Annotated in this window: 55 protein-coding genes, 3 tRNA genes and 1 CRISPR repeat array (2 of these 59 running past the window's edge); of the genes, 28 read left to right on the top strand and 30 right to left on the bottom strand. The window is 56.8% G+C overall.

Going from position 1 to position 56,380, the window contains the following annotated elements; translation table 11 throughout:
* The 3 genes in view from cas9 to cas2 are tightly spaced (at most 58 nt apart) and all read left to right on the top strand, a layout consistent with a single transcriptional unit that may run on beyond the window.
* Window positions 1-1,103, top strand: the end of a protein-coding gene (gene cas9, locus SHM7688_RS15630; protein WP_058240850.1) for a type II CRISPR RNA-guided endonuclease Cas9. It extends 2,116 nt beyond the left edge of the window; 1,103 of the gene's 3,219 nt are visible here — the last part of the coding sequence; the start codon falls outside the window, past its left edge; the stop codon is at window positions 1,101-1,103.
* Window positions 1,104-1,161: 58 nt separating this feature from the next.
* Window positions 1,162-2,073, top strand: coding sequence for a type II CRISPR-associated endonuclease Cas1 (cas1, locus tag SHM7688_RS15625; RefSeq protein ID WP_058240849.1), 912 nt, complete (start codon window positions 1,162-1,164; stop codon window positions 2,071-2,073).
* On the top strand, window positions 2,070-2,414 hold the full coding sequence (gene cas2, locus SHM7688_RS15620; protein WP_058240848.1) for a CRISPR-associated endonuclease Cas2: 345 nt from the start codon (window positions 2,070-2,072) through the stop codon (window positions 2,412-2,414). The genes cas1 and cas2 overlap by 4 nt, the downstream gene beginning before the upstream one ends.
* Window positions 2,415-2,487: 73 nt before the next feature.
* A CRISPR array of direct repeats spans window positions 2,488-3,048; the repeat unit is 36 nt; unit sequence AGATTAGCAGTTCAGAATTCGAGGTCCAGCCGCAAC.
* Between the two features lie 46 nt (window positions 3,049-3,094).
* Here cas2 and SHM7688_RS15615 read toward each other — a convergent pair.
* From SHM7688_RS15615 to SHM7688_RS15590, 6 genes are all read right to left on the bottom strand, one after another.
* Window positions 3,095-4,099, bottom strand: coding sequence for a GlxA family transcriptional regulator (locus tag SHM7688_RS15615; RefSeq protein ID WP_058240847.1), 1,005 nt, complete (start codon window positions 4,097-4,099; stop codon window positions 3,095-3,097).
* 33 nt (window positions 4,100-4,132) lie between these two features.
* Window positions 4,133-4,945: a crotonase/enoyl-CoA hydratase family protein gene (locus SHM7688_RS15610; protein WP_058240846.1), complete on the bottom strand. Its 813-nt coding sequence runs from the start codon at window positions 4,943-4,945 to the stop codon at window positions 4,133-4,135.
* 71 nt (window positions 4,946-5,016) lie between these two features.
* The gene (locus SHM7688_RS15605; protein WP_058240845.1) at window positions 5,017-6,660 is read right to left on the bottom strand and encodes a BCCT family transporter; all 1,644 of its coding nucleotides are present in this window, start codon (window positions 6,658-6,660) and stop codon (window positions 5,017-5,019) included.
* Between the two features lie 57 nt (window positions 6,661-6,717).
* Window positions 6,718-7,824, bottom strand: coding sequence for a dimethylsulfoniopropionate demethylase (locus tag SHM7688_RS15600; RefSeq protein ID WP_058240844.1), 1,107 nt, complete (start codon window positions 7,822-7,824; stop codon window positions 6,718-6,720).
* The gene (locus SHM7688_RS15595; RefSeq protein WP_058240843.1) at window positions 7,825-9,450 is read right to left on the bottom strand and encodes an AMP-binding protein; all 1,626 of its coding nucleotides are present in this window, start codon (window positions 9,448-9,450) and stop codon (window positions 7,825-7,827) included.
* Between the two features lie 63 nt (window positions 9,451-9,513).
* Window positions 9,514-10,689, bottom strand: a complete 1,176-nt coding sequence (locus SHM7688_RS15590; protein ID WP_058240842.1) for an acyl-CoA dehydrogenase family protein — start codon at window positions 10,687-10,689, stop codon at window positions 9,514-9,516.
* A gap of 101 nt (window positions 10,690-10,790) precedes the next feature.
* Between SHM7688_RS15590 and SHM7688_RS15585 the strand changes: the two genes are divergently transcribed.
* The gene (locus SHM7688_RS15585; RefSeq protein WP_058240841.1) at window positions 10,791-11,675 is read left to right on the top strand and encodes a LysR family transcriptional regulator; all 885 of its coding nucleotides are present in this window, start codon (window positions 10,791-10,793) and stop codon (window positions 11,673-11,675) included.
* A gap of 574 nt (window positions 11,676-12,249) precedes the next feature.
* A complete protein-coding gene (locus SHM7688_RS15580) occupies window positions 12,250-15,762 on the top strand; it encodes a calcium-binding protein (protein WP_058240840.1) in 3,513 nt (1,170 codons plus the stop codon).
* A 1-nt stretch (window position 15,763) separates the two neighbouring features.
* Here the strand turns inward: SHM7688_RS15580 and SHM7688_RS15575 are convergent, their stop codons facing one another.
* From SHM7688_RS15575 to SHM7688_RS15545, 7 genes are all read right to left on the bottom strand, one after another.
* Window positions 15,764-16,393 carry a nucleotidyltransferase family protein gene (locus tag SHM7688_RS15575; protein WP_058240839.1) on the bottom strand — a complete coding sequence of 210 codons (630 nt, stop codon included), beginning with the start codon at window positions 16,391-16,393 and terminating at the stop codon, window positions 15,764-15,766.
* On the bottom strand, window positions 16,371-16,781 hold the full coding sequence (locus tag SHM7688_RS15570) for a Fur family transcriptional regulator (protein WP_058240838.1): 411 nt from the start codon (window positions 16,779-16,781) through the stop codon (window positions 16,371-16,373). The genes SHM7688_RS15575 and SHM7688_RS15570 overlap by 23 nt, the downstream gene beginning before the upstream one ends.
* A 99-nt stretch (window positions 16,782-16,880) precedes the next feature.
* Entirely contained in the window at window positions 16,881-17,741 is an 861-nt protein-coding gene (locus SHM7688_RS15565; RefSeq protein ID WP_058240837.1) for a PhzF family phenazine biosynthesis protein, read from the bottom strand.
* Entirely contained in the window at window positions 17,741-18,478 is a 738-nt protein-coding gene (locus SHM7688_RS15560) for an endonuclease/exonuclease/phosphatase family protein (RefSeq protein ID WP_223229181.1), read from the bottom strand. Before SHM7688_RS15560 ends, SHM7688_RS15565 begins: the two co-directional genes overlap by 1 nt.
* Window positions 18,479-18,537: 59 nt before the next feature.
* A complete protein-coding gene (locus SHM7688_RS15555) occupies window positions 18,538-19,950 on the bottom strand; it encodes a protein adenylyltransferase SelO (RefSeq protein WP_058240836.1) in 1,413 nt (470 codons plus the stop codon).
* Between the two features lie 48 nt (window positions 19,951-19,998).
* Window positions 19,999-20,448: a GNAT family N-acetyltransferase gene (locus SHM7688_RS15550; protein ID WP_058240835.1), complete on the bottom strand. Its 450-nt coding sequence runs from the start codon at window positions 20,446-20,448 to the stop codon at window positions 19,999-20,001.
* Window positions 20,445-21,386 carry a nucleoside hydrolase gene (locus SHM7688_RS15545; protein WP_058240834.1) on the bottom strand — a complete coding sequence of 314 codons (942 nt, stop codon included), beginning with the start codon at window positions 21,384-21,386 and terminating at the stop codon, window positions 20,445-20,447. Before SHM7688_RS15545 ends, SHM7688_RS15550 begins: the two co-directional genes overlap by 4 nt.
* A gap of 243 nt (window positions 21,387-21,629) precedes the next feature.
* On the opposite strand from SHM7688_RS15545, the gene selD reads away from it, so the two are divergent.
* A complete protein-coding gene (selD, locus tag SHM7688_RS15540; protein WP_306341270.1) occupies window positions 21,630-23,822 on the top strand; it encodes a selenide, water dikinase SelD in 2,193 nt (730 codons plus the stop codon).
* A 13-nt stretch (window positions 23,823-23,835) separates the two neighbouring features.
* Here selD and mnmH read toward each other — a convergent pair whose 3' ends face one another.
* On the bottom strand, window positions 23,836-24,888 hold the full coding sequence (gene mnmH / locus SHM7688_RS15535; protein WP_058240833.1) for a tRNA 2-selenouridine(34) synthase MnmH: 1,053 nt from the start codon (window positions 24,886-24,888) through the stop codon (window positions 23,836-23,838).
* Between the two features lie 478 nt (window positions 24,889-25,366).
* Between mnmH and SHM7688_RS15530 the strand changes: the two genes are divergently transcribed.
* Window positions 25,367-25,804 (top strand): hypothetical protein, encoded by a 438-nt coding sequence (locus SHM7688_RS15530; RefSeq protein ID WP_058240832.1) that lies wholly within the window; start codon window positions 25,367-25,369, stop codon window positions 25,802-25,804.
* Between the two features lie 357 nt (window positions 25,805-26,161).
* On the opposite strand, the gene SHM7688_RS20080 is transcribed toward SHM7688_RS15530, so the two are convergent.
* Window positions 26,162-26,443 carry a hypothetical protein gene (locus tag SHM7688_RS20080; protein WP_158500706.1) on the bottom strand — a complete coding sequence of 94 codons (282 nt, stop codon included), beginning with the start codon at window positions 26,441-26,443 and terminating at the stop codon, window positions 26,162-26,164.
* Window positions 26,444-27,063: 620 nt separating this feature from the next.
* On the opposite strand from SHM7688_RS20080, the gene SHM7688_RS15525 reads away from it, so the two are divergent.
* Together SHM7688_RS15525 and SHM7688_RS15520 are read left to right on the top strand one after the other, a co-directional pair.
* Entirely contained in the window at window positions 27,064-27,882 is an 819-nt protein-coding gene (locus SHM7688_RS15525; RefSeq protein WP_058240831.1) for a YihY/virulence factor BrkB family protein, read from the top strand.
* An 81-nt stretch (window positions 27,883-27,963) separates the two neighbouring features.
* Complete coding sequence (locus SHM7688_RS15520; protein WP_058240830.1) at window positions 27,964-29,565, top strand: AMP-binding protein; 1,602 nt, start codon at window positions 27,964-27,966, stop codon at window positions 29,563-29,565.
* Between the two features lie 3 nt (window positions 29,566-29,568).
* Here the strand turns inward: SHM7688_RS15520 and SHM7688_RS15515 are convergent, their stop codons facing one another.
* The 4 genes from SHM7688_RS15515 to SHM7688_RS15500 form a co-directional block, all read right to left on the bottom strand.
* A complete protein-coding gene (locus tag SHM7688_RS15515; RefSeq protein ID WP_058240829.1) occupies window positions 29,569-29,802 on the bottom strand; it encodes a hypothetical protein in 234 nt (77 codons plus the stop codon).
* A 124-nt stretch (window positions 29,803-29,926) separates the two neighbouring features.
* Window positions 29,927-30,994 (bottom strand): dihydropteroate synthase, encoded by a 1,068-nt coding sequence (locus tag SHM7688_RS15510; protein WP_058240828.1) that lies wholly within the window; start codon window positions 30,992-30,994, stop codon window positions 29,927-29,929.
* A gap of 2 nt (window positions 30,995-30,996) precedes the next feature.
* Window positions 30,997-31,929 carry a methylenetetrahydrofolate reductase gene (locus SHM7688_RS15505; RefSeq protein ID WP_058240966.1) on the bottom strand — a complete coding sequence of 311 codons (933 nt, stop codon included), beginning with the start codon at window positions 31,927-31,929 and terminating at the stop codon, window positions 30,997-30,999.
* Between the two features lie 26 nt (window positions 31,930-31,955).
* Entirely contained in the window at window positions 31,956-32,252 is a 297-nt protein-coding gene (locus tag SHM7688_RS15500) for a virulence factor (protein WP_058240827.1), read from the bottom strand.
* A 297-nt stretch (window positions 32,253-32,549) separates the two neighbouring features.
* Here SHM7688_RS15500 and SHM7688_RS15495 point away from each other — a divergent pair, with 297 nt between their 5' ends.
* A complete protein-coding gene (locus SHM7688_RS15495; RefSeq protein ID WP_058240965.1) occupies window positions 32,550-33,662 on the top strand; it encodes a Ppx/GppA phosphatase family protein in 1,113 nt (370 codons plus the stop codon).
* A gap of 80 nt (window positions 33,663-33,742) precedes the next feature.
* Window positions 33,743-34,459, top strand: a complete 717-nt coding sequence (locus tag SHM7688_RS15490) for an RlmE family RNA methyltransferase (RefSeq protein WP_058240826.1) — start codon at window positions 33,743-33,745, stop codon at window positions 34,457-34,459.
* Window positions 34,460-34,478: 19 nt separating this feature from the next.
* Here the strand turns inward: SHM7688_RS15490 and SHM7688_RS15485 are convergent, their stop codons facing one another.
* Entirely contained in the window at window positions 34,479-34,673 is a 195-nt protein-coding gene (locus tag SHM7688_RS15485) for a hypothetical protein (RefSeq protein WP_058240825.1), read from the bottom strand.
* A gap of 121 nt (window positions 34,674-34,794) precedes the next feature.
* Window positions 34,795-35,703 carry a lysophospholipid acyltransferase family protein gene (locus SHM7688_RS15480; protein WP_058240824.1) on the bottom strand — a complete coding sequence of 303 codons (909 nt, stop codon included), beginning with the start codon at window positions 35,701-35,703 and terminating at the stop codon, window positions 34,795-34,797.
* A gap of 189 nt (window positions 35,704-35,892) precedes the next feature.
* On the opposite strand from SHM7688_RS15480, the gene SHM7688_RS15475 reads away from it, so the two are divergent.
* From SHM7688_RS15475 to SHM7688_RS15465, 3 genes are read left to right on the top strand one after another with little or no spacing between them, the layout of a single operon-like run.
* A complete protein-coding gene (locus SHM7688_RS15475) occupies window positions 35,893-36,597 on the top strand; it encodes an acylneuraminate cytidylyltransferase family protein (protein ID WP_058240823.1) in 705 nt (234 codons plus the stop codon).
* A 15-nt stretch (window positions 36,598-36,612) separates the two neighbouring features.
* Window positions 36,613-37,404: an SDR family NAD(P)-dependent oxidoreductase gene (locus tag SHM7688_RS15470; RefSeq protein WP_058240822.1), complete on the top strand. Its 792-nt coding sequence runs from the start codon at window positions 36,613-36,615 to the stop codon at window positions 37,402-37,404.
* Window positions 37,398-38,333, top strand: coding sequence for a Gfo/Idh/MocA family protein (locus SHM7688_RS15465; protein ID WP_058240821.1), 936 nt, complete (start codon window positions 37,398-37,400; stop codon window positions 38,331-38,333). Before SHM7688_RS15470 ends, SHM7688_RS15465 begins: the two co-directional genes overlap by 7 nt.
* A 13-nt stretch (window positions 38,334-38,346) precedes the next feature.
* On the opposite strand, the gene neuC is transcribed toward SHM7688_RS15465, so the two are convergent.
* From neuC to SHM7688_RS15435, 6 genes are all read right to left on the bottom strand, one after another.
* Entirely contained in the window at window positions 38,347-39,468 is a 1,122-nt protein-coding gene (neuC, locus tag SHM7688_RS15460) for a UDP-N-acetylglucosamine 2-epimerase (RefSeq protein WP_058240820.1), read from the bottom strand.
* Window positions 39,465-40,226, bottom strand: coding sequence for a glycosyltransferase family protein (locus SHM7688_RS15455; RefSeq protein WP_058240819.1), 762 nt, complete (start codon window positions 40,224-40,226; stop codon window positions 39,465-39,467). Before SHM7688_RS15455 ends, neuC begins: the two co-directional genes overlap by 4 nt.
* A 3-nt stretch (window positions 40,227-40,229) precedes the next feature.
* A complete protein-coding gene (locus SHM7688_RS15450) occupies window positions 40,230-41,165 on the bottom strand; it encodes a glycosyltransferase family 92 protein (protein ID WP_058240818.1) in 936 nt (311 codons plus the stop codon).
* Window positions 41,162-42,280: a capsular polysaccharide export protein, LipB/KpsS family gene (locus SHM7688_RS15445; protein WP_058240817.1), complete on the bottom strand. Its 1,119-nt coding sequence runs from the start codon at window positions 42,278-42,280 to the stop codon at window positions 41,162-41,164. Before SHM7688_RS15445 ends, SHM7688_RS15450 begins: the two co-directional genes overlap by 4 nt.
* 6 nt (window positions 42,281-42,286) lie before the next feature.
* The gene (locus tag SHM7688_RS15440; RefSeq protein WP_058240816.1) at window positions 42,287-43,318 is read right to left on the bottom strand and encodes an N-acetylneuraminate synthase family protein; all 1,032 of its coding nucleotides are present in this window, start codon (window positions 43,316-43,318) and stop codon (window positions 42,287-42,289) included.
* Window positions 43,319-43,426: 108 nt separating this feature from the next.
* On the bottom strand, window positions 43,427-44,731 hold the full coding sequence (locus tag SHM7688_RS15435) for an ATP-binding protein (protein ID WP_058240815.1): 1,305 nt from the start codon (window positions 44,729-44,731) through the stop codon (window positions 43,427-43,429).
* Between the two features lie 38 nt (window positions 44,732-44,769).
* Here SHM7688_RS15435 and SHM7688_RS15430 point away from each other — a divergent pair, with 38 nt between their 5' ends.
* The 3 genes from SHM7688_RS15430 to SHM7688_RS15420 all read left to right on the top strand — a co-directional run bounded on the left by SHM7688_RS15430 (window position 44,770) and on the right by SHM7688_RS15420 (window position 46,103).
* Complete coding sequence (locus SHM7688_RS15430) at window positions 44,770-45,684, top strand: MBL fold metallo-hydrolase (protein WP_058240814.1); 915 nt, start codon at window positions 44,770-44,772, stop codon at window positions 45,682-45,684.
* 105 nt (window positions 45,685-45,789) lie between these two features.
* Window positions 45,790-45,864: transfer RNA gene (locus SHM7688_RS15425), tRNA-Asn, on the top strand.
* A gap of 164 nt (window positions 45,865-46,028) precedes the next feature.
* Window positions 46,029-46,103, top strand: a tRNA-Asn gene (locus tag SHM7688_RS15420).
* Between the two features lie 372 nt (window positions 46,104-46,475).
* On the opposite strand, the gene SHM7688_RS15415 is transcribed toward SHM7688_RS15420, so the two are convergent.
* A tRNA-Ser gene (locus SHM7688_RS15415) sits at window positions 46,476-46,565 on the bottom strand.
* Between the two features lie 106 nt (window positions 46,566-46,671).
* Between SHM7688_RS15415 and SHM7688_RS15410 the strand changes: the two genes are divergently transcribed.
* From SHM7688_RS15410 to SHM7688_RS15375, 8 genes are all read left to right on the top strand, one after another.
* Entirely contained in the window at window positions 46,672-47,544 is an 873-nt protein-coding gene (locus SHM7688_RS15410; RefSeq protein WP_083499072.1) for a DUF2059 domain-containing protein, read from the top strand.
* A 228-nt stretch (window positions 47,545-47,772) separates the two neighbouring features.
* Complete coding sequence (locus SHM7688_RS15405; protein WP_058240813.1) at window positions 47,773-48,372, top strand: 50S ribosomal protein L21; 600 nt, start codon at window positions 47,773-47,775, stop codon at window positions 48,370-48,372.
* 23 nt (window positions 48,373-48,395) lie between these two features.
* Window positions 48,396-48,665 (top strand): 50S ribosomal protein L27, encoded by a 270-nt coding sequence (gene rpmA, locus SHM7688_RS15400; protein ID WP_058240812.1) that lies wholly within the window; start codon window positions 48,396-48,398, stop codon window positions 48,663-48,665.
* 82 nt (window positions 48,666-48,747) lie between these two features.
* Entirely contained in the window at window positions 48,748-49,341 is a 594-nt protein-coding gene (locus SHM7688_RS15395; protein ID WP_058240811.1) for a LysE family translocator, read from the top strand.
* Window positions 49,342-49,355: 14 nt separating this feature from the next.
* Entirely contained in the window at window positions 49,356-49,895 is a 540-nt protein-coding gene (locus SHM7688_RS15390; RefSeq protein ID WP_058240810.1) for a GNAT family N-acetyltransferase, read from the top strand.
* 55 nt (window positions 49,896-49,950) lie between these two features.
* On the top strand, window positions 49,951-50,997 hold the full coding sequence (obgE, locus tag SHM7688_RS15385; protein WP_058240809.1) for a GTPase ObgE: 1,047 nt from the start codon (window positions 49,951-49,953) through the stop codon (window positions 50,995-50,997).
* The gene (gene proB, locus SHM7688_RS15380; protein WP_058240808.1) at window positions 50,985-52,094 is read left to right on the top strand and encodes a glutamate 5-kinase; all 1,110 of its coding nucleotides are present in this window, start codon (window positions 50,985-50,987) and stop codon (window positions 52,092-52,094) included. Before obgE ends, proB begins: the two co-directional genes overlap by 13 nt.
* A gap of 43 nt (window positions 52,095-52,137) precedes the next feature.
* Window positions 52,138-53,436: a glutamate-5-semialdehyde dehydrogenase gene (locus SHM7688_RS15375; protein ID WP_223229199.1), complete on the top strand. Its 1,299-nt coding sequence runs from the start codon at window positions 52,138-52,140 to the stop codon at window positions 53,434-53,436.
* Between the two features lie 68 nt (window positions 53,437-53,504).
* Here the strand turns inward: SHM7688_RS15375 and SHM7688_RS15370 are convergent, their stop codons facing one another.
* Window positions 53,505-54,101, bottom strand: a complete 597-nt coding sequence (locus SHM7688_RS15370) for a histidine phosphotransferase family protein (protein WP_058240806.1) — start codon at window positions 54,099-54,101, stop codon at window positions 53,505-53,507.
* Window positions 54,102-54,129: 28 nt separating this feature from the next.
* Between SHM7688_RS15370 and SHM7688_RS15365 the strand changes: the two genes are divergently transcribed.
* From SHM7688_RS15365 to olsA, 3 genes are all read left to right on the top strand, one after another.
* A complete protein-coding gene (locus SHM7688_RS15365) occupies window positions 54,130-54,312 on the top strand; it encodes a DUF3553 domain-containing protein (protein WP_058240805.1) in 183 nt (60 codons plus the stop codon).
* A gap of 122 nt (window positions 54,313-54,434) precedes the next feature.
* A complete protein-coding gene (gene olsB, locus SHM7688_RS15360; RefSeq protein WP_058240804.1) occupies window positions 54,435-55,214 on the top strand; it encodes an L-ornithine N(alpha)-acyltransferase in 780 nt (259 codons plus the stop codon).
* Window positions 55,211-56,035 carry a lyso-ornithine lipid O-acyltransferase gene (olsA, locus tag SHM7688_RS15355; protein WP_058240803.1) on the top strand — a complete coding sequence of 275 codons (825 nt, stop codon included), beginning with the start codon at window positions 55,211-55,213 and terminating at the stop codon, window positions 56,033-56,035. The genes olsB and olsA overlap by 4 nt, the downstream gene beginning before the upstream one ends.
* 55 nt (window positions 56,036-56,090) lie before the next feature.
* Here olsA and SHM7688_RS15350 read toward each other — a convergent pair whose 3' ends face one another.
* Window positions 56,091-56,380: the final stretch of a glutathione S-transferase family protein gene (locus SHM7688_RS15350; protein WP_058240802.1), read on the bottom strand. It continues 325 nt past the right edge of the window; 290 of the gene's 615 nt are visible here — the last part of the coding sequence; its start codon lies off the right edge, out of view — the gene reads right to left on this strand; its stop codon occupies window positions 56,091-56,093.

Here is a 56,380-nt window from a genome sequence, read left to right as displayed (position 1 = left end):
ATACGCTCTTTACCAAGGGGGGGCATGTCTGGGTTGTGCCGGGGCGTATGACGGAAATGCTGCGACGCCATTGGGGCCTGAACGCACTTCTGAATGACAAGGACAGAGGCGCCGTAAAGGCCAAAAACCGCACCGATCACCGTCATCATGCAATTGATGCGGCTGTGGTCGCAGCCACAGACTATCGGCTCATGCAAAAAATCAGCCGTGCGGCTGGTCAGGGCGAGAACGCTGGCCAATCCGCTGAGTTGATCGCGCGTGACACAGATGCTCCATGGGAGCATTTCCGCGCCGACATCGCCAGTCAGCTTGAGAAGATTATTGTCAGCCATCGGGCCGATCATGGCCGCATCGACGTCGAGGGGCGCAAAACGGGACGTGATAGCACCGCAGGCCGGCTGCACAACGACACGGCCTATGGCGTGATTGACGATCTCACCGTTGCCAGCCGGACCCCGCTTATGTCACTCAAACCCTCCGATATCGCCATCACAGAACGTGGGAAAAACATTCGCGATCCGCAACTGCAAAACGCCCTTTATGTGGCGACCAAAGGCAAAGAGGGGAAGATGTTTGAACAGGCTCTGGTGGATTTTGCCTCCAAAGAAGGTCCCTATCAGGGTATCCGTCGTGTCCGTTTGGTCGAAACGCTGCAAAAAGCAGCGCGCGTTGAGATTGGCAAAACCGAGAGCGGCCAACCCCTGAAGGCGTACAAAGGCGACAGCAACCATTGTTATGAGCTTTGGAAACTACCTGACGGAAAAATCGTGCCGCAGGTTGTGACAACCTATGAAGCCCACGCAGGCAGCGCCCCACGTCCCCATCCCGCAGCAAAGCGTATTTTGCGCGTTTTTAAGAAAGACATGGTGAAACTTACCAAGGACGGTGAAGAAATAGTAGGTTACGTACAATCCATGCACATCAAGAACGGGCTCTTTGTTGCTCAGCATCTCGAAGCAAATGCGGACGCCAGAAATCGCGACAAGACCGATCCATTTAAATTTCTTCAGATGGGTGCAGGTACACTCGTTAAAACGGGCCTTCGCCGGGTTCTAGTGGACGAAATCGGTCGCCTGCGTGACCCGGGCCCTCCCAAACTCTGAGTGCAGTCGTGCGAATCGCGAAAATAGATCATGCTTCCAACCATTTGGAGTATGATTTTTGGATCGTGTTATTGATATTGCCACGGAAGGGCGTCACCTTTCGCGTGAACGTGGGTTTTTAAAAGTCTCCGAAGCGGGCGCTGAAATCGGGCGCGTCGCGTTGGATGAAATCACCGCTGTTATCGTCCATGCCCACGGGGCCACGGTGTCAGGCCACCTTCTTGCAGAGCTTGGTGATCGTGGGGTGCCCGTTGTGTTTTGCGCGTCCAACCATACGCCCCGCTCTGTCCTCATGCCGATCGAGGGGCACCACGCACAGGGCGGGCGCTTGCGGGCTCAATGGCAAGCCAAAGCCCCAATGGTCAAACAGGCATGGAAGCAGGTGGTGATCTCAAAGATCTCAATGCAAGCCGCCGCGCTGGAGGCTATCGCTGCGCCTCATGCCCCGCTTACCATGATGGCCCGCGCGGTTACCAGCGGTGACAGTACCAATGTCGAGGCGCAGGCCGCCCGTTACTATTGGCCCCTTATGATGGGGGACAACTTTCGACGCAATCGTGACGTCCCCGATGTCAACGCCATCCTGAACTACGGATATACTGTCCTTCGCGCGGCGACAGCCCGCGCCATCGTAGCCGCAGGGCTACACCCGACCATCGGCCTGCACCATTCCAACCGCGGCAATGCTTTTGCTCTTGCGGATGACCTGATGGAGCCTTTTCGCCCTTTGGTTGATTGCGCCGCGCGCGCGCTCGCTGAGCGCAACGGACCGCAGGTTGACACCGAAGCCAAACAGACGCTTGCGCGCCTTATCGCGCTTGATCTCCCTCTGGGCGATAGTCAGTCTCCAGTCTCTGTCGCTATTATGAAACTAGCGACGTCGCTCGGGCAAAGCTTCGAGAGCGGCAAACTCTCGCTCTCTCTGCCACAACCACCCGATGCACTCACCCTCGCAGGGCTGGGCGCATGACATTTTATCCAAGCCATTTATCAGGATATAGAATCATGTGGATACTCGTGATGTTTGATCTGCCGACGGACACCAAACCGCAGCGTAAGGCCGCAACGAATTTTCGCAATTTTTTGCTTGATGAGGGGTTCGAGCGCAGCCAGTTTTCAGTCTATGCCCGTTTCGTCAATGGGAAGGAAGCATTCCAGACACGGGTGAACAGAATCGCGCGCAATTTGCCCGATAAAGGTGACATCCAAATCCTCAACTTCACCGATCGCCAATATCGTGATATTGTTCATTTTTCAGATCAGGGCCGACAGACGGCCCGAAAGAATCCGGATCAGTTGGCGCTGTTTTGATGAAAACCCCACGGAAATATACAAGTAAATCCCCCTCAAAACCTTGCGTGAACAAGGGGTTGAGGGGTGATCTAGATTAGCAGTTCAGAATTCGAGGTCCAGCCGCAACGCAAGGGAACACCGCACCATGACTACCGTTAGATTAGCAGTTCAGAATTCGAGGTCCAGCCGCAACTACGAATCGGTCAATTCCGCAACCGGCGTAGATTAGCAGTTCAGAATTCGAGGTCCAGCCGCAACCGTTGGCGATGAGACCATGCAGAAGCTCAAAGATTAGCAGTTCAGAATTCGAGGTCCAGCCGCAACAGCACATACTCAGTGGCCGTCAGAGCATCGAGATTAGCAGTTCAGAATTCGAGGTCCAGCCGCAACTCAGAATACGGGTTGTCAAAATAGCCTTTGAGATTAGCAGTTCAGAATTCGAGGTCCAGCCGCAACTATCGGCAGCGTGACATATGGTACGGACGCAGATTAGCAGTTCAGAATTCGAGGTCCAGCCGCAACTGGCCAACCTCATGGCGCTGCCTCTGGTGAGATTAGCAGTTCAGAATTCGAGGTCCAGCCGCAACCGCAGCAACCTCACCCTCTCCAAGAGACAAGATTAGCAGTTCAGAATTCGAGGTCCAGCCGCAACTGAACAAGCCGTGCTGAAACTCAGCTCCTGAACGGGCATGGCGCTGTTAAGATGCGGACGGGATACCGCGTTCGCTGCTTGGGGAGGCCCCGAAACGTTTGCGGTATTGTTTGGAAAAATGCGATGTGCTGGAGAAACCGCTGGCGATGGCAACTTCCAGTACACTCAGTTTGGTCTGCTGGATGAGGCGTCTTGCGTTTTCGAGGCGCAGTTTGTTGCTGTAGCTTTTGGGCGACATGCCGAGGTGTTTGGAAAACAGGCGCTCCAACTGCCGGCTTGAGACGCCAACCGTTTTGGCAATCACAGTGGGGGACAGAGGGTGTTCGAGGTTCTCGCGCATGATCTCGACCGCCTGGACCAGATGAACACTCTTGGCACCGATTTCACAGGCGGCGGAGAGCGTTTGTGCGTTGCTTTGATCGCGAATGCTGGAACAGGCGAGGGCGGCAGCGGTTTTCTGAGCGCAGTTTGTGCCCTGTTGCGTGCCAATCACATTGAGAAACATGTCAGCCGTGGCAAGGCCACCGGCACAGGTCAGAGATTTGCTGCTGGTGTCATAGACCTGTTGGCGCACATCCAGATCAGGAAATGTTTCCTGTATCGACGTTGAAATGGCCCAATGTGCGGCCACTTTTTTGTCTGGCAACAGACCCGCTTGCGCGAGAATGGCACAGCCGCTGCCCAATGCGCCCAAAGTGGCACCATATCGGGTGGCTTTGCGGAGCAGGTTAAGCAGCTTCTGGCTAGCCGGTGCCTCCATGCGATTGCCTCCGCAGAGGAAAATTGTTGCAGTAAGATCAATCTCTTCCACACCGCCTTCCACAGCCAGAGAAAGGCCGCTTTGCGAGCGTAGGGGCAGGCCGTCTTCGCTGAGAATTTGCCATGTATAAGGCGGGTTTGCACCGGCGGCATTGGCCTCAGACAGAGTCTCTATGGCGAGGCTCACATCCGCCGGTGAATGGGTTGGCAGCAGCAGAAAGACAAACCGATGTGCGGGACCTTGGCTCGCGTGCGGTGCTTGCAGGAACGGTCTGGTGTCATGGCAAGTCATGGCGTGCTTTCTGCTGTGACAAAGAAGGCGAGCTTAGTCGTTGGGCCGAACCCGTGCGGCGGTCTTTTTGGCAAAGGCATCAAGACGGGCGCGGGCGTCAGGCTGGGTGTTGACCACGCCAGCAATCACGGCTTCGCAATAGGCGGCATCCAGCGCAGACATGTTTTGCATATGGCTGACGGCGGAGCAGATTGCGAAGTTGGACAGTGGCAGGTTGGCGGCGGCACGGCGGGCGAGTTCCATGGCTTTGTCAAAGCTGGAGCCAGACACAAGATATTGCATCAATCCCACGTCCATGGCTTCCTGCCCCTGATAGACACGGCCGGTCAGCATCATGTCGATCATGCGGGACTTGCCCACGAGGTCCGCCACACGGATGGTGGCACCGCCACCCGTAAAGAGGCCGCGTTGGCCTTCTGGCAGCGCGAAATAGGTGCTTTCATCCGCCACGCGGACATGAGCCGAGCTGGCCAGTTCGAGGCCGCCACCGACAACTGCGCCATGCAGAGCGGCAATGACCGGCACGCCGCCGTATTCCATTTTGTTGAAGGCTTCATGCCAGCGTAGGCAGACATGCATGAAGTCGGCTGGGCTGCGGTCTTCGTCATGATGTTCGATAAGATCGAGGCCCGCGCAGAAATGATCGCCTGCCGCTGCCAGCACAATGGCCTTGGCACCCAGACGTGGCGCCTTGGAAAACAACTCGATCAGCTCTTCAATGGTCGCTGCGTCCAGCGCATTGCGTTTGGACGCGCGATTGAGGGTGGCGACCCAGATACCATCATCCTCTTGATCCTGGGTGACAGTGACATTGGTAAAAGAAAAGGCGGGATGGTGTTGCGCCATGTGATGCGGCCTCAGTTCGTTAAGTTAGAAGGGGTAGGCGGGCCCCGAAGGGCCCGACCTGAAATAAGTTTTTACTCAGTATGTACGCTTTGTACACCAAGGGCTTCGCGACGACTGTCACGCAAAATGCCCTTGATCAGCGCGATGCCCATCAAAGCCATCACAATGCTGAAGGGGAGGGCCCCGATGACCATGGCTGTCTGGATGGCACCCAGTCCGCCCATGATCAGAAGCGCGCCCACAACCAGCGCCAGCGCCACACCCCAGAAGATGATATGCGGGCGCCCTTTGGGGCCTTCGTCGCCGCCTGAGTTGATGGTGTTCACAATCAGCACGGCGCTGTCTGCGGAGGTGACCAGATAGGTCAGCAGCAAAACCACCACGATGACCGCCATGATCCATGCGAAACCACTGGAAAGGATCACATCCAGCATGGCAAAGAGCTGGGCCTGCTGGCCTGCGCCGGAAATGGCATCGCCGGCGGTTCCGTTCAAGGTCAGATCAATGGCGGTGCCGCCCACGATTGTGAACCAGAAGAAACACATCACGGATGGGATGATGATCGCGCCAAGCACATATTCGCGCACGGTGCGTCCGCGAGAAATACGCGCAAGGAACACGCCCACAAATGGGGCAAAAGCAATCCACCAGGCCCAGTAGAAGACCGACCAGCCACCTTGCCAGCCCGCCAGCGCATCGCCAACCTCGGTGCCATCCGGCCGCCACACGGTGAACAACAGGCTTGGCAGGGCCACGATGTAGTCAAACAGGCCGACAAACAGCGCTTTGAGACCAAAGAAGGCAGAGCCGAAGATCAAGAAGAAGGCCAGCAGGAAGAAGCTGAGGCCCATGTTGATGTTGGAGAGCCATTTGATGCCTTTGCCGACACCGGAAAGCGCGGACAATGTGGACGCGCCCATGATGATCAGCAGGGCAAAGATGATGGCCGATGTTGTGGCTTTACCGTCATCATTGAGCAGCCAGTCCCCAATGCCGATGCGGTGCATGCCAGCCACAAATTGTTCTACACCAAAGCCCAGGGTCTGCGCCACACCAAGCACGGTTGCCACCACGGCCACGATGTCGATGACATGTCCCAATGGGCCAGACAGGCTGGAGCCAAACAGGGGGGACAGGCCGGAACGAATTGTCAGCGGCAGGTTGCGGCGATAGGAAAAATAGCCCAGCGAGAGGCCCACGAGGGCATAGCAAGCCCAGGCTGAGAAGCCCCAATGCAGGAAGGACCATTTGTAGGCATAGCGGACATTGTCCGCCGAAGAGCCTTCAGCCAATCCCTGAATGACTTCAGGGTTGTTGGCAAAATGGTACATCGGCTCTGCGGTAGCGAAGGTCAGCATACCAATGCCAATCCCGGCGCCAAACATCATGGAGAACCAGGAAAAACTTGAAAATTCCGGTTCATCATCAGGCAGGCCCATACGCAACCGTCCGGTTGAGGGCAGGATGGCAAGAACGACGCAGACAATGATGAAAAAGGCAACAACCCAGATATACCAACTGGCGAAACTGGCCAGAAGGAAGCTGTTGAGTGTGCTGAGAACGCTTGCAGCATTGTCTGGAAATGCGATTGCCCAGATGATCAGGGCACCGATTAAGATCTTGGCCGTGATGGTCACGTCCTTGCTGAAGCCATCATAGAAGCCGCCTTCGGCTGTTTTGATGGGCAATTCCATTAGTGGTGGCTTTTGGGCCATGTGTTCCTCCCTAGGGTATTTCTTATTACGCGTTCAAGGCCACGGGTCTTGTGCGCGTTAGATCCAGAACGTCTCCTCTATGATGGCCTCCCGCGGCCCTTCAGGCGTTTCCACAATCAACACGGTGCCAGCCTCCCAGTGGCCCGCGTCAACCATTCCAATGGCGACATTGGTATCAAAGTCCGGCGACCATGTCGCGGATGTGATTTGCCCCACGCGTACGCCATCACGCGTCAGTGGCCAAATAGCGCGCGCTGGCGAGAGCGGTGCGCCAATGACCGATATTGGCCGGATCTGACGATGAGGTCCAGCATTGCGTTCCTGCGACATCGCTTCAATGCCGATATGGGCAATGTCTTCGGCGGGCGGGCAGAACTTGCCAAGACCGCATTCCAGCGGCGAGTTTTCCATGTTCATGTCATTGCCATAGCTCAGCAATCCGCCTTCGATCCGTTCAATCAGATTGGGGCAGCCCGGGCGTACATGGAGATCTTGACCTGCGCCAAAAAGGGCATTCCAAAGCGGCATGCCGTTCTCACTGCCTTCAACGTAGATCTCAAAGCCGCCCTGTTTTGAGTATCCCGAACGCGCCACGATGAAAGAGGTCTCTCCGAAGGCGAGCCGCTTGTAGCGGAAGAAACGGATGTCATAAATCTCCTCACCAAAAACGCGCGCCATCAGGGTTTCTGCCTTTGGGCCTTGTACGGCAAGTGGGGAGACATCAGGTTCAAACACCCGCACATTCAATCCGCGCCCGACTGCCAATCCTTTGATCCAGAGTATCAAGTCGCTGTCTGCGATGGAGATCCACCAACGTGTTTCGCTGTGCTTGATCGCCACAGGATCATTCAGCATTTTACCGTCTTCGTCTGTGATCGGCACATAATAACACTGATCTGACTGCATCTTGCGCAAGTTACGCGGTGTCATCAACTGCATCAGATGTGAGGCGTCCGGCCCGTTGAGTTCAATCTGACGCTCTACGGACACGTCCCAGACCTGAACATGTTCCTTGAGATGACGGTAGTCACTTTCCACGCTGTCAAAAACCGTTGGCAGAAGCATGCGGTTGTAGACGGTGTATGACGTGACGCCAGCGGCTTCGACACCGGGAGTGAAGGGCGTTGAACGCAGGCGGCGTGAATGAGAGATTGTATAGACCATTTAGAGTACCATGGTTTTGGCCGCATCACGCAGCGCAAATTTCTGAATTTTTCCGGTGGAAGTCTTGGGCAGTTCTTGAAAGACGACGGCCTTTGGCGCTTTGAAACCCGCCAGATGGGCGCGGCAGAAGCTGATAATCTCCTCTACTGTTGCCTCGGTTTCAGGGCGCAGTTCAATGAAGGCACAAGGGGTTTCCCCCCATTTCTCATGTGGCATGGCAACCACCGCCGCTGCTTGCACCGCAGGGTGGCGATAGAGCACAGCCTCAATTTCAACAGAGGAGATGTTTTCCCCTCCCGAGATGATCACATCTTTCAGCCGGTCGCGGATCTGCATGTAGCCATCGGGATGCACCACGGCGGCGTCACCAGACCAGAACCATCCTTTGTCAAAGCTTTTGGCGGTGGCCTCCGGGTCTTTGTAGTAGCCTTTCATGACCGTATTGCCGCGGATGCCGATTTCACCCTGTGTCGCCCCATCACGTTCCACGGGCTGGCCCGTGGCGGTATCAATCACCGAGACCGCTTCGACCATCGGCAGGGCGATGCCCTGCTGGGCTTGCAATTCGGCCTGTTGACCGGGGGCAAGCGCATCCCAGCCTTCTTGCCAGAGGCATTTGGAGATGTGGCCATAGGTTTCGGTCAGGCCGTAAACCTGCATCACGTCAAAGCCCATGGCGCGGGTTTTTTCCAATACGGAAGGGGGCGGTGGGGCACCTGCCGTCAACACGCGAATGGGTGGATCAAAGCGGGCACTGTCGCCTGTTTCAGCCTCAGCCAGCATCTGCAACACAATCGGCGCTGCGCCAAAATGAGTCACGCCATGGGTGCGGATGGCATTGAGGATCAGATCTGGTGCGGGTGTGCGGGTGAAGACCATGGTGCCCCCCAGCATGGCGATCACCCAAGGGTGCCCCCAGCCATTGCAGTGAAACATTGGCACGACCGAGAGATAGACCGGATAATGCGGCATTTGCCATGCGGCCACCGTGCCCAGCGCCATAAGATAGGCGCCCCGGTGATGGTAAACCACGCCTTTGGGGCGGCCAGAGGTGCCGGACGTATAGTTCAGCGCGATGGCATCCCATTCATCCTGCGGCCAGCCTGCGCCTGCGTCGGTTTCCCCATGCGCCAGCAAAGTCTCGTAGTCAGGGCCGCCCAATGTTGCCGTCTGCGCCGCAGCGGGGTCGGTGATCTCAATCACAGGGATCGTGCGACCAAGCAGCTCAAATGCTTGCGACAGAAGAGGAATAAGCTCCCGATCCACGATCACAACCTTTGTATCGGCATGATCAAGAATATAGGCGATCGTTTCTGGCTCTAACCGCGTGTTGAGCGTGTTGATCACCGCACCGGTCATTGGCAGGGCGAAATGCAGCTCAAACAACTCTGGAATATTGGGGCACAGTACGGAGACCGTGTCCCCCCGGCCAATGCCCTGTGCCCTAAGCCCCGCCGCAACGGCGCGCGTGCGGGTCGCCATCTCGGCCCAGCTGCGGTGCAGATCACCATAGATGACGGCTGTGCGCTGACCATGCAGCGCCTCTGCGCGGTTTAAAAATGACACTGGCGACAGCGGCACAAAATTGGCCGTGGCCTTGTCGAACTTGTCAAAGTTCTCTTGCATGGTCGCTCCTCCCTAAATGACCAATGCGGATTTTCTCGATGTACCGGGCTTCCCGGTTGGGGGTCAGCTTTCGCCGAACCCCTTGGGAACTGGTAGATCTGGAAGTGACTTTGCCCGTTTTTGAAGACTGCGGCCAATCACAACTCGGCTGATCTCGGTCGTGCCATCGACAATGCGCAGCATCTGACTGAGGCGCGACAGGCGATCCATGCCATAGGGTTTGAGCAGCCCCATGCCGCCAAGAACCTGTGTGCAGGTGTTGGCCGCTTTGACAGCGGCGTCTGGCACGAAGCGTTTGGCATGGGCCGCCATAACCGGGCCCTCAGGTGTGCCAAGAGCATTGGCCGCGGCCCGATAGAGCAGGCGTGAGGCTTCCAATTCGGTGGCCACATCCCCAAGCATCCATTGGATGCCGTCCAGATCAAGGTTCTTGCCGCCAAACATCTTGCGGTTCTTGGCATAGGCCAAAGCCGTGTCCAGCGCGGCTTCCATCAGGCCACAGCATCCCGAGGCAATGGAAACGCGGGCGATGTCGATGGCCATCAACGAGCCTTGCAGGCCCTGACCAACTGGCAGGATGATGTTGTCTTCCGACACCACCACGTCTTTCATGTACATCTCAGAGAGTGGCAAAAACTCATAGGATGGGGTGTCATAGCGCGGGCCAAAGCTCAGCCCCGCTGCATCAGCCGGGATTGCAATCATGGCCATGTCATGGTGACCGGGTTCATCGGTGGTTTTCACAACGGTGAAATAGATGTCCGCTTCCCCAGCCAAAGACACCCAGGCCTTCGCGCCATTGATCGTCCATGTGCCATCGTCATTGATCACCGCACGGCTGTACATATTGGTTGCGTCCGAGCCTGACTGCGGCTCAGTGAGGGCAAAGTTCGCAAGTTTGCGGCCAGATGTCAGTTCGCGGGCCCATGTTTCTTTGAACGCATCTGTGCCATAGCCGCAGCCGGCAAAGGTGCAGATGTTGTGCATGGACAGAGCGAAAGCATATGCGCCATCTCCCTTGCCAAGCTCTTCGTAAACTCGGATGCCGTCGCCCAGAGACAGCCCCTGACCGCCAAGGTCTTCTGGGGCGTAAAGGCCCGTCAAACCCAGCGCGGCCGCCTTGTCAGACGCATCGCGCGGCCAAACGGCGGCTTCGTTCCAAGCATTTACATTGGGTTTGATCACCTCATCAGCGTGCTTGCGTGCCGCTTCGAGAATGGTGTCGATTGGTGCGGGCATGGGCTCTCCTCATCTCATGTACGCGTCTTGAAGCAATTGGTTATTTCGAAAATGACGTAAGTGGTATAAGGAAAAAATTACGGAGGAGATTGAAAAAATTTATGGCAGACAGTTTACCAACCCTGAAAGGCCTGCGTGCCTTTGAAGAAGCTTTTTTACTTGGCAGCTATACCGCCGCTGCTAAGCGATTAAATGTGCAGCAGCCAGCAATAAGCTATCAAATCAAGCGTTTAGAGGATGATCTTGGTGTCACTCTCTTTGCCAAAGAGCGTGGGCGATTGATCCCGACTGCCGCGGCCCATGAGCTGTATGAGACTCTGTCGCATGCCTTTGATTCAATCCGACGTACATCAAACAGATTGCGGCAAAGCTCTGAGACATCTGTCTTCACGATTGCGACATACCCCGGAATTGGCACCCACTGGCTATCTTCGAAGCTGCCCGCGCTTTCCAAGGCGCTTGGCCTGCCGGTGAAAGTGGTCACTCTGGTCAAGGATACCGATATCCTGAATGAAGATGCAGATTGCATGATCCTTTTTGGCAAAGGGCCGTGGTCCGGTCTTGAGGGGCGCTTGCTTATGCCAGAGATTGTCTGCCCCGTGGCATCCCCAGATTTGGTACAGACCTTCCGCAACACATCGGACGACAGTGACACGGGGGGGATAACCATCATTGAGCAGGACGATCCGGAAGAACGCTGGATCGGTTGGGAGGAATGGCGCAGTCAGACAGGCAACGAACATTTGCAGTCAGCAGATAGAATGACCGTCAATGACCATGGTTTCGCGCTTCATCTGGCGTTGACTGGGGCAGGTGCCACTCTGGCCTGGATGGGGGTTGTGGAGGATCTTTTGGCAGCGGGCAGTTTGGTGCCGCTGTCTGATGCGGTGGCGACTTCTGATGCCGGATTTTGGCTTGTGAGCCGATCTGAGTTCTTCACATCCGTGACCGGTCGGGCGGTGCAGCGTACGTTGATCGCAGGGTAATCAAGGCGCGCGCCGGCGCCAACGGATGCATTCATTGTGCGTTTGGGGGGCGGGCAAAGATCAATTCGGACCTGTGTTGATAGGAAACTTCGTCGGTTGTTTGCGAATCGATACCACCTCCTCGGCGTCAAATGCGGCAGCTTTGCAGCCTTGTTTCATTGGGTTTGGCGCTCAAGTGACGAGAATGTGGCAGCTTTTGGGCACTGTGCATCTTCTTAAAATTTGGAAAATATCGGCCCGCAGCGGAGAAATTTTTGATCTGCCTTCAAAACAGTATGAATACTGGGGTTTGAGGCGAAATATTTTTTAAAAACAAATTATTATATTACTTAAGTAAAGTTGCTGATGCTTTGTTTTAGGTTCGTTAAGAGACGTAACTTACCTCTGAATGTGGGATTTGTATCGGCCCGTGGGGGGCCATATCGTGGGGACGAGGCTATGTTAGACAAACAGATTTCTCCTACTGAACGCATCAGAGCAAAAGTGCTGATGTCGCGAAGCACAGGATGCGTTTCCACGAAGCTGGACATCACCATCCGCACGCCGCGCCACTGACGACTCTGAGGACAGTTTTATGCCTATTACCATTACTGTGGATCACAGTAGTGCACCGGTAGAGGTGCGCGCGGACATGTTCGGGGCCAACCTTCTGGGGCGGACCAACGAAACAGATGGTGTTCCTAACGATCTTTACATTGATGCCGTAGATGAGGTGGGCGCGACCCGATTGCGCTATCCCGGCGGACGTGCGGCCTCTGAGAACATCATCGAGCTGGACCGCAGCGAAAGTGGCTCCGATCAGTTGCGCGAAGATCTCAGAGCGTATTTGGATTGGGCGATGGACACCGACAGTCGCACCACTCTTGTGTTGCCTGCATTGACCGACGAGCACGCCAATGTCCGTGATGTGCAGGACTGGGCCGAACTGATGCTCACCTATATGGGCGATAAGGCCGATCTGATTGTTGGTTATGAAATTGGCAATGAATTCTGGGCCGAAATTGATGAAATTGAATATGGTGAAAATGCCTATGACATTGCCAAGGCGCTTGGCACGGTCACGGTAAATGGTCATCAGCCGCAAATTTGGGTGCAGACTTCCAACGTGGTGGGGGGCGCCTCCAACTACAAAGGTGGCAGCTATGGCTCCATCAGCGACGCTGACGCGATCGCCGCTATGGAGCATTGGGATCCAGACTTCCGGCCAGATGACTGGCAGGATGGGCAGAGCGCGCAGAAATACTACGTCGGCCTAAGCAATTTCCATCAGCGTGTGATCAAGGGCAATCTTGAGTTGCTGGAGCAGCTTGATGCGGATCACGACATCACCAATGGGTTCCAGAAAGACACCACGACCAACGGCATCGATGGGATCATTGCGCATTACTATTATGACGATAATGTTGAGGGCTATGATCTGACGGATGTGGCAACACGGTCCGAGATCAAGGCGCTGGATCTGCGGTTTGCCACCTGGGAAGCCATGATGCCTCAGAATCTCGACATTCAGGTGACTGAGTGGAACGTGGAAACCAACACTTGGGCCTGGATGGGTCTTCGCGGTGCTGGCGTTGTGGTTGAGCAGTTTCAAAATATGATGGAATTGGGCGTGGATGGCGCTGATTTCTGGACACTCCGCCATAACACCACGACGGCCGTTGCCGGTGCCAGTGGGGACGCAGGGGCAATTGAATTAACCCCCTCCGGCATGGCGCTGAAGTTGATGGCGGAGAGCCTCGGCGCCTCTAGCACGCCGATGTACACTGTGGACCTTGGCGGGTTTGATCCAACTGAGCTGGAGGTGAATGGCTACACCAATGGCTATCGCAGTGTGATCTATGTGACCTCACATAGCGATAATTTTGCGGAAGAGTTCTCTCTTGATCTGTCATTATTGGCGCCACACGCGCTGAGCTGGAGCGGGCGCACCATTGGAATTGATGCCAACAGCTCCGATGGCCAAAGTGACAATGCGGCCTATGATGAGGACGGTAACCTCGTTTCAAGGTTGTCCCGCCGCAAAGTGGACGATGCTGAACGGGCGGAGCTGATTGATGTGTTGGGAGACGCTTATGATGAATCGTTTTTCAAGCTGAGCGGTAGTCAGTGGCTGACCTACCTGCCCAAACCAGAAGATATCTATCTGCGTCCCGGTGTTGGCCGTCCGAGCAGCATGGACGACTTCTACTTTGCCACGGAAACAGATGTTGCGGCCTCATTGACTGAGGTGTCCCAGCTTGAATTAGGGGATCGCGTCTCTGATTTGACGGTCACTCTGAACCCATATGAGGTTATCGAGATCACCATTGAGCATGCGCAGGTTGTCATGGGGAACAGTTCTGCGGATGTGTTCAACGGTGGCAGTGGCGATGATGTAATCTACGGCAGTGGCGGCGATGATTATATCCGCGGGTCCGGTGGGCGCGACAATCTTAATGGCGGCACTGGTGAGGACACGTTGATCGGCGGGGACATGAATGACCGCCTTGAAGGTAAAGCAGGCAACGACCGGATTTTTGGCGGCGCAGGTGACGACAAGATGGTTGGTGGCGACGGCGACGACTATCTGCGCGATGATGGCGGAAGCGACGATTTTGTGGGCGGCAATGGGCGCGACACGGCTGCTTATTGGGGGCACCAGACAGCGGTGTTCGTAGATCTTGAAACCGGGGCCAACAACAGTTCAGACACGTACAACAGCATTGAAAACATCTATGGGTCAAACCTGGCCAATGACACGATCTTTGGCGATGCGGGGGACAATCTTCTGCATGGGGCAGGTGGCGATGATCGGCTTTATGGACGCTCTGGCAATGACACGCTCAAAGGCGGAGATGGCAATGATTTCCTGCGCGATGTCAGTGGTCGGGATGTGTTCGTGGGCGGCAATGGACAGGACACCGTGTCGTACTGGGGGGATCAATCCGGGGTAAGCGCCAACCTCACCACGGGGGCCAATTCCAGTGGAGACAGTTTCAACAGCATTGAGCACCTTCAGGGCTCCAATACTGGGGGGGACTGGCTGGCGGGCAACCACCTGACAAACCACGTTGATGGAGCCGGAGGCAATGACTCGCTGTATGGCTATGATGGCGACGATATCCTTGAGGGGGGTGCCGGTGCGGATCGGCTGTTTGGCGGATTGGGAGACGACCGACTGGAAGGCGGATCTGGCAATGACTTCCTGCGTGATGATGGTGGTGTAGACGTTTTCCTCGGTGGAGACGGGCAAGATACGATTTCTTACTGGGGCAGCAGCGACGGTGTGCGGATCAATCTGGGCAATGGCAACACTCTGGATGGGGACAGCTTTGACGGTATTGAGCATGTCTTTGGGTCCAATCTGGCCTCCGATACGCTGACAGGTGATGAGGGCGCCAATAAGATTGATGGAGAAGGTGCAAGCGATCTGTTGCGCGGCAAGGGCGGCGATGACACGCTTCTGGGCGGCAGCGGCAATGACCGGCTTTATGGGGAGGACGATGATGATCGCCTCTATGGTCAAAGCGGCAATGACATCATGGATGGCGGCGCAGGTGATGACTATTTCCGCGATGAAGTGGGCCGTGACACGTTTATCGGCGGTGCTGGCGAAGACACGGTCTCTTATTGGGGGCTGCAATCAGGCATCACAGTTGATCTGAGCACGGGGCAGAACAGCGGTGAAGATAGCTTCATGGGGATTGAGCATCTGATCGGGTCAAACAGCGGCAGCGATGTTCTGACCGGTGATGATGGCGACAATTTCCTGCGCGGGGCTGGCGGCAACGATACGCTTATTGGGGGCGCAGGCAATGACACGCTGCGTGCGGATGAAGGGAATGATCGTCTGGAAGGTGGGGATGGTTCCGATGTCTTTGTCTTCCACAATGACTTTGGTCAGAACCTCATAACCGATTTTGAAGTCTCAGGTGGTTATGACGTGATGGATCTGTCTTTTGTGGCGGAAATCACGGATTACACCGATCTTATGAGCAACCATATCCGTCAGTCCGGCGAGGATGTTGTGATCTTTGTGGGCAGCGATCAAATCACATTGGAAGATGTGGCGATCAACGATCTGGACAGCGGTCATTTCCTGTTCTGACCTAAAGCCCTCTATCAAATTGAGCTGCGTACCAGGTGGCCCACTCCTCTGGTGTGTCCAGATCTGTGAGTGCGTGCTCTTCCGGCAAAGGACATAGATGAATTTGCGATTTGTTGTCCTGTAAAATACTGCGCGCGCCCAAATCGCCGGAGAGTTTTGAAAGAACGGGGAAATAAGGCTGGGGAAAGATCACCGGATGTCCCGGGCGACCATCCTCAGCGGCCCCTCTGATGATAAGGTCAGGGTGGGCCTGATGCATTTCTGAAAGCGTTGCAAAATCCGCTGACGTAAGCTCCGGCATATCTGCGGGTACAATCATGACCGCACTGGCGTCAGGTCGCACAAAGGACAAAGCCCCTTTCAGTGAATGCGCCATGCCCTCTGATGCTTCTGGCACCACGATGCTCTGTGCAGATGTCCCTTTCAAAGCGGCCGCGCGGGCGGGGCGGTCTTGGGGCAGGGCCACAAGCACCTGATCAGAGATGTCTGAGACCCGCTCTACCAGAACCCTCAGAAGAGGGATGCCATCAATGGGTTGCAGGAGCTTGTCCTGCCCACGCATGCGTGAGGAGGCGCCTGCCGCCAACAACAAGGTTGTCAGCCTGCGGCTATTGTTTGAGGGGAACGCCATAAAGCTCCAGCCGGTGGCCCTTGAGTTTATAGCCCAGCTTTTCTGCGATTTTTTCCTGTAGCGCTTCAATCTCGGGATCGACGAATTCGATCACTTCGCCAGAGTTGATGTCGATGAGGTGGTCGTGATGGGCCCGCTCCGCATCTTCATAGCGCGCACGCCCGTCGCCAAACTCCAGCTTGTCGAGAATCCTCGCTTCTTCAAAAAGCTTCACGGTACGATAGACAGTGGCCAGCGAAATGCCGGCGTCACGCGCGGAGGCGCGGGCATAGAGTTCTTCCACGTCGGGGTGATCGGTGCTGTCCTGTAGCACAGCGGCAATTATGCGTCGCTGCCCCGTCATTCGCAGGCCTTTTGCTTCGCACCGTTCAATGATTGTGTCGCCCATGACTTGTCCGTTTTGGATCCGTTTGTTTTCTGGCTTTCCTGTCTATCGAAACCACTCAGCAGTTACCACAGGTTTTGCTGGCAATGTTGCAATTCAAAATCACTGTTTCTGTCTGTGGCACAGAACCCCTTCCATGACCTTGATCGCACTCCCGGATACTGTGACATTGTCTTGCGCGGCTTGCACTGAAATTTCGCTGCGCCGGCCCATATCTTCGCCCTGAACAATAGAAAGTGTCACTGGGGCCTGTTCAATTTTGGACAGCAAGGCCCCCAATGTGGCACAGGCGCTGCCGGTGGCGGGATCTTCTGGGATATTGTCGAGCGGTGCAAACATCCGGGCATGAACCATGCCGGTATTGCTGTCGCAGGTATAGGCAAATTGAGCAAAATCGAGGCTCGATGGGAAGGTGGCATGTCCTGCACGAAAGGCCGAGACATCGGTTTCAATCGCGCCCAGGGCCTTGCGATTTTTGAGTCGGGTCAAAGTAAAGGGCAGACCTAGAGAGGCCATGGTTGGCGGATGCGTTTCGAAATCAATGTCTTGCGTGGAAATACCTAAGGCTGCCGCCACGGTTTCCGGATCTGGTTTGGCCAGTATTTCCAGTTGTGCGGATGTGGTGAACGCGGCCATACCTGCCTGTACTTTGCAGGGTAGGATCCCGATGCCCAGTTCCAGCGTCATCTCGTCTCTACCGCCCATATCGTTGAGGGCCACAGCGGTGCCAATGACCGGATGACCGGCAAAGGGGATTTCCATCGTGGGGGTGAAAATACGCACCCGCGCGGTGTTGGTGGCGTCTTCGGGAGGGAAGACAAAGGTTGTTTCGGAGAAATTGAACTCGCGGGCGATGCGCTGAAGGTCGTCTTCCTTCAGTTGTGTTGCATCAGGGATGACGGCTAATGGATTGCCACCAAAGGGCGAATTCGTAAATACATCGTAAACAAAATAGCGCGTCATTATGCGTTGGCCTTTCGCGTGGCTGTCTGACGTGATGTTTGTGATGGGGTCTCATCAGTGACATCAAAGTCCATCCAAATGGGGAGATGATCGGAGGCGGCTTGCGCTGGAATGCGTGTCAAAATGCCATGATTTTTCGCGATGACATTTTCGGTGTGGGCAAAGCCGTCCAATGCGGCAATGGGGCGTGGTGCGGGGAAGGTATGGCCGGTGGGCACAAAATCAAAACCTGGCGTCGCCGCGTCCAATGCGGTTTTTGGGCCCCATTCATTGAAGTCCCCAGCAATGATCGTGGGCAAAGGCGGCAGGCGGCGTAGCACGCGAGAGACGGCATTCAGCTGCATCAGGCGGTAGCGCCGCAAAAGGCCAAGATGCAGGCCGATCACCCGGATCGGGCCTTCCTCTGTGTCCAGATCCGCCCGAATGGCACCTCGTGGCTCCAGCCCCGGCAAATCCAACCCCTGCGCTTCAATCACCTTTATCGAAGGGCGCAACAACATCGCATTGCCATGCCAGCCAAGAGAGCCCCGAGGCTGTCCAAAATCCACGGGCATAAGCCCCTTCTTTTCGACCAGATCGCGTGGCAGGGCTGTTGGACGTGGCGGGAGCCGTTTGTCTGCCTCCTGCAACACAACGATATCTGCGCGCAGCGCCCGGATCACCACCATAGACCGCGCCGGGCGCCGTTGCATATCAATGCCAACACATTTCTGAAGATTGTAACTGGCAATACGCACGGTGAGCCTGTCTCTGATGCTGGTGTCTGATCCTGATGATACGTCTTGCTGCGGGTTTGTTAAGTGCCGCAGAAGGTTTGTGTCACTCTTTCTTCGGGTCGTGGCGGCAGGCAATAGCTTCGGTACTCCGGATCCTCCTGATAGGGATCTGCCAAGGCGCCAGCCAATTGGTGGAAGGGTTCAAAATCACCCGCCACTGCGGCGGCAATCATGGCTTCCACCTGATGATTGCGCGGGATGCGCGCCGGATTGGCCGCGGCCATATGCTGTGCCACGGCATCTTCACCCTCCGTGAGCCTTGCCTGCCATTTTGTATGCCAAGACGCAAAATCCTTGTGAGGGATCAGCATCTCCGAACTTTCAGGAGTGCGCGACAAAGATCTGAAACCATTTGTGAAATCAGCCTTTTGCTCTGAAAGGATGGTGAGAAATTCAATGATGAGAGCTTCATCCTGCTCATGTGCTTCAGAGAGCCCCAGCTTGGCGCCAAAACGGGCGCGCCAAGCGCTTCGGATCACATCTGGCATGGCGTTGACCAGATCGGTAAACTCGGCCACCGCAGCGTCGGAGTTGTCTTCGAGCGGCAGCAGCGCCGTGGCCAGCTGTGCTATGTTCCAGACGGCGATATCTGGTTGATTTCCATAGGCATAGCGCCCGTTTCGATCTATGGAAGAGAACACCTGTCCGGGATGGAATGTATCCATGAAGGCGCAGGGCCCAAAGTCGATGGTTTCGCCGGAGATTGTCGCATTGTCGGTGTTCATCACCCCGTGGATGAACCCCAATGCCATCCAATGCGCGATAAGTTTCCCCTGTGACCGGATCACGGCCTTTAAAAACTCTGCGGCGCTTGTGGCTTCGGGGTAGTGACGTGCGATGGCGAATTCCAACAGCGCGGCCAGCCCCTCTTTGTCTTGCCGTGCGGCCAAAACCTGAAAGGTGCCCACGCGCAGGTGACTGCTTGCCACCCGCGTCAGAACCGCACCGGGCAGAGGGCGTTCACGGATGACCTCTTCGCCGGTGGTGACGGCGGCTAGCGCACGCGTTGTTGGCACACCAAGCGCATGCATGGCCTCAGACATGATATATTCGCGCAGTACCGGACCCAGCCAAGCGCGCCCGTCGCCACGGCGGGAGAAAGGCGTGGGCCCAGACCCTTTAAGCTGAATGTCATATCCCTTTGTTTCACCAAGCAAAACCGCGCGACCATCCCCCAGTTGCGGGTTCCAGTTTCCAAATTGATGGCCGGCATAGAGCTGCGCCAGCGGCTCTGCGCCGTCAGGTAGTACATTGCCGGCAAAGACCTGCGCGAGCTGCGCCTCATCTTCTGTACCGGTGATGCCCAAGGTGGCGCCAAGGGGCTGATTATACGCAATCAATTGCGGCGCGCGCACGGGTGTCGGCATTTGACGGGCGTAAAGCCGATCAGGCAGGCGGACATAGCTGTTTTCAAAAGGAATATGCAGGGTCATGAGGGCAACATAAGCGCGGAGGGAAAAAATGCCACCCCGCGCCTTGTTTCAGCGCAGACGCGTCAGGCGTGTGCCGTGCTCTGCTGCGCGAAAGCCAAGCCGGGCAAACAGCTTGCTGGAGGTGGAAGGGTTTGGAGACCCTTCGACATGGAGCGCCACCACACCATTGTTTTCAAGCGTTTGGCAGAGGCCAAACAACGCATTGGAGGCCATACCGCGCCCGCGCACATTGGGGCGAATGAAAACCTCCTCAATCGTGCCGCTCAGCCCTGCAAATGCCATGGACCAGGTGAATGTCACAATCACATAGCCGACCGGCGCGCGCCTTGGGCCGATCAGATAGGCAACCCCATAGGGGGAGCCTTCCAAAAGCGGCTGAAGCGCGGTCTGCCGGTGCGTTGCATCCGATGTGATCTGATGTTCGGCGTGAAAGGCCGCCACGAGAGCTTCGAGTTTGGCAAAGTCGTCAGCGGTGGCAAGGTGCAGCGCGCCGGTCATAGGCGGGACAGTCTTTCTGTCAAAAGCGCAAAAAAGCCGTCTGCGTCGACATCCCCGATGAAGAGCGCATTGGGGGTACGTTCTGTCACGCCCCACCAGTCGGCGACGGTCATGCCCATGGTGAGCTCAGATTGCGTTTCGATCTCCACATTGATGTGGCGTCCGGAAAAGAGATCTGGCGCGATCAAGTAGGCGGTGACGCAGGGATCATGAAGTGGCGCACCTTCGGAGCCATATTTCTCTTTGTCAAATCTCTCAAAGAAATCCGTCATTTCTGCGACGGCTTTGCCAACCTTGGTGCCCAGCGCGCGGAAGGCATCATTGCGTGGTTTCGTCACCAGAACCTTGTGGGTTACATCCAGGGGCATCACCACAATTGATACGTCAGATTTAAACACAATATCAGCAGCTTGTGGATCAACGTAAATGTTAAACTCAGCGGTAGGTGTGATGTTGCCAACTTCAAAATAGGCCCCGCCCATCAGGATAATTTCCTGAACCTTTTCAATGATGTCCGGCGCTTTTGTGAACGCGGTTGCGATATTGGTTAGGGGTCCAAGCGGACAGAGCGTGACGGTGCCGGTGTCGTGGCTGCGCAGGGTTTCGATGATGAAATCGACCGCATGTTGGGACTCTAAGGTCATGACAGGATCCGGCAGAGCAGGCCCATTGAGACCGGTTTCTCCATGCACATGTTCTGCGGTCACCAAGGCCCGTCCCATTGGGCGATCACATCCCTCATAGACCTTAACGTTTGCTTTACCTGCCAACTCACAGACAATGCGTGCATTTTTCGATGTCAGGGAGAGTGGCACATTGCCTGCTACGGCGGTGATGCCTAAGACGTCAATCTCTTCTGGGCTGGCAAGCGCCAGAAGGATGGCGACGGCATCGTCTTGGCCCGGATCTGTGTCGATGATGATTTTGCGCGCGCTCATGGTATCCCTCTGCTGTCGTGAAGGGGCACATTCTCAGGGGGGAGAGAGCTTGTCCAGAAAGGATCGCTTGCGCGCACCAAAAAGCCTGCGATCTGGTGAAAATCCGCCGAGTTGGCCGCTGGAAGGTGCTCCGGGCTTTCTCCGCACAAGTCATATTCACTTTTTCGAAGGTGGCTGTTGTTGTGCTGTCTGATCGGGTATCGACTTGCCGAGAGACCGCATGGGGCGGGCAAGGAGCGGGCAATGGGCATGACGGGAAACAGCATTCTGACACGAGATCTGGTTTTGGTCGGTGGCGGGCATGCCCATGCGCTGGCTTTGCGGATGTGGGCCATGGCCCCGGTGGCTGGGGTGCAGCTGACGCTGATCAATCCGGGCCCCACAGCACCATATTCCGGCATGTTGCCGGGTCATATTGCCGGTCACTACACGCGGGACGCATTGGATATTGATCTTGTGAAGCTTGCGCAATTTGCCGGTGCCCGTTTGATCATGGGCGCTGCAGAGTCTGTCGATCCGGTGGCCAAGACCATCACGGTCACAGGGCGGGGTAAAATTGCCTATGATGTGGCCTCCCTCGATGTGGGGTTGCACGCAGTGACACCCCATCTGGCGGGATTGGCGGAGCATGGCGTTGGCGCAAAACCCTTGGATACCTATGCCGACCGCTGGGCCTCCTTTGTAGCGCAGGTTGCGGCGGGACAGGCTCAGCCGGATGTTGCGGTGATTGGCGGCGGCGTGGCCGGGGTTGAATTGGCCATGGCCATGGCACATCGCCTTGCTTCCGTCGGAGCCAAAGGCGGCGTCACGGTGATTGAAGCGGAAGGACAGCTTGCGCCCATTATACCACGCGCGGACCCGGTGCTGCGGGCGGCGATGGCGCGGTTGGGCGTCAATGTGGAGACCAATGCCAAGGTTGCAGAAGTCACCCCAGAGGCCGTGATCCTGAGCGATGGGCGTCATATTTCTGCGCATCTGACCGTGGCAACGGCGGGTGGGTTTGCCCACCCTTGGGTGGCGCAATCGCCGCTACCCTGTGATGCAGATGGCTTTGTCAAAGTGGATGCAGAGTTGCGTGTGTTGGGCTGTGAGGGGCTGTTTGCGGTTGGAGATTGTGCGCATCTCACGGCTTCGCCAAGACCCAAAGCCGGGGTGTTTGCTGTGCGGGCTGCGCCTGTGCTGCTGCACAATCTCAAGGCGGAACTGGCCGGGGACGCGATGCGATCCTTCTTGCCTCAGGGGGATTACCTCAAGCTGATTTCATTGGGAGGACAGGAGGCCATGGCCGCCAAATGGGGGCGTTGCCTGTCCAAACCGGCGAAGCGGCTCTGGGCGATCAAGGACCGGATTGATCAGAAATTCATGGCGCAGTTCACCCATTACCCCAACATGGGGGCGTCCCTATCACCAGACCAAGGAGCGGTGGCCTTTGGTGCGGAGGAAACTGCGCAGCAGATGCTGTGTGGCGGCTGTGGGGCCAAGGTTGCCCCGACAGAATTGGCCAAAGCTTTGGCTCAGATGCCACAGAATAGGCGCGCGGATGTTGTGAGCGGCCCCGGAGATGATGCGGCGCAGCTGCGCTTTGGCGATGTGACACAGGTGATCAGTGTGGATCACCTGCGCGGCTTTGTGGCGGATCATGGCCTGGTTGCGCGCATCGGGGCGGTACATGCCTTGGGGGACATCTGGGCCATGGGCGCGGCACCGCAAAGCGCGCTGATGTCGGTGACCCTGCCGCGCATGTCTCCGGATTTGCAGGCCCGCGCCATGGCGGAAATCATGGCGGCAGCAGGGGATGTGGTGCGCCACGCCGGAGCGGACATCGTTGGCGGGCATAGCACCATGGGGGCGGAGCTCAGCATCGGCTTGACCGTGACGGGCGTGCTGGAGCAGGCCGCGATCACAGTTGCGGGGGCGCAGCCCGGCGATGCGCTGATCCTGACGCGCCCGATTGGCTCAGGTACGATATTGGCGGCCTCCATGCAGGGAAAAGCGCGGGGTGCAGATGTGACAGCGCTTCTGGAGCGAATGGCGCGGCCGCAGGGAGATGCGGCGGAAATGTTGCGATCTGCGCATGCCATGACGGATGTGACGGGTTTTGGCCTGGCAGGGCATTTGAGAGCGATCTGTGCAGCCTCTGATGTGGCGGCTGTGTTGGATCTCGCAGCAATCCCGACCTATGCGGGGGCCGAAGCTCTGGCCGCAGAAGGACATCGCAGCACGATCTATGAGGCCAACCGCGCCCATGCGCCGGTGACTGGGGGGGCGGGGCCAAAGGTCGCTCTGTTGCATGATCCGCAGACTGCGGGAGGGCTGCTTGCAGCGGTTGCGCCTCAGGCGGCCGAAGGGTTACTGATAAAGCTGCGCGCAGCGGGGCATGAGGCGGCCGTGATTGGTCAGCTTGAGGCCGGCCCAGTGGCGCTGCGCTGTTTGTGAGCGTGGGGAGCCCCTATGCGTCTGCCTGTTGTCGCGCGATGATCTTTGATGCGGTCTGTGCCAATGTGGCATCGCTGAGATCCTCAAGGAACAGCTCTTGGGCCTTGGCAGCATGGTTGCGGGAGATGCGCCGATACCTCGGGTCATAATGGGTTTCAATCAAGGCGCGCGTGAGGCTTGGGTAATCCTGCGCCGCCACCAAAGCCTTCCATTGCGTGACACAGTCATGACCGTGGTAGCTTGTCAACTGCTCCAGCACCTGAAGCAGTTTGTCGGTGTCCGCGCGCATGTCGGGGTAGGCTGTGATGAGATGGGCCACACGCGCGTCAAGCGGCGCATTGAGACGCAGGGTTGGGGCAGCGATCATGGCTTGCCAGAGGCTGGGCGGCAGGATCAGGCGGCCAATTTTGGAGCTTTCCGCCTCCACATAGACCGGACGGGCCGGATCAAGCCCGGCGATCCCCATGGCGAGCCTGCTTTCAAAGGCTTTTTGGCTGGGCTGATTTGCGCCCATGGGGCCAAAAAGACTGCCACGGTGTTCTGCCATGGCTTCCAGATCCAGCGTCTGTGCGCCTTGTTGTGCCAGGTGATCCAGAAGGCGGGTTTTGGCGGTGCCGGTGCCCCCGTCGATCAGCACAATGGGGCAGGGCATGCGCCCATCATAAAGAGCTTTGGAGACAAGGCGGCGATAGGCCTGATACCCACCCTCCACCGTGTCAGCGCGCCAGCCGATCTGTTTGAGTATGATCGCAACCGAGCCAGAGCGTTGGCCGCCCCGCCAGCAATACACCAGCGGCCTGTAGCTGCCATCCCGTTCTGCCAAAGGCCCCTCTAGATGTGCTGCCATACTGCGAGAAACGATTGCCGCGCCAATCTTGCGCGCTTTGAAGGGGCTGTCCTGAACATAGATGGTGCCAACTTTGGCGCGCTCTGCATTGGACATCGCAGGCAGATTGATGGCGCCGGGGATGTGGTCTTCGGCAAATTCCGCAGGCGAGCGCACATCAATGATCTCATCAAATGGCAATGTGGCGAGATCGGAGAGTTGGGTCAGCGTGAGAGGCATGTGCACATCCGGATTGAGATGCGCATTGCATAGCGTGAACTGCTTCTTCGAGCCAGTGTTTCCGACGTACTGGCCATGCCTGTGTGAAAGACTAAGCCTAGGCTCAGGACCCATTAATGTTTTAGCACCGGTTTGACAGATTTTCGAACCGACAAGGAACATGGCCGCAGGAATAGTGTTCTATTTCAAGGGTATGTGACGATGCTCAGTTCGAACATCCGCCAAATCGCAGACGTCAAAATCGCGGCATCTCAGTGGCGTGAGATGCTTGTAAATAGTTCCACTATGTCCAGCACATCTCAAACCCCTGATATTTTGCGATTTTGGCGCCGGTGCAGAAAAATTAATGGGTCCTGAGCCTAAGCACGCTATATGTTGCAAGGGGCGCAATAAGACCCATGCAACATATAAAATTATCCTATTATTTGGTTCAAATTTAGTATAAAATATTGCTCGTATTTATTTTTAAGGTAACGTTATGAAAAAGCATATTTTTGCAGCAGCGGTTGTGTCTCTTATTTCCGGCGGAGGCGCCGTGCAAGCGGAGCCCGCATTTGGATTTGGTCTCAGCTATGTTTTTGGCGGTGATTGGGCTTTAGGTGTCCGTGTATTCCATGACAATGAACCGGATGAAGTGAAGCTGGCCTTGGGTGCGGATTACAAATTTGGATCCGGCTCTTTTCGCCCAACTGTTGGTGTGGCCTATCTGGCCGATGACTATTATCTGGACCTAAGCCTTGGTTATGACACCGGCACACAAGCGCTTGATTACGGTCTTGGACTGGGCGCTTCTTTTGAGACAGAAGAGCCAGAGAGCGGCGGCTCTCCCGATGTTGATCCTTCCGATGTGCCGACGACTGGTCCAATCGGATGTGATACTGCGACAGCTGGTTTGAGGTCTGCCTGCTCAAACTAACTCAACTCGCGGATCCTGTGTGATCTCTGCCCCATCTTGCGCGTCGTCCAAGTGCACAAGATGGGGCAGGGATCTACCGCTAAATATATCGTTCCCGAGGCACCATAGCCAAGCAATCACACAGCTTCATTTTGATGCGCCGGCCTCTGGCCGTGATGATTGTGCTGCCTGTGATTTGGTTTTATCGGAACGATCAGGTCTCAGCCTCTCTAGAGCATGAGTGCTGTGCTTTGACCAATACTAACGCACAACGTGCAGAGCGCCCGCCGGTGCGTGTGAGTTGACGTGCGGCGTCTAAAACGAGGCGGGTGACCGACATGTCAAGAGGGCCGTCACACGTGCTATGTTGTGGTTGTCTTATCCGGCTTGATTGATGGAGCCATACATCAAATCATCCAGAGTGACCCGATCGACCCTAAGACTTCGCGTCATGAGAGGGGAAATGGGAGGGGTTGCGAGACCATCGGTGCGCGCAACAGAAAGCGCACCGCTCATCGACCAAAGAATGGCGTTTTGGTGGCTCTGCGTGATGCAGAATTCTGTTACAGAATGAGGTATGTGCATCAAATTTGGTAATGTGTGTGATGTGAAGACCGGCAAGTTGATCGCCCGAAATTTCGCTGAACTGCCATGTTTCATTCTTACCTGCCGAATGGCTGGATTCTTTGATGTCATCGCATTGTCGGCGCATAGGCGCCGTTATTGAGAGTGTCGAAAGTTACAAATGCGGGGTTGATCAGGCTTGGGTCGTCACACCTTTAAAGTTGTTTTGGTGCATGTTGTGTTTTGGGGGAACTGGTGTGGCGATCATCGATAGATACGCCGGTGTCATGATGGTAAGGCGCCGGCGCTCGCAAAGAGGGCCGGCGCGTGCCTTGGGTTTCGTGAGCGGTCTGGCATGGGCACAGACAGATCAAAATGCCAAGGCGTAACATTTTGATCAGACAACCAACGCCTGAGGGAGGAGGAGGGAGAGTAGGCGTTGGTCGTCTAAATGCGTCACATATGCCTAGGGAGGGCTGCGGCGCAGGTCGTTCCCGGAAGCAGTTGATCCATTCCCCAGATCCTGTCGCTCCGTGTAACCTTGATATGGTGCAATTCTAAACAAATCGTTTTTGAATCTAAGAAGATTCATTGTGAATTCATGCCAAATGGCCGGTGTCTTCTTTTTGGCGCGTCTCGTACCGGCATATCGTCTTGACGCTTAGGGCGCGCTCAGGCCAAATCGCGTCAAACGGGTGAAGTGGGGTAGGGTGACAATGCTGAAGAGCTTCAAGGCAACCGTACTCCGTTTTCTGGAGAAGGGCGGCTTTGTGCGCAGCTCGCACCTGGCCCTGTCTTTCATGTTTGCCATTTTTCCCTTCTGTCTATTTGCTTTGTCGCTTGCCGGTGTGCTCAGCCCACAGGCCAAGGTCGATGATCTGGTGAATTTTGCCATTGGTGCCTGGCCGGATGCGATTTCGGGGCCCATTGAAAGCGAGCTGCGTGCGGTGCTTCAGGCCGGGAGTTCAACGGTGACCGTAGGGGCGCTTCTGGCGATTATCTTCGCCTCAAATGGTGTCGATGCGATCCGGCTTGTCATCACGGACGCCTATCGCGAGACCGATCCGCGCCCCTTCTGGAAGACACGAGGCCTGTCGATCCTTTTTGTGATCGCTGGATCATCCCTGTTTGTTATCGCAGGCGGCGTCAGCCTGATTGTGCCACTGGCCTTGCACTATTTTGATGAGTTTGTGCCGTGGCTCAATCAATCCATTCTCAGCAATGAGGATTTCCGTCAGTTGGTCACGATCTCGATCAGCCTGTTCTTCCTCTATGCCTGTCACAAATGGCTGCCGGGGGTAAAACACAAGACAGGCGACCTCTGGCCGGGCATTTTATTGTGCGTCATCCTTTGGTGGGCGGCTTCTAAAGCCTTTGCTTTTTACATCTCCAGTTTTTCGACCTATTCCGTGACCTATGCGGGATTGGCCGGGATCATGTCGGCTTTGGTATATCTGTATCTCATGTCTGCAATCTTTGTGCTGGGCGCGGAATTCAATGGCCAACTGATGGATGAGCGCCGGCGCGCACAGTGATTGCCTGATCCCGTATTGTTGCGGATTGCACCCTCCTCGACTTTGCGTAAAGTCGCCCCACTCAGGGGAGGAGACCGGGACATGACAACCACCATTGATGCGCTGTTCACTGCGCGCGCCAAGCTCTTTGAAAACAACGTTTTTCTGCGTGTGCCAGGCAATGCTGAGCGGGCCTATCATCCAGATGGGTATGACTGCACATATGGGCAGGCGCTGGCGCAGGTCATGCAGATAGCAACAGCCTTCAAAACCGCAGGTTACGGCCATGGACACCGCGTTGCCGTGTTGCTTGAAAACCGGCCTGAAATGTTGCTTGTAAAACTGGCGCTGGCACGGTGTGGCATCAGTTGGGTCCCGGTCAATCCAGACTATCGCCCTGCGGAGGTGGCCTATCTGTTGCAGGATTGTGGTGCCGAGCTGGCGCTTGTGGCGCCCACGCTCACAGAGCTGATGCAGGCGGGCATCGCCGAGAGCGGGCGTGACGTGCAGATGGTTGTGTTTGAGCAAACCTTGCCAGTATTGCCGCAAAGCCCCTCCACGCCGCCCAAATCAGGGCCGCTCACCGCTGAGACAGAATCCAGTTTGATCTACACCTCTGGCACGACGGGGCGCCCCAAGGGCTGTATGCTCAGCCATGCCTATGAGGTGGAAATGGGGCAGTGGTACGCCTCTCGCGGGGGGCTGATCCAGTTTGAAGCGGGGCACACCAAAGTTTACTGCCCCCTGCCGCTTTTTCATGTGAATGCCGCCATTTTGCTGTTTATGGCAGTCATCGAAACCGGCAGCACCCATATCATTCCTGAGCGGTTTCGCGCCAGCGCGTGGTGGCGGGAACTCGCGGAAACAGAGGCGACAGCGGCGCATTATCTGGGCATCATTATTCCGGCTCTGATGAACCGGGCACCGGAAGACTGGGAGCAGAAACATAAAGTCACATGGGCCGTTGGGGCAGGGGTGGAACCCACCTTGCACCGCCCCTTTGAAGAGCGCTTTGGCTTTCCGCTGGTCGAAGTTTGGGGCATGACTGAAATGTGCCGAATGCTGGCGGATTGTCATGAGCCGCGCCAGATCGACACCCGCGCAATGGGGCGGCCACAGCCGGGGCTGGACGTGCGCGTGGTAGATGAAAATGACATCGAAGTGGTGCGCGGTACGCCCGGTGAAATGGTGCTGCGCTATAGCGATGCGACCCCAAGGCGTGGTGCGTTTTCCGGTTATCTGAACCTGCCAGTGGCCACAGAGGAGGCCTGGCGCGGAGGCTGGTTTCACACCGGCGATACAGTGATGATGGATGACAGCGATATGGTGTTCTTTGTGGATCGCAAGAAGAACATCATTCGTCGCTCTGGCGAGAATATTGCCGCTGCTGAAATCGAAGCTTGCCTGCAGGACCATCCCAAAGTGGATCGCGTTGCGGTTGTGGCGGTGCCCGATGCGATGCGCGACGAAGAGGTCATGGCCTGCATTCAAATTATCGGTGATGTTTCAGAGGCTTTGGCAGAAGAGCTGTTTGAGTGGTGCTTTGCGCGGCTGGCCTATTACAAGGCGCCGGGTTGGATCCGTTTTATGGCGGATATTCCGGTGACAGGAACCCAGAAAATTCAGAAACATAGCCTGTTTGGTGCGGAGTCTGATCCCACAGCGGGCGCTCTGGACTACCGTGGACGTAAGAAACGCGGGTGATTTTCAGCAGATCACACGAAACGGGCTGGTGTCACAAAGGATGATGAAATCCCGGTCCGTTTCGATGAGATGCCAGCCGCGTTTGCGCACGGCAAGTTCCAAAGCGGCGCGCCCGCACTCTCGATCTACATCCGCCACCCGACGCTTTACCGCGCAGGTTTCCCCGGTTGTGAGGGTTTTGAAAACCTGATCCAGCCAAGTCTGACCGGTGGTCGTATGTGCCAGTGTGGGTTGCATAGGTTTACTTGACGGTACCTTGGTAAAGGACGGGTTAACCGCGCTTCCCTAATTTTACAAAAACACAAAAAAAGCCCGAAGTATTGCACTTCGGGCTCTTTTGTTTTGGCATTTTAAGGTGCGATCAGCCGCGACGACGGCGGCGACCACCACGACCACCGGCTGCGGCGTCATCCGGGGATTTGTTGAACTTGATCCACTCTGCACCACCTTCGTCGTTGTTGGTCAGGAAGTTGGCAGCGCGGATGGCTTCCATTTCCTTGCCGGGGCGTGCCTTGGTGGAGCCCATGCCGAAGAGTTTTACGAAAGCTTCGTCGTCCATGCCTTCTGGCAAAACCACACCGGCGGCTTCAACTTCTGCTTTCTTCTCAGCGATCTTTTTCGGGCCGATTGGCAGCGCAACCGGGTTCATGATTGCGGAGGTCATGCCTGTGGCCATCGCCATTGGCAGGAAGGCGTTGTTGATACCGTGACGGTTTGGCAGGCCAAAGGAAATGTTGGACGCGCCACAGGTGGTGTTCACACCCAGTTCATTGCGCAGGCGGTTGTTGAGTTCAAACACCTGCAGACCCGCAGTGCCCATGGCGCCAATTGGCATCACCAGAGGATCAACCACGATGTCATGCGCCGGGATGCCAAAATCGGCAGCGCGTTCAACGATCTTTTTGGCAACCGCGAAGCGCACTTCCGGATCTTCGGAGATGCCGGTGTCATCGTTGGAAATCGCCACAACAGGCACATTGTATTTGGCAACCAGCGGCAGAACCACTTCCAGACGCTCTTCTTCACCTGTGACGGAGTTCAGCAGCGGACGGCCTTTGGCGGCGGCCAGACCTGCCTCAAGCGCGCCGGGCACAGAGCTGTCGATACACAGCGGGCAATCGGTCACTTCCTGCACTTTTTCCACAAGCTGACGCATCAGATCAGGTTCAACAAAGTTGTTGTCCGCGTAGCGAGGATCTTCGGCCATTTTGTTGGAGAAAACTGCGCCGGAGTTGATGTCCAGAACGGTGGCGCCTGCGGCAACCTGTGCCAGCGCGTCGGCCTGCACGCGGGAGAAATCGCCGCGCTCCAGCTCTTCGTTTAGGATTTTACGACCCGTGGGGTTGATGCGCTCGCCGATCACGGTGAAGGGCTGATCAAAGCCCATGATCGCGGTTTTGGTGGCGGATTCGATAATGGTACGGGTCATGGTCAGTCCTGTTGTGCAGCAGCGGGTTTGGTCGAGGCGCCGCCATTTTCAATGGCCCAGTTGGCATTGGTTTTGATGCCACCGAGCGGGAAGAAGTGTACTTTTTCGATGTTGAAGTCGGGGTTGGCCGCCTTATGCGCTGCCAGACCGGCCAGAACTTCGGTGGGCTCATGTGGCAAAAGCAGTTTGGACACATCTTTCGCGCGCTTCTGCAGCACTTTGAGAGAGGGGCCAACGCCACAGGCAATCGCGAATTTGATCATGGTCTGCAGCTTGGCGGGGCCTGCAATACCGATGTGGATCGGCAGGTTCATACCGCGCTCTTTCAGCGTGTTGGCCCATTCGATCACTGGGTCTGCCTCAAAGCAGAACTGTGTCGCCAGCGCCATGGAGGCGTCGGTGCGCTTGGAATATTCCTGTTTCCAGTCCAGCGCCGCGTAGGTGTTGGTGCGCCCGCCATCTGGGTCGATGTCCATGTTGGGCTCTGGGTGGCCGGCAACATGCAGATTGGTAAAGCCGGCTTTGTCAAACAGGCCAGTGTCCAGAAGCTGCATGGAGTCAGAAAAATCGCCGTGTGGGGTTGTCACGCCACCTGCGAGCAACAGCGCCTGTTTCACGTCGGCTTCGCCCTGATACATGGAGATCCAGGTCTCAAGCGTGGCTTTGTCTTTGATGATGCGCGCCGGGAAGTGGGGCATCACATCATAGCCCTCGCCTTTGATGCGCTTGGCTGTGGCAACCATGTCTTCGATTGGGGTGCCTTCGATGTGCGCGATGTAAACGCGTGTGCCTTCTGGCAACAGAGCGCGGAAATCCTCAACCTTTGCCGCTGTGCGCGGCATGACTTCGATGGAGTAGCCCTTCAGGAAAGCTTCCATCTCCGGCGAGGTGGTCTTGCCCTCTTCCGACTTGCGCTTGAAATTCAACAAAGCCATTGCGGCCTCCCAAAATGAGGGGCGTGTCATGCCCAGCCTTCATTTGCGATCAGAGCCTTGATGCGCTCGCGATCGTATTCTGCCTCAAGCCGCGCCACCTCATCCTCCAAGATGGTTTGCGGCTCACCTTCTACTGTGTAGGGATCAGCTTTGCGCCATTCTGCCAGATACGCATCCGTACCCGAAGCGCCGACCTTCATCGCTGCGCGGTCAATGGCCTGCTCAAAGCGTTCTGCCAAAGGCTTTTTCGCGCCGCGACGCCCTTTGCCCACAATCACTTGAGCGGGAATATCGCGCCAGTAAACAATGGTAACATCAGGCATGGGATTTGATTCCTCCAGTATCGGTAGATCATTCCTAGGGCAGGGATGACGACCGGCTTGGTACAATTTCGACAAAAGGAAAGCTTAACGCGACCTCGGGGTTTGTTGTGAGCGCTTTGTAGCCCTGACAAGGCGCGCTGGCTATGTGGTGCGGCGTGAAATCTTTACATGATAAAGATGAAAGGCGCAGAGGCGTAAAATCAATGCTCGGTTTCAAGGCATTGAATGGGCTGGAGGGATTGCGTGGCGTGAGCCGAAGGACTAGGTTGAGATCAACACGAAATGGAGGGCGTGACGATGACGCCCAAGCGTCCCAAAGGTGCGGGCGCATTCCCAAAACCGGTTGAGAGCCCCGCGCCCAAACCGCCCGATCCCAGCACGCTTTATGCGGCGCTGGATCTGGGCACCAACAGTTGTCGCATGCTGATTGCTCAGCCAAAGGGCAGTCAGATTCATGTGGTGGACAGCTTTAGCAAGTCTGTCCAGCTGGGCTCCGGACTGGAGAGCACCGGCCGTTTGTCGCGCGGCTCAATGCGGCGCACCATACAGGCCATGCGCATCTGCCAGCAGAAGCTCAAGCGCCACAAGGTGAAGCGCATGCGGCTGGTGGCCACAGAAGCCTGCCGACGCGCCAAGAACGCACGGGATTTTGTGCGGCAGGTGCGGCGGGAAACCGGCCTGCAGCTTGAGATCATTCAGGCCGAAGAAGAGGCACGTCTGGCCGTGATCAGTTGCGCGCCTTTGGTCTCTACCAAGACGGAACAGCTCTTGGTGGTGGATATTGGCGGCGGCTCTACAGAGCTTGTCTGGATTGATCTCTCTTCGGTACCCCGCATCGAGCGCCCGCGCGCGATCATGCGCCTGCGAGGCGGTTTTCACACGGTCGATAGCCCATTTCCGGCTGCCAAGGTGGTGGATTGGATTTCGGTTCCCCTCGGGGTTGCCACCCTGCGAGATCAATTCCGGGATGTGGAAGATGATGCTGCGCGCTTTGCCCTGATGAGCTGGTTTTTTGAGGAGAACCTGAGCGAGTTTGCCCCTTATAAAGATGCGCCCCCCAGTGAGGGGTTTCAGATCATTGGCACCAGCGGCACGGTGACAACTGTTGCGGCGAGCCATCTTGGATTGCGGCGGTATGACCGCAACAAGGTGGATGGGCTGCGCATGACCAGCGATCAGATTGACAAGGTGATCCGTGGCTATCTGGATTTGGGGCCAAAGGGGCGACGCAATGATCCGCGCATCGGGCAGGATCGCCAGGCTCTGATCATGAGTGGCTCTGCAATTTTGCAGGCACTCTTGCGCTGCTGGCCGACGGATCGGCTCTCTGTTGCAGACCGCGGGCTGCGGGAGGGCCTGCTTTATGCGCAGATGAGTGCAGATGGAGTCTTGGAAGACGGGCATTTTTAAGACGTTCGGATTGCGGTTCGCCTTGTGAAGCTGACAAAAATGATTAGAAGACACTCTCTCTAGAGAAAACGGGTGCGGATATGGCCAAGAAACCGACCGGCAAGAACACATCAGGACGCGGACAGCGTGATTTGACCATTAAGGTCAAGTCTGCGCGCGGGCGCAAATTGTCCAGCACCCGTTGGTTGCAGCGCCAGTTGAATGATCCCTACGTTCTGCGCGCCAAGGCCGAAGGCTACCGTGGTCGCGCGGCCTTTAAAATCATGGAACTGGATGACAAGTATCGCTTTCTCGTTCCGGGTGCGCGGGTTGTGGATCTGGGCTGTGCGCCCGGTGGCTGGTGTCAGGTGGCCGTGCCGCGCGTGAATGCGCTTGGCGAGAAGGCTGGCAAGAAAGTTGGCACCATTTTGGGGGTCGATCTTCAGGAAGTGGAGCCTATTGCGGGCGCTGAAATCCATCAGCTTGATTTCATGGAAGACGATGCCGATCTAAAGGTCAAAGACTGGCTTGGCGGTCAGGCGGATGTGGTGATGAGCGACATGGCCGCGGCCAGCTCCGGACACAAACAGACCGACCACCTGCGCATTATGGCACTCTGTGAAGCGGCGGCTTACTTTGCATTTGACGTGCTGGAAGAGGGCGGCACCTTTGTGGCCAAAGTATTGGCCGGGGGGGCGGAAGGCGAGCTTCAGAAGCTCCTGAAACAGAAGTTCACCAAAGTCGCCAATGTGAAACCGCCCAGCAGCCGCTCAGACAGTTCTGAAAAATTTGTGGTCGCCACAGGCTTTCGCGGCTGAGCGAAACTTGCCACTGGCCTTATGCGTTGCGGCGCAGGGAGCTTGTGGCATTTTGCAGCAAGCGATCCGCAAGGAAGTCACCCTCAGCGCGCGCGGCTCTGGCCTGCGCGCTTTGTGAGGCAAGGTTCTGTTGGCGCAGAAGCTCGAAGAGGCGCGCATGGCGCGAGACCTTTTGAGGCTCTGCTTTGGGCGTCGCAAATAAAGCCTGAAACATGAATATCTCCTATGGCGGCAGGCGCCCGGGCAGACTGGGCGCATGTGTGATTTTGCCTGTGAGAGATGGTGAAACTGGTGCGCAAATACGGCGTTTCTGCGAAGCGCCTTTAAAAATCGACTTAAGCTTTGCCGCGTGCGCGGTCTTCTGACGTGGCATTTCCGGCATCGCGCCAGCGATTATGGGTCCACATCCATTGGCCCGGGTGTGCCCGGATTTGCGCCTCTAGGCTTGCGTTTACGGCCTGCGTCATCTCCTCGGGCGTGCTGCGCACGATGGCTGGTTCCGTAACAACCTTGTAGCTGCCGTCAGGCTCGCGGACACCATAGACCGGTATCAGCGGTATGTCATATTTCAGCGCAAGTTCGGCTGACGACAAAGCCGTGCGTGCGGGTTTGCCCATGAAGGGCATCACAGGCGCATTGTTGATGCGTTGATCCTGAACGATACCGACAAAGCCGCCGCTGCGCAGATGTTTGATCATGCTGGACATACCGCGGCGACCGCGTTCAAACATCGGTTCCCCAAATTTGGCCATGGCCTCCACGTAGTGCGCGTTAAAGAAGGGATTGTTCATCCGCTTGTAGAGCACACCAATTGGGATGCCATTCGCCAAAAACGCCCCGCGCGCGGCCAGATAATTGCCAAAATGCCCGGTGACCAAAAGGCCGCCTTTGCCCTCCGCTTGCGAAGCTTTCGCGATCTCCAGTCCGGGGCCAAGGATCGGGACCGCCGCACAACGTGCCAGAAACTCATCGGGCGAATAGGTTTCCATGAGCATGCGCCCCATGGTCTCTGGTGTTTCGCGCACAATGGCTTCGACCGCATCGTGGGACAGCTCAGGCATCACCAAGGCAAGGTTTTCGCGAATGCGGCGACGACTGCCTGAGAGGGGGGCCAGAACTTTGGTGGCAAATTTTCCGGCAAGTGTAATGCGCTGTTCATAAGGCAGGGTGCGCATGGTCGCGAGGAACCCACGGATGAAGACGTCACTCACACGATGAGAGAATTTGCCCTGCGGTGCGTCCATGGTGGGGATGTTCCTGCGTTGCATCTGTCCAAAATTCAGTTTCGTATTTAGGTTCTGTCCTGCGCACGCGCAAGCACATTGCCGCGTTTGCGAAGGCATCCCCATCACATTGCGCACGGGGATTGCAGGGCGGGGGCTTGTCTGGCATTGAATGAAGCAAAGCGGTTTAAAAACAATGGAGAGACAGGAATGATCCTCGGACATATCGGAGCGCGCAAAGGCTCCAAAGGCGTGCCGGGCAAAAACTTCAAGGATCTCTGCGGCAAGCCGATGATTGACTGGTCTCTCGACCAGCTGCTTGAGCATCCTGAAGTCGATGCTGTGGTGGTGTCTACAGATGATGAAGCCATATATGAGCATGCGGTCGCCAAGGGCGCTTTGCCAATTGGGCTGCGTCCGGCGGAGCTGGCTACAGATTCCGCGCCCAAATGGGGTGTTTGGCAGCATGCCATGGCCACGGCGGAATCCACCGCAGGTCAGGCGGCGACGGCTTTTCTCGATTTGGACTGCACTTCACCTCTGCGTCACAGCAGCGATATCAGCGGGGCGATTGATCTCTTTCTGAAAGAGGCGCCGGATATGGTGATGAGCGTCTGTGAGGCGCGCAAGAACCCCTATTTTAACCTTGTGGAACCGGATGAAACCGGAGCACTGCATGTGAGCAAACCGCTGCCCGGCGGCGTCTGGGCGCGGCAGGCCGCGCCAACGGTCTATGAGCACGCCGCCTCAACCTATGTGGTTGCGCCAGAGTATCTGCGCCGTGCCAAAACCATTTATGAGGGGCGTGTGATCCCGTTTGAAATGCCGCCAGAGCGCTGCATTGATGTGGATTCCCCCTTTGATTTCAAGCTGGTCGAGATGCTTCTGCGTGAAGAGCTTGGTCAAGACGGCTGAAGGAGGCCAGACAAAATGGACAAACAATTGGACGGGCGCACAGTCTTTATCACAGGGTCCGGCGGTGTGCTGGGCTCCACCTATGTACGCCGCATGCTGGAAGTTGGTGCCAAGGTTGTGGCCACCGATCTGCCCGGTGCACGCGCGGATACCCTCAAAGAGGCGCATGGCGATAATCCGAACTTTGGCTACTACGACCTGAACGTGGGTGTCGAAGAAGAGGTGGTTGAGATCTTCAAGCGGGTGATGGCAGATGGCTGGCAGCCCAATGTGGTGCTCAACAACGCCGCCATCACCGGTGAGATGCTGATGGGCGCGGGCAAGCCGTTTCCGGATTTTGCCGATACCAGCGTCGAAGACTTTGAGCGCACCATGCGCACCAATCTCACCGGTGCGTTCATGATCGCGCGCCAGATGGATCGCGACATCGTGGGCAAATACCCAAGCGCTTTGATCAATGTGGCGTCGATGTATGCCCTTAACGGTGCGCATCACCCGATTTATGACGGCATGCCGTTTAAGAACTTCTCTGCCTATGGCGTGTCCAAAGCAGGGATCCACGGCATGACCGTCTGGCTTGCAGGCTATTGGGCCAAGCGCGACGCCACCGTGAACACCATTGCGCCGGGCGCTGTGTTCAATGGCCATTCTGAGGAGTTTCAGAAACGCGTCGGCGCGCTGATCATGCAGGACCGCATGGCGCAGCCGGATGAAATCGCAGATGTGATGCTCTTCTTGGCCAGCAAACACGCAGGCCATATGACCGGTCAGATGGTCAATGTGGATGGGGGCTTCTCCGCGTGGTGATCGCGGTCATCGGTGCCGGCTCGATTGGCAAACGCCATGCGGCCAATCTGGCCGCATTGGGCGAGGCTGTTGAGCTGATCGGCTGGCGCGGGTTTGACCGCGCCGCCTTTGAGACACGGCAAGACATCGAGGCGGTGGTGATTGCCACCTCTACCCCGATCCGGCTGGAACTGATCGAGATGTGCGCTGCACATGATTGGCCGTTTTATGCAGAAAAACCGCTGGCCTGGCGTGTGGCGCAGGTGGAGGCCATTCACGCTGCTGCCGCCCCTGTAGCGGCGCGCTCCATGGTGGGGTTCATGATGCGCTATCACCCTGCGGTGCGGGCGCTGGCCGCGCTGGATCTGAGCCAGACCTACGGGTTTTCATTCGAGATCGGTCATGACGTGCGCCAGTGGCGGGAAAACTGGTCCTTTGCCGGGAGCTACGCCGCAGAGCCAGAGGGCGGCGGCGTCTTGATGGACCTGTGCCATGAAATGGATCTGGCGCTGGCGGTGATGGGCCCGCTTGAGATCTCTGATGTGCGCGCCCTGGCACATGACGATTTTCCCCAGATTGATTTTGCCACCCGCGTGGATGTTGTCTCGGCCTCTGGAGCAGTGGGCACCATTTCGATGGATTATGTCTCACCTGTCTCGTTGCGCAAAGCCGCGTTACGGGGCGCAGAACGCGTTGTGGATTTGGATTTCCTCACCCCCACCTTGTCGGAAGATATGGGGCAGGGTGCGCAGGTCACGCCATTTTCCTTTGAGCGCAATGACATGTTCATGGATATGATGCGTGATTTTCTGGCGCTTGTGCGGGGTCAGGAGACATCCGGCAACCCGCTGATTCCCCGGTTTGACACCATGCGCGACAGCAGCCTGTTGATTGCGCGCGCCTGGGAGGCGCGGCGCTTCACCGGTGTTGTGGATTTGGAGATGTCCTAAATGCCCAAGCCTTTCAGGCGTTGTCCTGAAAGGCTTTTTGCAGGCCCTGGGTCCAGAACGTATCGCTGTTGAGCAGATCCACAAAGCGATCCGCAGAGCGGCCTTCGCCAAAGCCGGTGTGCGGCTGATGCGGCGTGCCCCATTGGTTTTGCAAAAATGTCTGTATTGCTGCACTGTCCTCTGCGGCGCAGGAGAACACCGATCCGGCCTGTGCGCGGTTGGTCTGGCGGGTGCCGACATCCAGTGATGGCAAGCCTAAGAAGGGTGCTTCGCGCACACCAGCAGAGGAGTTACCAATCATACAGGCCGCGTTTTTCATCAATTCTGAGAAGTGGTTAAATCGCATTGAGGGGAACTGACGAAAGCGGTCTTTTGGCAAGGCGTCGAGCACTGTGAAGATGTCTTCGGAGCCGGGATCATTGTTGGGCGCGATCACCACAAAGTTCTTTCCAGATGCCTCAAGCTCTGCAAAAAGCGCTTGGGCCTGTGCGCCCATGGTGGCCTGCTCCGACGTCACCGGATGGAAGGTCACCAGCCCGAAGTCATCAAACGGGATGTCATAATGCGCCTGCACCTCTTGCAGGGTGACACCGGAGGCGCCTGCGTGGAAATCCAGCTCTGGTGAGCCGATCACATGGATCGCCCCCTCAGGTTCGCCCATGGCCATGACCCGTTTCTTGGCGGCATCTGAGCTGACAAAATGATGGCTGGACAGCTTTGTATTGCAGTGGCGGTAGATCTCGTCAATCGTGCCGGAGACCTCACCGCCCTCGATATGCGCACAGGGGATGTAATTGGTTGCCGCCACCAAAGCGCCCGCGAGCGCTTCGATCCGGTCGCCATGAACCACCACCATATCCGGGCGCGTTTCAGTCACGTAGTCAGAAAAGCCGACCACGGTTTTCGCCAGAATGATGTCTTGCGGATCACCGGGACGCTGATTGAGGAATTCATGTTTGGTGACACCGGGCATGCGATGCACCTCGATCTTGGTCATCCCATAGCGCGCCAGCATATGCATGCCGGTGATGAAAAACGTCACATCAAAGCCCGCATCCCGCGCAGCAATGGCCAGAGGCTCCAGCTTGCCGAAATCAGCGCGGGTGCCGGTGAGGAAGAGGAGGGAGCGGGTCATTGACAGACCTCTTTGATAAGGGCGTCTACTTTGGCTTTGAACGCATGTGTCGCGTCGCGGCACGTCTTTAGCATCTCTGGTGCTGCGAGGCCGGTATCGAGCTTACTTTTCCAGTTTTTGGGCGTCGCATAGGCGGGTTTGAACCGGTAGCCGTAGAACTTGTTGGAAAACGGCACACAGATGGTTTTGCGCCCCATCAAAAGCGACCAGTAGACCCCGTGATAGGAGTTGGAAACAACCGTTTTGCCACTGGCAATAAAGGCCAGCGCCTCTTCCAGAGAATTGCAGTTGTTTGACAGTTTGGGCATGTCGTCGGGGATGCCGAGTTTCTGTTTCTCGGTTTTGCCACCATGAAAATAGAACACCACGTCGTGTTCAGGGGCTGCCTGCGCGTCAAACAGAGGCGACATGCAGCTGGCGCAGGGAGCGTAGTCGTAACGCGTGTCGCCATAGTCGCGGCTGCCGACCAGATCACAGAGTGCACGTGCGCGGCTGTATTTGCGTGAAATCGGAAAGGTTTGCCGTGTTCCCACCCCCCAGGCGATGTGTTTCACACCCTCCTGCTTCAGAATGCCGGCCTCATCCGCGAGCCCGCCGAATATTTTGCCACCGCCATAAATCCCGATTTTGTAGTCAGGGCTTGGGGTGCGCAGGTCTTTGGCCTGAGCATCCTGCCAGTCAAAATAATCATATGGGCTGCACATTGCGTCGCCGACATTTTTGGTGTCACGCAGGTGTTGAAACATCAAAGCGGACATGAGCTACCCTCGAAATTTGTCTGCGAAATCATTGGCGTTCTTGATGCCATGGCGGGAGAGAAATTCCAAAGCGGAATTGTCTGTGATCGGATTTGCCTCAATCAAGGTCTGTTTCTCACGGAGAGATTTTGCGCGCGTGTCATTGGACACTCCGGACACGGCACCGCGGTTGATCTTGTGATCAGTTTCTTCACGAGACAGCAGGTAATAGTGATTGAGCTGCAAAACATCGGTTGTGACAAACGCCGCTGATTTGCGCGCTTTGTTGGTCGCGCTCTGACCCAAGGTGTTGACGGTGTGTTTGCCCATGGCTGCGGTTTCAAATTTATGCACGCTCACTTTGGTTACGTCGCAAGGGTCGATGATACATTTGAAATTGAGCAGTGGGCCGGATTGGTCAGCGGCGCGGGCGGTGTAGTCAAAAGGGATGGGTGCGGATGTCGGCGCTTCGTGGCCATTGTGGCCAAACATCACCCAGGGCAGCGAAATATTACTGTGTACCTCAAGTGGTTTTAGCGCTTCGGGAAGCGACATCGCCTCTTTGGGGACGATATATTCGTCCAGATCAATCATGCTCATCCAGCGAAACTTCGCGCCAAAGGTGCATATTGCATGGCAGTAAGCAACGATCTGACGTGGCAGAACCAAAACCGGTGAGGTGGTTTCGGTATGTAATTGCCATGGCACAACTGTGACCTTCATACCTTTGAAATTGCGTGCTATTTCTGCGGTGCGGTCATCTGACATATTGTCATAGAGGATGACCTCCCGCACGCCTGCAAGGGCATAGAATGTCAGCCAGTCTTCGAGCCGGCGCTCTTCGTTTTTGGCGATGGCCACAAGTGCAATGCCGTGACGATCCGCATCCGGTTTCGGGGGGCTTATGGTAATGCGCGAGGCGCGCCCTTTTTTGCGTGTTTTCTTGAACGGCCAGATCATGTTTTCCTCCGCCAGATGCCGGAGGTGTCGCTGTCACTCAGGCGCTGTGCGATGAGCGCGAAAGGTGGTTCGCCTTCGATGCTGGGGTAGTAGACCTGATCCAGAAAAGACATGAATGCGTCGCGGGCCTTTGTTGAGAAGGAAAGTGTTTCGGGCGCGGCAAAAAGCGCCGTCAGCGCGACGGTGTCTGGCGCGCGCAGGGCGACGCCGTCGATGGCCCAGTAACATTGGCCACAGGCCACCACCGGTTTGTCATAAAACATCGCCTCAAGCCCGACGGAGGAATTGACTGTCACCACACCGCGGCTGGCGGCCACCTGTGAAAACGTGTCATTGGCGTTGTCCAGAAACACTTTGCCGGGCAGGGCACTCTGGATCTGGGCGGCAAAAGATTCCGGCGCGGTGGGGTGTTCCTTGATGCGGATGTGCCATCCTTCGGGCAGGGCCTTTGCGGCTTTGGCAATGGCGTCAATCAGGATCGGGACGGTGGGGAAATTGCCGCCAAACAGGCGCAGCTGGCTGTCACCCGGTGTCTGGAGTGCCACAAAGATAAACGGATCACTGAGCGGAGGCGCATCCAGGACTTCGGCGTCTCGCAGGGCGCTGCGCTGTTTGATCTGGCCCTTGATGTCGCGCCAGTTGCGTTTCTCCGCTGTGTGATACCAGTCTGCGTAAGGCGCAATGTCACGCGGCAGGCAACTTGCGTTGTTTACGCCCTGCGGATCCACAGTGATCCGGCCCGGAAAAGGCCCAAGTTCAAAAAACAGGGTTTTGGCGCCTGCGGCCTTGGCGCCCTGCATAAACACGCGGCGCGTCCCGTTAAGCCCATTCCAGCAGACCGCGACCTGATCGGCGTGTTTGGTAAAATAGGCGCGGGCGCCATTATATTGCAGCTTGAGCAGCCACAGATGCAGCGCCTGCGCAAAGCCGCTGGCACCGCGATCCTTGGACATTTCCAGCGCCTCTTGGGCGACCTTTGCGGTTTCTGGCCAGCTGCGCAGGCTGAGCGGAGCCAGTTTGCGCCAGTGGATTGGCCCACTCTCAGAGAGAACGCGCGCAATGGTGGCGCGTTTCTTTTTGCGTGGGTCCAGACAGGTGAATTGGAAGCGCTGCATCTGGCTTCAGCCCTCCAGATCTTCCCACTTCAACTGCGTGTTTCGTGTGACTGCCCGTGTCAAAGTTTTGCCCACTACCTTGTCAAAGTCATAGCCCGGGATTTCGCCAGAGCCCGGACGGCGGACCCAGATGTCTTGCTCGGTGATCACGTGACCTTCTGGCAGATCCTTGTCAGCCACCACAGAGGCGCGGGCAAAGGCATAAACCGGTTCTTCGGCCTCAGTGCGCTGTTTGGGGTTGTTGGCGGCAATCCAGATTTCACGGGAGCGTTCAATCAGAAAGCGCAGCTCTGAGGGGTCCATCGAATTGATGATGTCCGGGCCCTGACGATAGCGCGTGTCGGTATAGTGTCGTTCCAGAATGCAGGCGCCCAGCGCCACAGAGGCCAGTGCCATTTCTGGCCCGATGGAATGATCGGAGAAGCCTATAACCGCATTTGGAAAAGCCTCTTTGAGATCGGTCACGCCGCGCAGAGACACGATTTCGGGCGGCGAAGGGTAGAGGTTGGTGCATTCCAGCAGCGCATACTCCACGCCTGCCTCTTCGAGGATGGCGACAGAGCGTTGCATGGTTTCAATGGTTTGCATGCCGGTGGACATGATGACAGGTTTGCCAAAGGAGGCGATATGGCGGATCAAGGGCAGGTTGTCGGCCTCACCGGAGCCGATCTTGAATGCCGGAACGCCCGCCTCTGCGAGGAAATCCGCAGCTTTGCGCGAGAAAGGCGTGGAGATGAAAATCATACCCAGCTCTTCCGTATAGCGCATCAGCTCCAGTTCATCCTCGGCGGACAATGCGCATTGCTCCATCACTTCCCAGATCGACACATCTGCATTTGGTGGGAAGATCTGTTTGGCCTCATCGGTCATTTCATCGTCGACAAAATGGGTCTGATGCTTGACCAACTCGCAGCCAGACAAAGCCGCAAGACGCACCATTTCTTTTGCAACAGAGAGATCACCGCCGTGATTGATGCCGATTTCTGCGATGACGAGGGGCGGATGATTTGGGCCAATCTCTCGGTTGCCAATACGCATGTCGCTTCCTTTCTAATTGTCGCAGCACATTTTTCTGACTGCTATCGTCTCTGAATTGCGCTGTAAAGCGGGCGCCTGTATGAGCCAATGGTCAAAGCGACAGTGCGCCTACATGCCCAGCACCAAATCTGCGCGTAGGCCACCCAGAGTTTCACTTTCGCCAAGGCGCAGAATGCCACCATGGGCGCGGGCCACATCGGCGGCAATGGAGAGGCCCAGACCAACACCAATCCCCTTGTTCTGATTGCGTCCGGGTTCCAGTCGGGCAAAGGGTTTAAGCGCTTCTTCGCGTTGCGCAGGCGAGATGCCCGGCCCATCATCCTCCACGCGAATGCGCAGATATCGCTCTGTGATCTGGACAGAGACTTGGGCGCAATTGGCATAGCGCACTGCGTTGCCGATCAAATTTTCAACGGCGCGCCGGACCGTGGCAGGACGCAGCTCCACCTCACCGCTGCCCTCTGTTGATACAAGCGCAACATCCGCGCCGCTGCGTTTGAAATCTTCTACAATTTCGGTTGTCAGCAGGACAGGGTCGACCCCTTCTGTTTCATCCTCATAGACCCCGCGGGCAAAGCTCAAAAAGGCGTCCAGCATGCGTTGCATTTCTTCGACATCGCGTTCCAGCGGTTCCCGATCCACATCATCCAGGAGGGACAGGCCAAGCTTAAACCGTGTCAGCGGCGTACGCAGATCATGGCTGACCCCCGACAACAGAAGGGTGCGTTGCTCCATCTGGCGCTCTATCCGGGCACGCATGTCCAAAAACGCGCTGCCCGCTGCGCGCACTTCGATGGCGCCGCCGGGGGAATAGGCAACCGAGCGGCCGCGCCCAAATGCCTCTGCGGCGACGGCCAAGCGTTTGATTGGGCGCAATTGGTTTCTCAGATAAAGATAGGCCACAAATGTCAGGACCGCGCCAAAGAAGACCATATTTACAAAAAGCTGATGTGAGTTTGAGGCGGAAACACGGTCGCGATCAAAGTCCAGAATCGCCGGCCCATCAGGCAGGTCCAGATGCAGGAAGACCTTGCCATCCTGTGCCAGCTGCACCGCCGTGACCTGAGGCAGTGAGGCGCGAAATTCTCGCGAGATGATAAAGGCCGAAAAATCATACCAGACGCGCGTATCATCATAACTGAGATCTGTGGGGTAGGTGACCGCCATGTCCAAGGTGTTTAACACCGTCGGCAGCGCCTCAGGCACGCTCTCTTTCACGGCGACAGCATCAATAAAGAGCTGCACCTCCCGCGCAACGGCCCGTGACATCTGTTCTGTCACCCCTTCGAAATGCCGTGTCACAAGCCCGAAAGAGACCACGAGTTGCAGCAAAACCACCGGCAGGATCAGGATCAGCGCAGCCCGCCCATAGAGACTGCGGGGCATATAGCGTTTGAGCCAGCGAAAAAACATGCCTACACCTTGGCGAAAGATATTCTGAGAGGATGACCATGGACGCCCATATTCTGGCTTTCAACCCTGAACCCGGAAAAGCCGAGCAATTGGCGCCAAATCTGCGCCGCATCCTCGCGCCTAATCCGTCGCCGATGACCTTTCGGGGGACCAACACCTATCTCATCGGAGATACAGAGCTTGCCGTTATTGATCCGGGGCCAGATCACCCAGACCACCTGAAGGCCATTCTGGCAGCGGTGACGGGAGAGCAGACAATCACACATATCATTGTGACCCATGCCCATTTGGACCATTCCCCGCTGGCCAGGGCGCTCTCGGAAGAAACCGGTGCGCCGGTCTATGCCTATGGGGATCCCGATGCCGGGCGCAGTGCGGTGATGCAAGCCCTTGCGAGCAGTGGTCTGGCCGGCGGCGGCGAGGGGGTGGATGTGGACTTCATGCCAGATCGCGTGGTCTGCGAAGGCGAGGTGCTGCGGGGCAGGGGCTGGGCGCTGGAAGTGATTCACACGCCCGGCCATTTTGGAAACCATATTTCTCTTGCCATGGAGGATGTCTGTTTCTGTGGAGACCATGTCATGGGATGGGCCAGTTCGCTGGTGTCCCCACCTGACGGGGATCTCACCGATTTTATGGCCTCTTGTGAGAAGCTTTCTGCGCGGCAATGGCGCGTATTTCACGCAGGCCATGGGGCTCCGATAGAAAACCCATCAGAGCGCTTGGCGTGGTTGATGGCGCACCGCAAGGGACGGGAGGCTGAAATCCTGGCAGCGCTGGCCAATGCGCCAACCACCGCAGAGGCACTGGCCGCGGCAATCTATAAAGAAACTCCTGCCGCGCTCCTCCCAGCTGCCACGCGCAACGTTTTCGCGCACCTCGTTGATTTAAATGGTAAAAAAAGAGTTTCAGTACGGGGTCGGCTCGCCGCAGATGCGATTTTTGAACTGCTGTAAAAGTTTTTTGCGGAAATTCAAAAAACTTCAAAAAAGCCTCTGGACGTCTCTGAAATCCAAAGCTATACCCCGCCACATCTCCTGAGACAGCTCAGGGATAGATGTTCCGGCGTAGCTCAGCGGTAGAGCAGTTGACTGTTAATCAATTGGTCGTAGGTTCGATCCCTACCGCCGGAGCCATAAAAATCCCTTAAGTCACAAAGACTTGAGGGATTTTTTGTTTTTCGCAAGCTTGTGTTCTGAGGTGAAATTTCTTCCTGCAATCGGTAAGAAATCCTCTGGACGTCCCCAAAAAGCGCGGCTATACCCTGCGACACCTTCTGAGGCAGCTCAGAGATAAATGTTCCGGCGTAGCTCAGCGGTAGAGCAGTTGACTGTTAATCAATTGGTCGTAGGTTCGATCCCTACCGCCGGAGCCATAAAAATCCCTCAAGTTACAATTGTTTGAGGGATTTTTTGGTATTTAGGTGCTCTCATTTCCCACAGCACGTCTCTTAAATGGGTCGGAGGGGGGGGCGGCAGCTGCACCCGAAATGTAAGGGGGGATCAGGCCAGCCCATCGTTTCTGCTAGCCCCTTATCTTCGACGGGTTGCACGCTTCGCGCCACGCTCGAAAGATTGTTATCTAATCAAGTATTCCATTCGCTTATATGGTCGGCACACCTAAAGGCTGCAAAAGGTGTCATTGTATGAAGCTAATGGCCCAAAGTGGCTCAAGGTTCAGGAAACAAATCAGAGGTTTCTTAGGTGCAAAAAAAGGCGAATTATACAATAAGTATCAAGGGGGATAATGGCGGAGAGACAGGGATTCGAACCCTGGGAACCCGTGAAGGCTCAACGGTTTTCGAGACCGCCCCGTTCGACCACTCCGGCACCTCTCCGTCCGCATAGACCGTGGTCTTGGTGCGCCGTCGTTTACGCGCGTTCGTGATCACGTGCAAGTGGGATTTGCGTTGTTTCGCCCGTGAAATGATTTAGCCTGTAGTTATGGTTTCAGCTCTTGCCCGATTGGCCCCGCCCTCTGTGATCTCCCTGCGCGCCATTTTTGGCTTCTGCGCTGTGTTTGTGCTCTGCTTGACTGGCATCGCAGGTGGCGCGAAGGCCGCAGGCCGGGATCGCGTGGCTGCGTTTTTACAGGTCACCGGCTTTGATGTGGCGATTGAGTCAATTGCGCTCTCGGCTTCGGCGGCGCCGGAAATGCTGGGATTGGCCGAGGAAGATTTTGGCCTTCAGTGGCAGACGCTTTCTGAGGATGTGTTTGATGTTGAACTCATGCAGAGCCGCGCGCTTGATATTTTGGAGGCCACATTGGATGAGGCTTTGCTGGCGCATGCGGCTGAATTTTATGCCAGCGACCTTGGGCAACGCCTTGTGGCGGTGGAGAATAGCTCGCATATGGGAGATGATATCGCCAAAGACACAGATGGGGCCGCATTGCTTGACGCGCTCAAAGCCAATGACGATCCGCGCATTGATTTGTTTAAGCGCATGAACCACGCGATTGATCCCAAAGACATTGGCGGGCAGGCCATGACTGAAATTCAGGTCAGGTTTCTTTTGGCGGCCTCTTATGCGGGGGTGATCTCTCTGCGCACAGATGAGGAGGGGCTGCGCGCGGCTCTCAATGAGAATGCAGAAGAGATTGCGCATGAAATGGAGCAGTCGTCCCTGCGCAATGCCGCCTACACCTATCAGGATTTCTCTGTGGAGGAGATTGCAGCCTATACTGAGGCGCTGGAGCATCCGGATATGATGACGGTCTACGAACTGATGAACGCGGTGCATTTTGAAGTGATGTCAAACCGGTTTGAAGCCTTGGCGCTGCGCATGGGGGAGTTACAACCCGCACAGGAGCTGTAAGGTCGGCGCCTGGCGCGATGTGGGCCGAAGTTAAGGGTTGACTTGAGAGGTTTTCCACAGGATAAGCGCGCATCCGGCGTGAAGTGCAGACTTTGCGCCTGATTTTATTGTAACACAGCCCCATACAGGGGCGCGCAGTTCGAGGCGGCATGGTGTCAAAGCCTGCCACAACGCCAAATCCTTCAGGATGCGGGGCCACAGGACGCGATCAGATCGAAGGAATAGGACATGTTCGCAGTCCTGAAGACCGGCGGTAAACAGTATAAAGTACAGGCAGGCGACGTCCTGCGTGTCGAAAAACTGGCTGCAGACGCTGGCGAAAAGATTCAATTCAACGATGTGCTGATGGTTGGCGGTGAGTCCACCGTTGTTGGCGCACCTTTCGTTGAAGGCGCTGCCGTGCAGGCTGACGTGATCGAACAGATCAAAGGCGAAAAGCTGATCAAATTCGTGAAGCGTCGTCGTAAGCACAGCTCCAAGCGCACCGTGGGCCACCGTCAGAAACTGACACTGGTTCGCATCACCGACATTCTTGCCACCGGTGGTGACAAGTCTGGTGTGAAAGCTGCAATCGGCGCAGGCTCCGTGTCCGCTCCTGCCGCAGCAGCAGAAGCCAAACCTGCCAAAGCCGCTGCAAAAGCAGAAGCTCCGGCAGCAGCAGGCGACGACCTGACCGCCATCACCGGCGTTGGTCCAGCCGCTGCCAAGAAACTGGTGGAGGCAGGCATCACCACTTACGCTGCTCTGGCAGCCGTGGATGTTGACACCTTCGAAGGCGCCAAAGTGAAGCCAGAGTGGGTTGCGCAAGCAGCCGAACTGGCGAAGTAAAAGACGGATAGGAGACTAACGATATGGCACATAAAAAAGCTGGTGGTAGTTCCCGTAACGGTCGCGACTCCGCAGGTCGCCGTCTTGGCGTGAAGAAATACGGTGGCGAAGCCGTGATCCCAGGCAACATCATCCTGCGTCAGCGCGGCACCAAGATGTGGCCGGGCGAAGGCGTTGGCATGGGCAAAGATCACACCATCTTTGCAACCGTTGACGGCAACGTGAAGTTCCACAAAGGCCTCAAAGGCCGCACCTTTATTTCGGTTCTGCCAGTGGCGGAGGCCGCTGAATAAGCCGACCCAAAAGGTTATGAGACATCTAAGGGACCGGCAGCAAACGCCGGTCCCTTTTTCTTTTTGAGTATTGAGATACGCCATGAGCGTTGCCGTGATCAGTTTTAGCGTTTTTGCCGCAAGTCAGGTGGGCACACCTGGGCCTGCGAATATGGCGCTTTTGGCAACAGGCGCGCGCTTTGGCTTTCGGGCGGCCTTGCCATTTGTGGCCGGGGTGGCTCTGGGCAAGCAATTGATCATCTGGCCGATTGGCTTTGGTGTGATGGAACTCGCCGAGGCGGTGCCGGGGCTTTTTGAAGCGCTGAAATGGCTGAGTGTGGCTTATATTTTCTGGCTTGCCTGGAAGGTTGCCAATCTGCGCCTGACCACAGCAAGCGCAGATCCGCAAACGCCGCCAGGATTTGCCGCTGGCCTGCTGGTGCACCCGCTCAATCCCAAGGCCTGGGCCATGATCGTGGCCGGATTTACAAATTTTGTCACACCGGGGACATCAGCCTTGATGGCCACGGCAACAATTGCCATCTGCCTTTTGAGCGCGCAGGCCGTTCTGCATCCGATCTGGACCTATGCCGGAGATCGGATCGCAAGACGCGTCGCAGGCACGCGCGGGGAAATTTATTTAATGCGCACATTGGCGGCCCTGACCGTCCTCTCTGTGCTTTATGTGGCTCTTTGAGGAGGAGAACGCGTATGAAACTGGACACAATAGTCAATCAACCCGTTGTCGACACCCCACGTTTTGCGCTGCGGCCGCTGCGCCGCTCCGATCTTGGTTTGATTGAAATGCATACGGCCGATCGCGAGTTGGCCCGTATGACCACCAGCATCCCCAACCCGGTGCCACCCGGTGCCACCGAAGCGTTCATTGCGCGCGCGCAATCCGAAGATCGGGTCGAGGACGTCTGGGCCATTGATGGCAGCACCGAAGGCCATCCTGAGGTCATGGGCTTGATCAGCCTCACGCGCGTTGATGAGGGGCAGACCGAAATTGGCTACTGGATTGGCAAGGCGTTCTGGAACACCGGACTGGCCTCAGAGGCCGTACGTGCGTTGATCGCGGCCAACCCGCTGGAGAGCAGCACAATCTTCGCCTCTGTGTTTCAGGACAATCCGGCCTCTGCGCGGGTACTGACAAACTGCGGTTTTCAGTATCTGGGGGATGCCGAAAGCTTCTCTGTGGCCCGCGATGCCACAGTGCCAACCTGGACCTATAGTTTGAAACTGGATTGAGCCTTGCGCGCAGGCAGGGTATGAGCGCAAAACGCGCCCCGAAAGGACCACTGACATGAAATTCCTCGACCTTGCCAAAGTCTACATCCGCTCCGGTGGCGGCGGGGGCGGTTGTGTGTCCTTCCGACGGGAGAAATACATTGAATACGGCGGCCCTGATGGGGGCGACGGCGGCAATGGGGGCTACGTCTGGGCCGAAGCTGTCGAAGGGCTCAACACGCTGATCGACTTCCGCTATCAACAGCACTTCTTTGCCAAATCCGGCCAGCCGGGCATGGGCAACCAGCGCACCGGCAAATCCGGCGATGACATTGTGCTGCGCGTACCTGTGGGCACCGAAATCCTTGATGAAGATCAGGAAACCCTGATTGCCGATCTGACCGAGGTGGGCCAGCGCGTGCTCTTGGCCAAAGGCGGCAACGGCGGTTTTGGCAACCTGCACTTCAAATCCGCTACCAACCAGGCCCCGCGTCGGGCCAATCCGGGCCAGCCGGGGGTGGAGCGTACCATCTGGCTGCGCCTGAAGCTTATCGCCGATGTGGGCCTTCTGGGCCTGCCAAACGCAGGCAAATCCACCTTCCTTGCCGCCACCTCCAATGCGCGGCCCAAGATTGCGGATTACCCGTTCACCACGCTGCATCCGAACCTTGGTGTTGTCGGTGTTGATGGGGTGGAGTTTGTGGTGGCTGACATTCCCGGCCTGATCGAGGGAGCCAGCGAGGGCAGGGGCCTTGGTGACCTTTTCCTTGGCCATGTGGAGCGCTGTGCGGTGCTTCTGCATCTGGTGGATGGTACTTCCGGCACGCTTCTGGAAGACTATAAAACCATCGTGCAGGAAATCACCAACTACGCCGATATTCTCGCAGACAAACCGCGCGTGACCGTGCTCAACAAAATCGACAGTCTGGACGCCGAAGAGCGTGAATTCCTCAAAGAGGAGTTGGAGGCCGTGGCCCAAGGCCCGGTGATGCTCATGTCCGGGGCCAGCCATGAAGGCACCACCGAGGTGCTGCGCGCGCTGCGAGCGGAAATCGATGATGACCGTGTGCGTCAGAAAATCGAAGACACCGCAGATGAGGAAGAGGCGCCGTGGCAACCCTGATCACTGCCAAGCGGGTTGTTATTAAAATCGGGTCAGCTCTGCTGGTTGACCGGAACACTGGCCTGTTGAAGGCTGACTGGCTGAAGGCTTTGGCCGCAGATGTTGCCCTGCTGAAGGCACGCGGCACCGATGTGGTGCTGGTGTCTTCTGGCTCGATCGCGCTGGGGCGCGGCGCGCTTGGCCTGCCTGCGGCCGCAGATCTGTCATTGGATCAGTCGCAGGCCGCCGCTGCCGTGGGCCAGATCCGTCTTGCCCGCGCCTATGAAGAGGTTTTGGCGCCTTACGAGATCACCACCGCGCAGGTGCTTGTGACGCTGGAAGACAGCGCCAACCGCCGCCGCTACCTCAATTCGCGCGCCACATTGGATCAATTGCTGACGTTGGGCGTTGTGCCCATCGTCAATGAAAATGACACCGTGGCCACGGATGAAATCCGCTATGGCGATAATGACCGTCTCGCCGCGCAGATCGCGCTGACCACCGGCGCGGATCATCTGATCCTGCTCTCGGACGTGGACGGCTTCTATTCCGCCAACCCCATGACCGACCCCAATGCTCAGCGCTTTGAAGTGATTGAAACCATCACGCCGGAGATCGAAGACATGGCCGGCGAAGGCGTTTCTGGCCTCTCCAAAGGCGGCATGATCACCAAGCTCATGGCGGCCAAAACCGCCACCGCTGGCGGCTGTGCCATGGCGATCACCGAAGGTTCTGCCCTGCGTCCCATTCAAGCGCTGGAGCAAGGGGCCAATGCCACGTGGTTTACTGCAGAAGGCACCCCACAGCTTGCCCGCAAACGCTGGATCACCTCCATGAAACCACAGGGCGCTCTGGTGGTGGATGCCGGCGCGGCCCATGCGCTCAGCTCCGGCAAAAGCCTGCTGCCTGCCGGTGTGACCGAGGTCAACGGGCAATTTGGCCGGGGCGATCCGATTGAAATCACGGATGGATCGGGCCACCGTCTCGGCCAGGGGCTCAGCGCGTATTCCTCTGAGGAAGCGCGCCGGATCAAGGGCCATCACAGCCGCGACATTGAACCCATTTTAGGATATCCCGGGCGCACGGCGCTTGTTCACCGTGACGACATGGCACTTTAGCCTTCCTCTTGATGCAAATATCCTCGCCGAAGGCGAAACTCTGATCACATATCGTAACCCACAAAGGACAGATCTGATGAAAGACATCGCAGATATCCCCGCCCTGATGGCCCAGATTGGCGCGCAAGCCAAAGCGGCAAGCGCGGAGCTGGCCTTTGCCCCGCCGGAGGTGAAGCGCGCCGCGCTTGAGGCTGCCGCCGATGCGGTCTGGTCCCGTCGCACCGAGATCATTGAGGCCAACAAAAAAGACCTCGAATTTGGCCGTGACAAAGGCCTCTCTGATGCGATGATGGATCGCCTGATGCTCGATGAGCCCCGCATTGAGGGCATCGTGTCCGGCCTACGCACTGTTGCGGCACAAGATGACCCTGTTGGCGAGGTACTGACCCAGTGGGATATGCCTTCCGGCCTCAACATCCGCCGCGTGCGCACGCCTCTGGGTGTGGTTGGCGTGATTTATGAAAGCCGCCCCAATGTGACCGCAGACGCGGGCGCGCTGTGTCTGAAATCGGGCAATGCCGTGATCTTGCGTGGCGGCTCTGAAAGCTTTCACAGCTCTGGTGCCATTCATGCCTGCCTCGTTGATGGGTTGAAATCCGTTGGCCTGCCAGAAGCGGCGATTCAACTGGTGCCCACTCGTGACCGCGCCGCGGTGCAGGAACTCCTGACCATGGTCGACACCGTGGATGTGATTGTGCCGCGCGGTGGTAAAGGCCTCGTGGGCCTCGTGCAGCGCGAAGCCCGCGTGCCGGTTTTTGCCCATCTTGAAGGCATCGTGCACATCTATGTTGATGCCGCTGCTGATGCGCAAAAAGCCATGGATGTGGTGCTCAACGCCAAAACCCGCCGCACCGGCATCTGTGGCGCTGCGGAATGTCTGCTGATCCATGAAAGTCTTGCAGAAACGCTGGGCGCGGCGCTCATTCAGATGCTGCTGGATGCCGGTGTGCGGGTGCATGCGGATGAAACCCTGCAAAAGATCGCAGGCACCACAGCGGCCACCCCTGAAGATTGGGGCAAGGAGTATCTGGATATGGATATCGCTGCCAAAGTGGTTCCTGATGTTGACGGGGCCATCGCGCATATCCGCCAATATGGCTCCAATCACACCGATTGCATCCTGACCGAAGACGATGCGACAGCGGCCCGTTTCTTTGAGCGGCTCGACAGTGCCATTCTGATGCGCAATGCCTCCACGCAGTTTGCAGACGGTGGGGAATTTGGCATGGGCGCAGAAATCGGCATTGCTACCGGCAAAATGCACGCGCGTGGTCCCGTTGGCGCGGCACAGCTCACCAGCTTCAAATATCTGGTCGAAGGGGATGGCGCGACCCGCTCTTAAGCTTGCGTGCAAAAGCAAAAAAGGGCGCCTTAACAAGGTGCCCTATCTATTTGTTAAGAATGGGTTAATCAGAATCGCACCTCAATACTCACCTCATTGAGATCCACTTTCAAATCCCGCCCCAGCATTTTGGCGCCCGCCGGCAGCAGGCCAAACTGCACTTTTGCCGGGACCAGCCCTTCTGGCACATCGCCTTTTGCCACCGGTTCCCACAGATCAGGGTCCGCACGCAATTTTTCCGTTTCGGCCAGAAGGAACCAGCCCTCTCCCTCACGTGTCACCGTGATGCTCCCGCCAAAGGGCATCGCGCTTTCAAAACACATCAACCCCAAGAAGGCGAGGCGCAGTTCAGAGCGCGGCACCGCACCGTCGACTTCCCAGTAGGTGGAGACTCGAGAACTGGGCGCAAGTCCCTGAAGAATAGATTGAATTTCCGCTTCGCCGACCATCTGTGTATCGCCTGGCTGACCAAAGGCCACTCGAAACAGGCGAATACGCGCATTTGCGTTGTTCACGCTGTCAGAGATCATGTCCATCTCTGGCCCTTTGGCATCCCCTGTTAACGACAGTAGTTCCAAACCATTTCCAATTGCGCCTACGGGGCTGATCAGGTCGTGGCAAATTCGCGACCCTACCAATGCGGCGAAATCCGTACTATGTGACATCTGTATTCCCTTTTGCGACGAGCGCCCCATGCAAGATCTGAACGCCTTTTTGGAACCCGGTATGCTGGTTACCCATCCGGATCAACCCGATTGGGGGCTGGGACAGGTTCAATCCAACATCGGCGGCAAAATCACCGTCAATTTCCGGGACGCGGGCAAGGTCGTCTTGGATGGCACGCGTGTCATGCTCATGCCCGCATCAGACGTCTGATTTGGTTAACAAATCGTGTATTGCGTGAAAAATCTATGAATGCATGCGCAGATTGTCGCTTGGTTGATTTCTGAGCGTCGCCTGCCTAAAACGCATCAAAACAAAGAGGACACGGTGGGGCGATGAGCGCACATGTGCCGGAATTTCAGGTTAAGCTTGCCACGACTGAGGAAGAGCTGAGGGCCGCGCAACGCCTGCGCTACCGCGTGTTTGTCGAGGAACTGGGCGCCGATGGGGATATGGTCGATCATGACGCCCGGCTCGAAATTGATCGTTTTGACGCCTATTTCGATCATTTGATCCTGCGCGACAATGCGCTTAAATCCGATCCGTTGGATCAGGTCGTGGGGGTTTACCGTCTGCTGCGCGAAGAGCAGGCCGTCCAGATTGGGCAATTCTATTCCGAAGATGAATATGATCTTACCGCGCTCAAGGCCTCGGGCCGCCGCCTGCTGGAATTGGGGCGATCCTGCCTGCTGCCCGCCTATCGCGGCGGTGTGGGCATGTTTCATCTCTGGAGTGCGCTGGCGGCCTATGTGTCCGAACATGACATCGACATTCTTTTTGGTGTGGCGAGTTTTCACGGCACCGATGTAAATGCGCATGCCGCCGCACTTTCGCTGCTGCATCATCGCCACCTTGCCCCCAAAGACATCCGCACGCGCGCGCAGAAAGAGGTGTTTGAACCCATGGATCTGATCCCGGAGGAGCAGATTGACCGTCGCGCCGCCATGTTGGCGGTGCCGCCGTTGATCAAGGCCTATCTGCGGATTGGCGGATTTGTAGGGGAGGGTGCCTATCTGGATCATGCCTTTAACACCACCGATGTCTGTCTGATCCTCGACACAGCACGCATGAATGAGAAAAACCGGGCACTCTATACCAAAGGGCGCAAACTGTGAGCACCTGGGAAGGTGACGAAGGCTATCCGATCCCCCATAAGATTGGTGTCATGGGCGCGTTGCGCGCCCTCATCCGCGGCCTGCCGCTGGCGCTATTGGTTTTCGGCTGCCTTGCGCTTTTGCTGCTTCTGCGCATGATCGAAAAACCGCTTTTTGGTCTGCGCCGCCCATGGACGCCCTACATCACGCAGTTTGTGTGCCGCAATGCCTTCCGCCTGCTGGGCATCCGCTTTGCCACGGAGGGCACGCCCATCCGCGATCAGGGCGCGGTGGTGGCCAATCATGCGTCTTGGCTGGATATCTTTGCGCTGAACGCGCCACAGCAGGTCTATTTTGTCTCCAAGGCTGAAGTGGCCAACTGGCCCGGCATCGGCTGGCTGGCGCGGGCCACCGGCACCTTGTTCATCCGACGTGACCGGCGTGAGGCGCGGGCGCATAAAGAACTGTTTGAGGATCGGCTGCGGGCAGGGCACCAGCTGTTGTTTTTCCCGGAAGGCACCAGCAGCGACAGCCTGCGCGTGCTGCCGTTCAAAACTACGCTGTTTCAGGCCTTCTTTGATCCAAATCTGAAAGAGGACATGATCATTCAGCCGGTGACCGTGCGCTATCACGCCCCAAAGGGTGCCGAGCCGCGCTTTTATGGCTGGTGGGGTGATATGGAATTTGGTCCGCACCTGCTGAGCACTTTGGCGGCCAAGCGGCAGGGCGCGGTGACACTCACTTACCACGCGCCTCTAAAAGTGGCCGATTTCGCGGATCGCAAAGCTCTGGCGCGCGCCGCAGAAAATTTGGTCCGCGCGGGGCTTGAGACCTCTATGTAAAAACGGCGCGCGGGGCAGGGCCATGTCATATGGCCCTGATGGCGCGCCACATGGGTTAACCTTCGTCGCGCAACGCCGCTTTCTGAAACGCCTCACGCGCCTCAATGGATCCAACAAAGGCGGCCAGCTTAGGAAAGGCCGCTGCCAGTCCGAGCCGGTGGATGGCGGCCTGCGCAGGAAACAGCATCATCACATCCACTGCTGACAATTGATCCAGTACAAAATGCCCCGAGGGTCGGATCAGGCTTTCCATATAGGCAAAATGGCTTTGAGTTTCTGATTGGATGCGCGGATGCAAGGGGGCGGCGGCCTCCCCAAGACGGCTGGTATAAATGCCCAGCAAAA

Origin of the sequence: Shimia marina (assembly GCF_001458175.1) — a bacterium.
GTDB classification, from domain to species: domain Bacteria; phylum Pseudomonadota; class Alphaproteobacteria; order Rhodobacterales; family Rhodobacteraceae; genus Shimia; species Shimia marina.
Note: the sequence above shows the minus strand (reverse complement) of the source record. Positions and strands in the feature narration are given on the sequence as shown.

Coding starts and splice junctions, on each gene's coding strand:
- SHM7688_RS15470 (WP_058240822.1), top strand. CDS start 36,613: ATGGACAAACAATTGGACGGGCGCACAGTCTTTATCACAGGGTCCGGC.
- SHM7688_RS15445 (WP_058240817.1), bottom strand. CDS start 42,280: ATGCAGCGCTTCCAATTCACCTGTCTGGACCCACGCAAAAAGAAACGC.
- SHM7688_RS15495 (WP_058240965.1), top strand. CDS start 32,550: ATGACGCCCAAGCGTCCCAAAGGTGCGGGCGCATTCCCAAAACCGGTT.
- SHM7688_RS15525 (WP_058240831.1), top strand. CDS start 27,064: ATGCTGAAGAGCTTCAAGGCAACCGTACTCCGTTTTCTGGAGAAGGGC.
- SHM7688_RS15530 (WP_058240832.1), top strand. CDS start 25,367: ATGAAAAAGCATATTTTTGCAGCAGCGGTTGTGTCTCTTATTTCCGGC.
- SHM7688_RS15480 (WP_058240824.1), bottom strand. CDS start 35,703: ATGGACGCACCGCAGGGCAAATTCTCTCATCGTGTGAGTGACGTCTTC.
- neuC (WP_058240820.1), bottom strand. CDS start 39,468: ATGACCCGCTCCCTCCTCTTCCTCACCGGCACCCGCGCTGATTTCGGC.
- SHM7688_RS15580 (WP_058240840.1), top strand. CDS start 12,250: ATGCCTATTACCATTACTGTGGATCACAGTAGTGCACCGGTAGAGGTG.
- SHM7688_RS15545 (WP_058240834.1), bottom strand. CDS start 21,386: ATGAGCGCGCGCAAAATCATCATCGACACAGATCCGGGCCAAGACGAT.
- olsB (WP_058240804.1), top strand. CDS start 54,435: ATGAGCGCACATGTGCCGGAATTTCAGGTTAAGCTTGCCACGACTGAG.
- SHM7688_RS15550 (WP_058240835.1), bottom strand. CDS start 20,448: ATGACCGGCGCGCTGCACCTTGCCACCGCTGACGACTTTGCCAAACTC.
- SHM7688_RS15520 (WP_058240830.1), top strand. CDS start 27,964: ATGACAACCACCATTGATGCGCTGTTCACTGCGCGCGCCAAGCTCTTT.
- SHM7688_RS15595 (WP_058240843.1), bottom strand. CDS start 9,450: ATGCAAGAGAACTTTGACAAGTTCGACAAGGCCACGGCCAATTTTGTG.
- SHM7688_RS15510 (WP_058240828.1), bottom strand. CDS start 30,994: ATGACCCGTACCATTATCGAATCCGCCACCAAAACCGCGATCATGGGC.
- SHM7688_RS15610 (WP_058240846.1), bottom strand. CDS start 4,945: ATGGCGCAACACCATCCCGCCTTTTCTTTTACCAATGTCACTGTCACC.
- SHM7688_RS15575 (WP_058240839.1), bottom strand. CDS start 16,393: ATGGCGTTCCCCTCAAACAATAGCCGCAGGCTGACAACCTTGTTGTTG.
- SHM7688_RS15440 (WP_058240816.1), bottom strand. CDS start 43,318: ATGCGTATTGGCAACCGAGAGATTGGCCCAAATCATCCGCCCCTCGTC.
- SHM7688_RS15585 (WP_058240841.1), top strand. CDS start 10,791: ATGGCAGACAGTTTACCAACCCTGAAAGGCCTGCGTGCCTTTGAAGAA.
- SHM7688_RS15455 (WP_058240819.1), bottom strand. CDS start 40,226: ATGTCCGCTTTGATGTTTCAACACCTGCGTGACACCAAAAATGTCGGC.
- SHM7688_RS15505 (WP_058240966.1), bottom strand. CDS start 31,929: ATGGCTTTGTTGAATTTCAAGCGCAAGTCGGAAGAGGGCAAGACCACC.
- SHM7688_RS15410 (WP_083499072.1), top strand. CDS start 46,672: ATGGTTTCAGCTCTTGCCCGATTGGCCCCGCCCTCTGTGATCTCCCTG.
- SHM7688_RS20080 (WP_158500706.1), bottom strand. CDS start 26,443: ATGAAACATGGCAGTTCAGCGAAATTTCGGGCGATCAACTTGCCGGTC.
- SHM7688_RS15435 (WP_058240815.1), bottom strand. CDS start 44,731: ATGTTTTTTCGCTGGCTCAAACGCTATATGCCCCGCAGTCTCTATGGG.
- SHM7688_RS15590 (WP_058240842.1), bottom strand. CDS start 10,689: ATGCCCGCACCAATCGACACCATTCTCGAAGCGGCACGCAAGCACGCT.
- SHM7688_RS15475 (WP_058240823.1), top strand. CDS start 35,893: ATGATCCTCGGACATATCGGAGCGCGCAAAGGCTCCAAAGGCGTGCCG.
- obgE (WP_058240809.1), top strand. CDS start 49,951: ATGAAATTCCTCGACCTTGCCAAAGTCTACATCCGCTCCGGTGGCGGC.
- SHM7688_RS15490 (WP_058240826.1), top strand. CDS start 33,743: ATGGCCAAGAAACCGACCGGCAAGAACACATCAGGACGCGGACAGCGT.
- SHM7688_RS15390 (WP_058240810.1), top strand. CDS start 49,356: ATGAAACTGGACACAATAGTCAATCAACCCGTTGTCGACACCCCACGT.
- SHM7688_RS15615 (WP_058240847.1), bottom strand. CDS start 4,099: ATGACTTGCCATGACACCAGACCGTTCCTGCAAGCACCGCACGCGAGC.
- rpmA (WP_058240812.1), top strand. CDS start 48,396: ATGGCACATAAAAAAGCTGGTGGTAGTTCCCGTAACGGTCGCGACTCC.
- SHM7688_RS15365 (WP_058240805.1), top strand. CDS start 54,130: ATGCAAGATCTGAACGCCTTTTTGGAACCCGGTATGCTGGTTACCCAT.
- SHM7688_RS15395 (WP_058240811.1), top strand. CDS start 48,748: ATGAGCGTTGCCGTGATCAGTTTTAGCGTTTTTGCCGCAAGTCAGGTG.
- SHM7688_RS15565 (WP_058240837.1), bottom strand. CDS start 17,741: ATGACGCGCTATTTTGTTTACGATGTATTTACGAATTCGCCCTTTGGT.
- SHM7688_RS15605 (WP_058240845.1), bottom strand. CDS start 6,660: ATGGCCCAAAAGCCACCACTAATGGAATTGCCCATCAAAACAGCCGAA.
- SHM7688_RS15500 (WP_058240827.1), bottom strand. CDS start 32,252: ATGCCTGATGTTACCATTGTTTACTGGCGCGATATTCCCGCTCAAGTG.
- cas2 (WP_058240848.1), top strand. CDS start 2,070: ATGACATTTTATCCAAGCCATTTATCAGGATATAGAATCATGTGGATA.
- SHM7688_RS15515 (WP_058240829.1), bottom strand. CDS start 29,802: ATGCAACCCACACTGGCACATACGACCACCGGTCAGACTTGGCTGGAT.
- SHM7688_RS15485 (WP_058240825.1), bottom strand. CDS start 34,673: ATGTTTCAGGCTTTATTTGCGACGCCCAAAGCAGAGCCTCAAAAGGTC.
- SHM7688_RS15430 (WP_058240814.1), top strand. CDS start 44,770: ATGGACGCCCATATTCTGGCTTTCAACCCTGAACCCGGAAAAGCCGAG.
- mnmH (WP_058240833.1), bottom strand. CDS start 24,888: ATGCCTCTCACGCTGACCCAACTCTCCGATCTCGCCACATTGCCATTT.
- SHM7688_RS15555 (WP_058240836.1), bottom strand. CDS start 19,950: ATGACCCTGCATATTCCTTTTGAAAACAGCTATGTCCGCCTGCCTGAT.
- SHM7688_RS15450 (WP_058240818.1), bottom strand. CDS start 41,165: ATGATCTGGCCGTTCAAGAAAACACGCAAAAAAGGGCGCGCCTCGCGC.
- SHM7688_RS15600 (WP_058240844.1), bottom strand. CDS start 7,824: ATGGTCTATACAATCTCTCATTCACGCCGCCTGCGTTCAACGCCCTTC.
- SHM7688_RS15370 (WP_058240806.1), bottom strand. CDS start 54,101: ATGTCACATAGTACGGATTTCGCCGCATTGGTAGGGTCGCGAATTTGC.
- SHM7688_RS15405 (WP_058240813.1), top strand. CDS start 47,773: ATGTTCGCAGTCCTGAAGACCGGCGGTAAACAGTATAAAGTACAGGCA.
- SHM7688_RS15570 (WP_058240838.1), bottom strand. CDS start 16,781: ATGGGCGACACAATCATTGAACGGTGCGAAGCAAAAGGCCTGCGAATG.
- selD (WP_306341270.1), top strand. CDS start 21,630: ATGGGCATGACGGGAAACAGCATTCTGACACGAGATCTGGTTTTGGTC.